The sequence below is a fragment of the Paratissierella segnis genome (genome assembly GCF_014385195.1).
Taxonomy (GTDB): Bacteria; Bacillota; Clostridia; order Tissierellales; family Tissierellaceae; genus Paratissierella; species Paratissierella segnis.
The window spans coordinates 1-57,671 of record NZ_JACRTG010000011.1 but is presented as its reverse complement, the minus strand read 5'-3'; the positions used below and the strand labels follow the sequence as shown (position 1 = coordinate 57,671).

Below are 57,671 nucleotides of genomic sequence, written 5' to 3'. Positions count from 1 at the left end.
ACAAGGTATTATCAACAATAAACGCTGGGGGTTATACATTTATAATCCACAAGATGATAAATATATTCTTATATCAGATAAAGAGGACACAATTGAATTTATCAAAGTGAATAAAGAGAGAAACAAAATTATTTATAGTCCAAAGAAAATTATAAAGAATAAACCTAAAAAATTCTTAAGTGGAATTTCAATCTATGATGTAGAGGATAAGGAAAACAGAACCTATATTGATGATATTACATATAGGATGCGATACTGTGACTTTATAGGTGAAGTACCTATTTTTATGGGATCCGATGGCATTAAATATGGTTATCAACAAAATCCGGATTTTTTCTTTATCGATAAGGAAGGTAAAAAGAAAATATTTTATTATAACGACGACAGTGCTAGCAATGCTGTATGTACGGATATACGAACTGGTAAGTTTTATCAAATGGAAACAGATAACAATTCTATATATTATGTTGGTATGGATGGAGGAAATGCCCAGATTTACCAAGTGGATCTAGATGGTGCTCATAAAAAGATAAGCTCTAAAATTGGGTCAGTGGATTCTTTTGTGGTTCTAGATAAAGAAATAATGTTTATAGGACTAAGGGATAATAAGCTTCAAGAGATATATTCACTAAAAGATGGAAATGAAATACAACTTTCCTCATTTAATGATTGGGTTGTAAAGGAAAGAACATTAAGCAAAATAGAAAAAATCTCTTTTGTAAATAAGGATGGTACTGTTATAGAAGGGTATGTATTAAGACCAACGAACTATCAACAAGGTAAAAAATACCCTGGAATTGTTTATATTCACGGTGGGCATAAAATGAACTTTAGCCCTGTTTATTATCATGAATTACAACTCTTTGCCAACGAAGGCTATTATGTTATGTATTGTAACCCACGGGGCTCTGATGGCTTTGGAAATGAATTTGCTGATATAATAGGTAGGTATGGATATGCAGATTATGATGATATTATGGAATTTACAGATTTCTGCCTTAAAAACTATCCGGAAATAGATGAAAACCTCCTAGGTGTTGGAGGAGGAAGTTATGGAGGGTTTATGACAAATTGGGTTATAGGTCATACTGATAGATTTAAATGTGCTGTATCACAAAGGGGTATATCTAACTTTATTTCTATGTTTGGTACATCAGATACAAGCTATAATTTTCCTATGTGGCAGTTTGAAACGGATATTTGGATGGACATAGATAGATATTGGCAACATTCCCCATTAAGATATGCTAAAAATGTAAAAACACCTACCTTATTTATTCATGCTGAAGAAGATTATCGTTGTCCGATTTCTGAAGGTATGCAGATGTTTTTGGCATTAAAATATAATGGAATTGAAAGTAAGCTTTGTATCTTTAAAAGAGAGGGTCATGAACTTAGTAGAAGCGGTAAACCTTTTAATAGGCTTAATAGATTAAATGAGATTTTAGGATGGTTTAATCAATATCTACAAATATAGTATATGTAGTATAAAAGGATAAGGAGGATAAGTATATGAAACAAAAAGATTGGCTGCAAGATGTATATAATCATATTGAAGAAAATTTTTATGATACACACCTTCCTCGTGTAAAAAAATTGGTACAACAACCGAGTATAGCTGGCACGGGAGAAGGAATAGAAGAATGTTCACAAATGGTAATGGACATTCTAAAAGAATTAGGTTGTAAAGATATTGACAGAGAATACTTCGTCCATAGTCCGGTTGTGACAGGGATGTTAGAAGCAGATGTGGAAGATGCTCCAAGTATTATCATGTACGGGATGTATGATGTACAGCCAGCCGATCCATATGATGAGTGGACGGTAGAACCCTTTGAGGGTGTTATTAAAGATTTTCCTCCATATGGAGAATCTATGGTAGCAAGAGGAGTAGCAAACTCCAAAGGACCTCTTGTATGTTTTATAAATGCTGTCGAATCTATTAAAAAAGTAGCAGGATATATGCCAATAAATATTTTCTTCATAGTTGAAGGTGAAGAAGAGATGGGCAGTGAAAGTTTGATTGAATACACTAAAAAGTATTCTGATAAATTATCCAAATTTGATGCTGTATTTTTAAATGGAACAAGACAAGATGAAAACGGTAAGCCATTTATTATTCTGGGTAATAAGGGGATGCTTTTCCTAGATGTTGAGGTAACAGGTGGAGATTGGGGAGGACCAACCGAAGTAGATCTTCACAGTTCAAATGCAGCATGGGTAGGTAGTCCTACCTGGCGTTTAGTTCATGCATTGGCTTGTTTAAGGGATGCGGAAGATAATATTTTAGTGGATGGATTCTTTGATGATATGGTTCCGCTAACAGAAGAAGATGAACATTTGACCCAAAGGATGATAGATGTTTTTGATGAAAATATGTATTTAAATAAACGTCTGCATGCAAAGAAATTTATGAAAGACTTATCAGGCGGAGATGCTTTGAGAGAATTATTATGGCACCCAACATTTAACATAGCTGGCATATGGGCAGGTTATCAAGGACCGGCTACCAAAACTGTACTTCCGTATAAGGCAAATGCCAAACTTGATATTCGTTTATTACCAAATCAAGATGCAGATGATATCTATGACAAAATAAGGGCTCATTTAGATAAACATGGGTTTGAGGATGTTAAGCTTATACAACGACAAGGCGGTAAATATGCAAAAACTGACTCATCAACTCAGGCAGCTCAAGCAGCTATAATGGCTATGGATAATTCAGGATTGGAAGGAGGCTCACCATGGCCGATTTTTCCAGGACATGGGCCAGCATATTTATTTACAAGCGAGCCTATCGGGATTCCATTTGTATCATATGGTCTAGGTAAATCTGGAAGGATTCATGCACCAGATGAATGGTTTACTATTGAAGGAATGATAGATAATGAAAAATCTTGTTCTGCATATATCTATTATTTAGAAAAGATTCATAATGAATCCAAAAATAAGTAGAATATCTTAATATATTCATATATAAATTAGCTCTTTCCTAATAAGGAGGCTAATTTATATCATTAAAGCCTTTATAATGTTGAAAAAAGTCCCTAGGGACTTTTTTGTTTTAAGTAAACCTATTTGATATGTTTTAAGAAAATAGTATAATACTTATAGAGGGAACGGATATTATTATTTTAAGGAGTGATTACATGGATGTATTAGATGCAATATTTACTAGAAGAAGCATAAGAAAATATACAGGGGAACCTATAAGTGAAGGGGATTTAAAGCTTATTCTTAAGGCCGGATTTCAGGCACCATCTGCACACAACTTCGAACCTAGAGATTTTGTGGTGGTAAAAGATAAGGAGACGTTAGATAAGATTTCAAACTTCCATAGGTATGCTAAGATGCTTCCCAGTGCCAGTTGTTGTATAGTGGTATGCGGTGACACAAGAAAACAAAAGGAAATAGGGTTCCTAGTTGAAGATTGCTCTGCATCAATTCAAAATATGTTACTAGCAGTACATGGATTGGATTTGGGAGCAGTATGGTGCGGACTATATTCCGGAGGAGAATTAGTGGATTATATGAAAAAAGCTATGAAAGAAACATTAAATTTGCCTGATTACATTATACCTGTAGGTATGATTGCAATTGGGGTTAAAGATGAGGAAAAGGAACCGATTGATAGATACAATGAAGAAAAAGTGCATTTCGATAGATGGTGATTATAAAAAGCTTGCAGTTATAGGGATTGTATCATAAAATATTAAAGTGAATTGCAAATAACAGTGGCATAATGAGGAGGAAAAAATGATATTTTCATGGTACACATCTGCAGTAATGACAATTTTATTATGGGGCATAGCAGATCTTTATTACAAGAAAGGCACAGATCCTAACGATAGATATAGTCACTTGAGAATCGTTGTAATGGTTGGTTTAATCATGGGAATTCAGGCATTTTTTGAGCTTTATAAGATGAATTGGCAGTATAATCCTGTTAACATTATAAAATATTTACCTGTTTCTTCAATGTATATACTTTCCATGACATTAGGTTACGTCGGGTTAAGATATTTGGAAGTTTCCATAAGTTCGCCTGTAAGCAATACTTCTGGAGCAATGGCTGGAATTTTAGCATTTGCAGTGTTAAAAAAGAGGATGAATGCTTGGCAATTGTTTGGGATTATCCTAATAACTATTGGGCTTATAGCAATTGCGGTAATTGAAAGGAAACTTGCCGAAGAAGAGCAAAAACAAGACAATATTCATATAGATTTAAAATATAAGCTAGGCGCTATGGCACTTATTTTTCCGATACTATATGCAATCATTGATGCTTTAGGCACATTTTTGGATGATGTATATCTGAGCAGCCTAATGACCCCTGAAGAAGCCTTGATCTCCTATGAACTTACTTTTCTTGTCTGTGGAATTATTTCACTTATCTTTATTACGATTGTAAAAAAAGAAAAATTTACACTTTTAAAGGAAAAAGATAAAGCTCTAGCAGCAATATTTGAGACTGCAGGACAATATTTTTATGTTTATGCATTGAATACTAATTCTGTAGTAGCAGCACCTATGATTGCAAGCTATAGTATAGTATCGGTTCTTCTTGGGAGGATATTCTTAAAAGAAAAACTTCTTCCGAAACAATATTTAATTATTGCAATGGTTATGGTAGGCATATTTATACTTGGATTTTTTGAATAGTTTTAAAGATTTTGGATATTACAAGCTATAGTAAATTATGACATTCTCAATTTTTTGGGAATGTTTTTAATTTATATAAATATACATCTGATATATGGTACAAATTATTTTTTAAACCTTTATAATATGTTGTACGGATAGGAATTATTTGATACTATATAGTTGAAATAATAGTATTTGGAATTTTCTGATAGGGGATAATGTGATGAAGTATGGAAATATAGATATTAATGAATTTGATATTATTAATACTATAATGAATAATTCGCAAGATACATTTTACTTTAAGGACAAATTCTCCAGAATTTTATTTAGCAGCAGGGCTCATTCTTTACTTTGGGGGGTTGATGACCCGGAGATGGTAATAGGGAAATCTGATTTTGATTATTTTCCCAGAGATTTTGCTCAGCAGGCTTATGATATTGAGCAGGAAATAATGGCAACAGAAATCCCGATTTTAGGCACCGTTGAAAAGCTGATTAGACCTGATGGGAGCACTATGTGGCTTTCTGCATCAAAGTATCCGCTATATGATAAAGAAGGTAATATTATTGGAACTTGGGGAACATCAAGGGATATAACTTCATTAAAAAATGCTGAAGAAGAACTCAAGCTAGTCAATAAGAAATTAGAAGAAGCAAATCAAAAATTAAAAGAATTATCAGTAAAGGACAGCCTATCCGGACTTTATAATCAAGGATATTTTTTTGAAGAATTGAATAAAACATTTGAATTATATAAAAGAAGAGAAAAAATATGCCAAACAAATGGTTTTTCACTCATTTTATTAGATATTGATAACTTTAAAAATATAAATGACAAATATGGGCATTTAATGGGAGATTATACTATAGCACATGTTGGGAAAACGATTGCTAAAAGAGTTAGATCCAGTGATAAATGTTTTAGATACGGCGGAGATGAATTTGCAATTATTTTATATGACACGGAATTAGATGGTGCAAGGACAGTCGCAGAAAAGCTACGTACTAGTATAGCAAAGAATCCAATCCGATTTATGGATAATGAAATACAGGTTACAGTTAGTATGGGAGTTTCTTCTTTTAATGAAGTAGGAAAAGCAGAAAACATGTTTCAAAGAGCTGATGAAAAATTATATAAATCCAAAGGAATAGGTAAAAATAAGGTTAGTTAAATGTTCAATTCACAATGCACTGCTTACGTCATCCTTGAGTGCAACGAAGGATCTCCGCTTTTAGGGTTATGCTATAAGAAATTATAAGGAGACATTATCAAAAGGTAATCACAAAATTTGAAAATTTGCCTTGACATTAATTTCAGTATGTTATACACTTATATCAGTGGTACGTACCACATATAATTAGATATTGAGGTGCAATTTTACATTGAGAACTATAGATAAACAAAATCGTATGCCGTTATATTCACAGCTTATGGATATAATTGTCGAGATGATTGAAGAAGGAAATCTAAAGGAAGATGATCAACTTCCATCTGAGCGTGAGTTATGTGATACGTATGACATTAGCCGCTCAACTGTTAGACAAGCAATCCAAGAACTAGAAAAAGAGGGATATATTTATAGGTTACATGGCAAAGGTACATATATTTCCCCTAAAATGTTTAAACAAAATTTATTAAAATTTTACAGTTTTACTGAAGAGATGAAAAAACTAGGGAAAACACCATCGTCTATGGTATTAGATTTTGATATTATAAATACCAACGAAAAATTGGCTAAAAAAATGAGGTTAAATATAGGTGATAAGGTCTACATCTTCACGAGGCTGAGATTAGCAGATAATGAACCGATGATGTTGGAAACCAGTTATGTGCCTTGTTCCAGATTTCCCGGGTTAACAAAAGAACTACTTGAAGAAAACCCAATGTACGATATATTTTCTAAGTTATATGGTGTTTCCATCACTTCTGCAGAGGAAACCTTCCAAACTGTTGTTACAAGGGATAACGAGGCAAAACTATTGAAATACTCTTTACATTTACCAAGCATGATGATAGAAAGAACAACATATGAGACGGAGAGTGTAGTTGAATATACAAAGAGTGTGGCAAGAGGTGATAGATTTAAATATTCTGTTATACTTAAAAAATAATTTTTAATATACTGGTAATGACAACACTATGACATTACCACAAGAAGGAGTGATTGAATGTTTGGTTTAAGTGTGGATAATTGGAAGAAGATGAATGGTTTTAATACTGCTAAAGAGATTTATCAGCAACCGGAGATTTGGAGTGAGTGTTTGGCTACCATTGAGAAACAGAAGACAATCATAGAAAAATTTATTAATGAAAATTTAAATAAAAATAATATCAGAGTGATATTCTCAGGTGCCGGAACTTCTGCTTATATAGGTGATATTATTACGCCGGAGTTAAATAGTAAAAAAAATTATATATTTGAATCAATTCCTACCACCGATATAGTTGCTAATCCTCAGGATTATCTTAAAAAAGATATTCCTACACTTTTGGTATCCTTTGCTCGTTCAGGAAATAGCCCTGAAAGTATTGCCGCATATGATCTTGCTAATGTACTTATAGATGATGTAAATCATATTATTATCACTTGTAATGAGGAAGGGGAATTAATAAACATATCCAAGAATGATGAAAAAGTATTACATCTAATCATGCCGGAAGAATCCAATGATAAAGGATTTGCCATGACTAGCAGTTTTTCATGTATGACACTAGTAGCTTCTTTAATCTTTGATATGGAATGTTTTGAGAAAAATAAGACTCAGATATTCAAAATGATTGATTTAGGTAGAGATATATTAGAAAATAAATATATGAACGTAGATCAATTACTGGATATAGATTTTGAAAGAGTAGTTTATCTAGGTTCCGGTAGTCTATACGGTCTTTCTAAAGAAAGCGGACTAAAACTTTTAGAATTGACTAGGGGAAAGGTAATTACTTTAAGCGAGACACCATTGGGTTTTAGACATGGTCCTAAATCAATGTTAAATGATAGGACTCTAGTTTTTATTTATATATCAGATGACGAGTATTCCAGAAAATATGAGCTGGATTTGCTCAATGAGCTCTATAATGATAAAGGAGCTCATAGGGTAATTTCAATAACAAGTAAATACAGGGAAGAAATTGAGATTGCATCTGATTACAACTTTTATCTTACAGACGATGAAAACGATATCAAAAATAAAAGCTTGTTATCTTTACTCTATATATTGTATGCACAAATATTTGCATTAAAATCTTCTGTTAAGTTAAAGGTTGAACCTGATAACCCTAATCCATATGGATTGGTTAATAGAGTAGTTAAAGGTGTCACTATTTATAATTATAAAGGGGAATGACTATATGGATATCGTATCAAACAAGGAGTTACTTTTAGATGCCAAAAAGAATCAATATGCAGTTCCTGCATTTAATGTACACAATTTGGAAACTATTCAGGCAGTTATAGAAGGTGCGTGGGAGATGAAGTCTCCGGTGATTATTGCTACAACTCCCGGTACTGTCAATTATGCCGGACTAGAATATCTTGTGGCTATTTTGAAAGCCGGTGCTAAAAAATATAAAATTCCTATAGCTCTTCATTTAGACCATTGTACGGATATAGATTTTTTAAAGAATTGTATTAAGGGAGGATATAAGTCTGTTATGATAGATTCCTCAATGGAGGATTTTGATACAAACATCAACAATACAAAGATAATGGTGGATTTTGCACATAAATTGGGTGTATCTGTAGAATCAGAGTTAGGGCATATATGGGGGCAGGAAGAAGAAATAGTAATTAACAAAAGAGATGCTCTTTTGACAGACCCAATTATGGCTTTAGAATTTGTTAAAAAAACAGGTGTAGATTCTTTGGCGGTAGCCATAGGTACTGCACATGGGATTTATAAATTAGAACCTAAACTGGACTTCGATAGGCTTATAAAAATGAATAAAATAATTGACGTACCTTTGGTACTTCATGGTGCTTCGGGTATTAGTGAAGAAAATATAAAGAAAGCTATTCAATACGGAATATGTAAAGTAAATATTGCAACAGAAATAAAAATACAATTTGCAGAAGCGATTAAAAAATACTTTAAAGAAAATCCTGACGCCGATGATCCCCGTAATTATTTAAGTCCTGCTAAAGAAATAGCAAAAAATGTAGTTAAAGAAAAAATTAACATCTGTGGAAGTAGGAACAGAATATGATATTGACCATAACTTTGAATCCTTCTATTGATAGGCGGTATAATGTTGAGAATTTTGAAAAAGGAAATATATATAAAACTTCAAACTACCAATATACAGCTGGAGGGAAGGGACTAAACGTTACAAGAGCGATTAAAAGTTTTAATGAAGATGTTCTGGCAACAGGATTTTTAGGAGGATATTCCGGAAGATTTATTGAAGAAAATTTGAATGGTATTGGAATAAATCATGTATTTATCCCAATTGAAGGAGAAAATAGAAGCTGCATAGCAATTATTTCAGATGATGGTAGTCAAACTGAGATATTAGAAAAAGGCCCGTATATTTCAAAAAAAAATTTTAACAATTTTATAGCTTTGTATGATAGGTTATTAGACGGAGTTGATATCATATGCGCTTCAGGCAGCTTACCGGATGGGATCCCAATTGATACATATAAACAGTTAATCAAATTAGCAAAAGATAAGGGGAAAAGATTTATTCTTGACTCCAGTGGAGATGCATTACGATATGGGGTTGAAGCCAGTCCTTATTTGATAAAGCCCAATAAATACGAATTAGAAAAATTGACCGGGATATCCATCGCAGATGAGAAAAGCATAATCAAAGCCTCAAATTATTTACTTGATAAAAATATTGAAATAGTAGTTATTTCTTTAGGCGGTCAAGGTTCAATTGTATTTTATAAGGGCAATATGTACAGAGTAAGGGTGCCCCCAATTGAACTTGTAAATTCTGTAGGATCTGGAGATTCAATGATAGCCGGGCTTGCTGTAGGATTAAATAGGAATTTAAGCTTTGAAGATATGCTAAAATTAGGAACTGCTTGTGGCACCTCAAATGCCATGGAACATGAAACGGGGAAAGTTAACCATGATAATCTAAGTGATATTATTGGAGAAATAGTAATAGAGAAGTTATCTGGCTCTATACTGAGGAATTAAATAGGGCGTTAAAGGAATAAAAATTTATAAATTTGAATAAATTTATAGGGGTGATTAATTATGGAAGGTCCAAATATTTTATTAGCTCGTATTGACAATAGATTAGTTCATGGGCAGGTGGGAGTTGTATGGCTGACTTCTGTTGGTGCAAATTTATTAGTAGTAGTTGATGATCAAGCTGCTAATGAGAAGCTGCAGCAACAATTAATGTCTATGGTTGTTGAGTCTTCGGGTGCCGGTATTAGGTTTTTTACTGTGGAACATACTATTGATATTATTCACAAGGCTTCTCCGTCCCAGAAGATATTTATTATATGCAAAACTCCGGCGGTAATTAGGCAATTAGTTGATGGAGGAGTTCCTATAAAAGATGTAAACGTTGGCAACATGCATTTTAATAAAGGCAAACATCAAATTAGCAAAAAGGTATATGTAGATGAAAAAGACCTGGAAGACTTACATTATATAAAATCAAAAGGCATCAATGTATTTATCCAGGATGTACCTGGTGATGCAATAGAATATATAGATTAAAGGAGGGAATTTCATTATGGACATTAGTTTAGGACAAGGTATTTTATTATCTTTGATGGCTGTCATTGTAGGTATAGACTTTTGGTTGGAAGGTTTATTTATCTTTAGACCAATTATTGTATCTACATTGACGGGTCTAATCCTTGGGGACCTAAAGCTTGGATTGCTGGCAGGAGGATTGACAGAATTAGCATTTGCAGGGTTAACGCCTGCAGGGGGGACTCAGCCTCCAAATCCGGTATTAGCCGGAATTATGACAACAGTAATAGCATATACTACAAAGACTGCGCCTGAGACATCTATTGGATTAGCACTGCCTTTTAGTTTTTTAATGCAATACATTTTACTATTTTATTACTCTACATTTTCACTATTTATGGTTAAATCAGACAAATATGCAGCGGAAGGAGATACAAAAGCATTTACCAGAATTAATCTTATACCAATGTTTATTGTGGCTATAACCTATGGGATAGTTGTATTTTTAAGCACTTATGTAGCTCAAGATGCTATGAGGGCGTTGGTAAATTCCATGCCTGAATGGTTAACCCATGGTTTTGAAGTAGCAGGTGGGTTGCTCCCTGCCGTTGGATTTGGTATGCTGCTTAAGGTAATGCTCAAAAAACAATATATACCCTATTTATTAATTGGTTTCTTGTTTGCTTCATTTATTCAATATTCCAATTTGTTACCGGTGGCACTGATAGGTACAGCTATAGCTCTAATTGATTATTTTAACTCTAAGAGTTCACCCGCAGTTCAAAAAGGGGGAGATGATTATAGTGACGGAATCTAAGACTAAGGTTTTAACAAAAAAAGATATAACCGACTTAGGCATCAGAAATGTATTGTTGCAATCCAGCTTTAACTATGAAAGAATGCAGGCCGGTGGTTGGACATTATCAATGTTACCTGCATTAAAGAAAATTTATAAGGATGATAAAGAAGGGCTATCTGCAGCAATGACTGACAATACAGAATTTATTAATACGCATCCAGTTTTAGTTGGGTTTTTAATGGGTATGTTGCTTTCATTAGAGGAAAATAATGAAGACAGAGGATTGATTAGAGGGTTAAAGATTGCTTTATTTGGTCCTTTAGCCGGAATTGGAGATGCAATACTCTGGTTCACATTATTGCCAATAGTAGCTGGAATTAGCGCATCATTTGCTTCACAAGGGAACGTTTTAGGCCCAATAATTTTCTTTGTGGTGTATCTTGCTTTGTTTATTGCCAGAATACCTATAACTCGTCTGGGATATAATTTAGGAACTAAAGCAATCGGCAGCTTGCAGGAGAGGTCTCAAGCAATTTCCAAATCCGCTACGATTTTAGGTGTAACCGTTGTGGGAGGGCTAATAGCGTCCTTTGTCAGTATTGATGTAATAGCAGAAATAGCAATCTCAGCAAACAATGTAGTCTCCATACAATCAGATTTCTTTGATAAAATATTCCCAAATATTTTACCCTTTGGTTATACTATGGGTATGTACTACCTGTTAAAGAATAAGAAGGTTAATCCAACAGTTTTGATATTGATTACATTTGGATTGGCTATATTATTATCACTATTGGGAATCTTATAAAAATGAATAAAATATTTATTATTTGTGGGCATGGGCAATACGGCACTGCATTACAAAGTACCATAGAGTTATTGCTTGGTAAAAATAAAGATTTACATTATATAGATTTTTTAGAAGATGATAATGATGTATCTCTAAGGGAAAAAATGTTCCAAACAATTGAGCAAAATTCAAATTCCCAAATATTATTTATATGTGATATAATGGGAGGGACACCATTTAAATTAGCAGCTGAAATTGCTAACGATAATGAAGATATTGAGGTTGTGGCAGGTTGTAATGTTATGTCTATTATAGAAGGTAGCTTTAAAAAAGATGTTCTTACGTTGGAAGATTTGGCAAAATTCATAGTGGAATCAAGTAAGAAATCGACTATTAAGTTTGAAAAGGTAGTTGAGAAGGTTGCGGAACAAGATAAAGTAGGGGACGGTATTTAAGTTCCCTCTTTATTTTTCAAATAATTATGAGGTTAGATAGATGATAAAATTAATTGTAAGTGATATGGATGGGACTCTTCTGGATGGAGAAGGATGTCTAAACGATGAATTCTTCAGCTTATTTAAAGAGTTAAGAGAAAGAAATATAAAATTTGCAGCTGCAAGCGGAAGGCAATACTACCAATTATACAATTTATTTGAACCAATAAGTGATGAATTGTTGTATATAGCTGAGAACGGCACACTGGTAGTCTATAAAGGTGAGGAGTTATATGCAAATTCAATTGATAAGTCAATTGTTTTTAGCTTTGTTGAAGATGCCTTAAAGATTGAAGATATATATATTGTACTTTGCGGAAAAAAATCGGCTTATATAAATACCAAAGATGAATTCTTCTTAAAGGAAACTATGAAATATTATCATAATTATCAAATAGTTGAAAATTTTAATGACGTGAAAGATGATATATTAAAAATTGCGATTTTTGATTTAAAGGGCTCGGGGGTTAATTCCAAAAAGATACTTTGCGATAAATGGGAGAACGAATTGCAGCTTGTAGATTCAACTCCTACATGGCTTGATATTTATAATATGGGAATAAACAAGGGTAAAGCAGTGGATATGATTCAAAGAAAATTTGGTATAGAAAAGAAAGACACCATGATTTTTGGTGATTTTTATAACGATATTGAAATGTTAAAGGAAGGATACCATAGCTATGCTATGGACAATTCACCTGAAGAAATAAAACGCGCTGCGAATTTTATAGCAAATAGCAATGAGGACAATGGAGTATTGGAAATAATAAAAGAGAAAGTGTTAAAATGATATTATTGGAGAAATTGTGATGGAGAAGATAACTAGCCTTACATAAGGGTTTAAATCCTATGTAAGGCTTATTTATTCCTTGTCAAGCTCACCTTAATTTAAATTTTCTTTGTCTTGTATGCAAATATCAATAATAGTATACTAAAGATAAGGTAAACGGTCGCAAAAGGTACAAAAGATGAGGAGTGAAGTGGATGATTCGAGTAATCATAGCAGACGATGAAAATAGAATATGTATGCTAATTAAAAGACTCATCGATTGGGAGAAAATTGGTATGCTTGTTGTAGGAATGGCTAACAATGGGCTGGAAGCAATAGAATTGATTGAGAAAGAAAATCCGGATATTGTGATTACAGATATTAGAATGCCCGGGTATGACGGATTAGAACTGATAGAAAAAGCTAAAGCCATAAATAAAGATTTAGAATTCATTATAATTAGCGGTTATGGTCAATTTGAATATGCTAAAAAAGCCATAGGTTTTGGAGTAAAAGATTACCTCCTAAAGCCCATTAATCAGGAGGAGTTATTGAATGCCCTTTTAAGGGTTAAAGGGGACATTATCAGAGAAAAGGGTTATATTAATTTAGAAAATGAATATAAGCTTTCGCATACAAATGATAGGCCTATAATTAGGAGGTCTTTTTTGGACAATCTCATCACAGCCGATGGGAACAATTTTATCAGCTATACATTAGAGGAAATAAATGAAAAATATTATTTTAGTTTCAAGCCTTATCGTTTTAGAATAATGATATTGATATTGGATCAGATCAATGAAGATGATAAGTTGGATATAAGAAATATAATGGTAAGTGCTTTGGATACGATTTCTTCAAAACTACAGGATAAGGTTTGTGATATCGAGGGAATCATAAAGAAAAATCAAGCTTATATTTTAATCAACTATAAGGAAGAAGAAAATAAAATTATTGAGGATAGACTTTTAAACATATTAAATGACTTCAATAGAACTTACAAAACAAATAAGTTCAAGTTAACCTTAGGATATGGAGAAGAAGTTTTGAAAATAGGAGATATAAAAGCATCATGTGAAAGCAGCAAATTATCCATTGACGATAGAGTTATAAAAGGGATAGGAGGATTAATCCTTTATGATGAAATAAATGATAATAAAAGGGTACAGAGCGAAAAATTTGTAGAGTTTTCAAAGAAATTTGTAAAAACAGTTGAAAGATTGGATCTTGAGGGAATAAAAAAGTCTTTGATTGAACTCAAGGAAGAAATAAGGCTGTCTCCTATAAGCGGAAGAGATTTAAAAGTTCTTATTTTAGATATAGCAAATATTTTTGATTTAACCTTAAAAAGCAATATCACAAAAATAGAAAGCGAAACTAAGGAATACGAGAAATTAGAGAATTCTGTTGCAGACTGTTACTCTATGGATAAGCTATTTACTGAATTAATGGATTATATTAATTCATTCTTTACTTTGCTGGATAACGATTCCACTAATAGAAATTTAGCGCAGATAAGCCAAGCTAAGGAATATATCGAGGCAAATTATATGAACAATATCACCTTGGAAGATGTAGGCAATCATATAGGATTTAATCCAAGCTATTTTAGCAGTATTTTTAAAAAGGAAACTGGGTCTTCATTTGTGGAATACCTCTCAAAAATAAGAATTGAAAAGGCTAAGGTGTTATTAAAGGAATCCGATTTGAGAGTTCAGGATATTTGTCTTATGGTAGGCTATAGCGATGTTAAGTATTTTTCTAAATTATTCGTTAAATATACGGGACTTAAGCCTAAAGATTACAGAAAAATATTTATTTAGGTGATTGAAATGAAGGATAAAAAAGTTATTTATCTATTTAATAGGATTTTTGTTGTATTCATATTGATAGGGATTGTTTTTTTAATAACCCTATTTCATTTAATATACAATTATCAAAATAATGTGTCTTATATTTTCTTATTTATATATATTATTTTTGTAGCAGGAATTTTATATTATTTTTATAAATGGATATATAAACCCTATAAGGAAATAAACAAAGTTTTAACGCTGTTTTATCAAGGTTCTATATTGATGAGTGTATTTGATATGAGAATATTTTTCAATCGAGAGACTTATCTTGCGTTTCAAAAATTCAAGGAAATAATTGACACCAAGACATTGATAGAAGGGTCTAAAAAACATGCAGAGTACTTGGCTTTACAAAATCAAATAAATCCCCATTTCTTATACAATACTTTGGAAGGTATAAGAAGTGAAGCGTTGATTGAAGGGGTCGATAGCATAGCTAATATGACTGAAGCTCTGGCAACTTTCTTTAGATATACTATTTCCAATGTTGATAAGCTTGTAACTTTAGATGCAGAGATAAATAATGTTAAGACTTATTACAAAATACAAGAATTTAGATTTGGAGATAAATTGGAATTAAATATTGATTTTCAAGAAGAAGATCTTCCGGATATATTACAAGCAAAAATACCGAAACTTACTCTGCAGCCAATATTTGAAAATGCTATCTTTCATGGTTTGGAGAGAAAGATGGGGAAAGGCATTTTAACTCTGAAGGTATTTGTGACAAACAAAAGGTTGATTATTATAATTTCCGATAATGGTGTCGGAATAGATGAACAAAGATTAAAGGAGCTCAATCAAAAGCTTAGAGGTACCTCACTTGAATATATGAAAGAGGATAGAAATAAGGGAGGCATAGCTCTGCTCAATGTCAACAATCGTATCAAACTTATATTCGGTGATGAATATGGGATTTACGTATATAGTAAAATTGATGCGGGAACAGACGTTGAAATAACCATACCTTTTATAATAGATTAGGATGATGAAATAATGAAAGAAGAAATACTAAGGATTGAGAACGTTAGTAAAGAAATAGATGGAAATACTTATCTTGATAATATCAATTTTCAGATATTTAAGGGAGAAATTATGGGATTGCTTCCTTTAAATAATCACGGGAAAAGTCAATTAATACAATTGATATCTCAAAATATTTCTATAGATTTTGGACGGATATATTTTGATGAGAGGTTAGTTAATAACTACGAATATAGCAATATGAGAAACAATAAGGTTTATTTAATAGATAAACAAGTAAAGCTAATAGAAAGCCTTAAGGTCATCGACAATATATATGTCCTCAATCATGAATTTGATAGCTATGTAATAAATGAAAAAAAACTTAAGGAAAAAACCGATGAATTGTTGGAAGAGCTTAGTATCAATATACAATCCAGTCAATATGTTTCTGAATTATCGCTTTATGAAAAGACCCTTGTTGAAATTGTCAAAGCAATAACAAGTGGAGTACAATTGATTATTATTTTAGAGATATCAAATTTTTTAAGCATCGAAGAGTTAATCAATTTTCAAAAATTGATGAAATACTACACTCAAAAAGGAATTTCATTTTTATATATTGCCAATCATCACGAAGAGGCATTTAAGATATGCGACAGGGTATGTCTCTTTGAAAATGGAAGAGTAATAAAGGTGATTGAAAAGAAGGACTTTTCTGATGATATATTAAAACCATATATTATTACCTTTGAAAATAGGGAAGGCTTGAAAGATGAAAATGAGAGTTCTGGAAATTTTGAATTTAAGAATTTTACATCCGAAAATCTTAAGGGAATTAGTTTTTCCGTTAAGGCGGGAGAGTGCATCACTATTTTGGATATAAACAATAAAGGAATTCAAGATATTGCCGAAATACTCATGGGAAAGATTCAGCCTATAGAAGGGAATATAAATTTAGATCATAAAAGGATTGATATCATTGACACACATAGCTTATTAGAAAATAAGATTGCTTTTGTTCCTGAAGAGCCCGTTGATAAAATGCTGTTTTATGATATGTCATATTTAGAAAATTTGACTTTTTTGTTAATGGATTATAAATTTGATGAAAGTATAGTCAATAAAAAAATACTGAAAAATATTAAAGAGGAATATAGAAATATAGTAGGCGGAAATATAGAAGCTGCTGACCTCAGAAAACTTGATAAGAAGGATTTATATAATTTGGTTTATATGCGAATTATTTTGTTAAATCCTAAAATTGTATTTATTATGCAGCCCTTTTCAAATGCAGATATGTATTTAAGGGGGCGTATTATTGAACTTATAAATTTGCTTAAAGAGAAAGGTATTGGAGTAGTTATTTTAGCAGTCAGCATATCGGATACGCTTTTCGTTTCAGACAGACTATTGATAATGGAAGATGGCAAAATTTTAAATATCTAATAAATGTCCCCCCTATTCAAAAGATTATCCCCCTTACCGCTATTTTGTTTATGGTATTATAAATTCAAGGAGTACAGAAAAAAGTATCTGTAAAAATTTATTATATATCGAGGTGGTTCCAATGAGCAATTATATGGTAGAATTGGAAAACGTCTGCAAGAGTTTCCCGGGAGTAAAGGCACTTGACAATGTCTCTTTAAGACTGAAATCAGGAGAAGTTCTTGCGCTGCTTGGAGAAAATGGTGCCGGAAAGTCTACCTTGATGAAAATTTTGTCGGGTGTTTATACCAAGGATAAGGGAACTATAAAAGTATTTGGTGAAGTAATAGAAGATATAAATCCGGTAAAAGCCCAAGAATTAGGAATAGCAATTATTCATCAGGAATTGAATATGTGTGAGCATCTTACTGTGGCACAAAATATTTTCTTAGGTAGAGAGGTTACGAAAAATGGTGTTCTATCTGATAAAGAAATGAATCATGAGGCTAAAAAGGTTCTCAATAGATTAAATATAGATATTGATCCTGAAACCATTGTTGGAAATTTATCCGTATCTAAACAACAGATGGTTGAAATTTCAAAAGCCTTGTCTACTAATGCCAAGATACTCATAATGGATGAACCTACTTCTGCTTTAACATCTAAAGAGATAGATGAGCTATTTACTATTATTAGAAAATTAAGGGATGATGGTCACGGTATAATATATATTTCCCATAGATTGGAGGAGCTTGAAGATATAGTTGATCGGGTTATGATTTTGAGAGATGGTCAATATATTACGTCTATGGATTATAAAGACACCACCCTTAAAGAGATTATTTCCTATATGGTAGGCCGTGAAATTACCGAAAAGTTCCCTCGCATCGAAAAGGAAGTAGGGGAAAAAATAATGGAAGTAAGGAACTTAAATGCAGGAAGTCATGTTAGGGATATCAACTTCTCGCTTTATGAAGGGGAAATAGTAGGTATTGCCGGATTGATGGGTGCCGGAAGGACCGAGATGACTAGAGCATTATTTGGAGCTGATCCAAAGGAATCAGGTGATATTTTTCTTGACGGAGAAGAGATAAGAATAAATAGACCGATTGATTCAATTAAATCCGGAATTGTACTAGTTCCTGAAGATAGAAAAAGGGATGGACTCTGTACAAAGCTTAGCATAAAAGATAATATTTCACTACCTAATTTGGATTTACTTACATCGAAGATGGGTGTTGTAAATAGGAAGAAAGAAAATGAAATTACTGAAGAAACAGTAAAAAATCTCACAATTCGATTGACAAATTCAGATGCAAATGCAGAAAGTCTTTCGGGAGGGAATCAACAAAAGGTAGTAGTTGGAAAGTGGCTGGCAAGGGACTCAAGGGTTGTAATCTTTGATGAACCTACAAGGGGTATTGATGTAGCGGCAAAGGTGGAAATTTACAATCTTATGAATGAATTAAAGGACCAAGGCATTGGGGTATTATTTGTTTCTTCCGAAATGCAGGAGATTTTGGGAATTAGCGATAGAATTCTGGTTATGGCTGATGGAAAGATTACTAAGGAATTAGATATAGAAGAAGCAACACAAGATATTATTCTAGAGTATGCTACTAAATTTGATAGAAAAATTGAAATGAAAAAAGAGGCTTAACGAGAAAGGTGGAAGTTGATATGGAAAGTAATAATTCATCCAAAAGATTTAAAAGGATCTTTTCTAAAAGAGGAATGGGTCAAGTAATTACTGTAAGTATTGGACTTATTATGCTAATTATTGTATTCGGGTTTTTAAATCCTAATTTTTTTTCATATAGAAATATTTCCAACTTACTTAGACAGATTGCTCCTATTATACTGATTGGAGTAGGTCAGTCATATGTACTGATTACAGGAAATATAGATCTATCTATAGGATCTGTTGTAGGTATGAGCTGTATGATTTCTGCTACGTTAATGACAAAGGGTATGAATCCGTGGCTTGCCGTATGTATTTCTTATATATCTTCAATATTCATTGGGATACTAAATGGAAAGCTGATATCCAAAGCAAAACTTCCGGCATTTATAGCTACATTGGGAACTATGACCATAGCGAGAGGTATTGCACAGATTGTAAACAATAACTACAATACAGACTCCATAGGAGCTAAAGCAGAGGGATTTAGAAATTTCTTTTATTATGGCAAAACTTTAGGGTTATATAATACGATTTGGATTGCTCTTGTAATGTGGCTTGTCTTTAATTTTATATTAAGCAGAACCAGAACAGGGAGACATATTTATGCGGTTGGGAGCAATATCAATGCAGCCAATCTATCGGGAGTCAATATTTCCAGTACAATAACAAAAGCATATTTGGTTAGCGCAGTGTGTTCAGCAACAGTAGGACTTATTATCACTGCTACCAGCGGTATGGGGACAATGGATGCCGGAAATGGATATGAACTCTACGCTGTAGCTTCCTCGGTTATTGGAGGAGTAAGTACCTTGGGAGGGCAGGGCATACTTTTGGGAACAATAGTTGGTGCATCTATTTGGGGCGTACTGCAAAATGGACTCCAATTTGCCGGAGCACCGGTTGCTATAAGAAATATTGTTATAGGTATTATAGTTATTATATCTGTTCTTTTGGATATTGTTGTAAGAGCAAATAAAAATGTGACCAAGTCAAAATCCAAAGGAAAATCTTAAATAAGTTTTTAAAGCATAATGCTTTGAAATAAATAAAAATATAGGGGGGACTATTTATAATGAAAAAATTCATAACATTAATTTTAGTCTTATCATTAGTCTTTACAGTAGTGGGATGTTCCGCACCAAAAGATACTTCTAGTGACAATGGTCAAAATGCAGAAGACGTTGATACTGGTAATAATGGCGATGATAACGGTGCAGACAAGAAAGATAAATATAAAGTTTATCTTATCACCATGGACCAAATGGATCAACACTGGGTTACTGTAGATCAAGGAGCTAAAAAGGCTGCTGACGAATTAGGAAATGTAGATTATCAATGGCTGGCACCTGATGTAAAAGATGATGCTAAACAAATTGAGTCTATCAACAATGCCATAGCAGGCGGCGCAGATGCAATACTGCTTGCAGCTAATGGACCGGATGCTGTAACAGCTACACTTAAAGAAGCTGATAGCGAAGGTATAAAGATCGTATATGTCGACTCCCCTGCTGATTTTCCAGCAGTACAAACTCTAGCTACAGATAACGAAGCGGCTGGTAAAACTGCAGGAGAAGAGATGTTAAATGCTCTAAAAGAAAAAGGTATAACATCAGGCAAGATTGGTGTTGTAAGCGTTAATGCTTCTACAGATTCTACTGTAAAAAGAGAAAAAGGATTTAGATCCGCCTTTGAAGGCACAGATTTTACAATCCTTGAAACTCAATATGCAGAAGGAGATGCTGCAAGATCCAAGGACGCTGCAGCAAACTTTATCACTGAAGGCGTTGTAGGAATCTTTGGAGGGAATGAAGGCTCCACAGTAGGTATAGGAAATGCCATAAAGGAAGTTGGCGGAGAAGTTATCGGTGTTGGATTTGATAAATCCGATACTATCTTACAATTAATCGATGAAGGATATTTACTTGCTACTATGGCACAAAATCCAGATGTCATGGGTTATGAAGGAATGAAAACAGCAGTTAATGCGTTAGAAGGAAAGACTGTAGATAAAGATGTTGTAGATACAGGAGTTTCCGTACTAAAAAAAGACTAAAATAAAGTATAAAAATTCATAATAAAAAATTTTAAAGAGGTTACATATGTAACCTCTTTAAATCAATGCACAACTTAAATCAATGCACAGTTCACAATTCACAATGCACAATTCACAATCGACCTTTGGGTCGTCCTGCCGTGTACCCTTTGCAGTCTAAGTGTGAGGCGGGCAGTATGAGCATTGCCTTCGAAGGATCTCCGCTTTTGAAAGGATAGTTGAGAATTGTTAGGGGAAGTATTTCAGAATTACAAGAAAGGAGAACATATTTGAAAGATAATACTTTGATTATAATTCAAGATTTCATAGACGATTATCCTATAATGGACTATTTGGAAGAAAAATTGGAGTTGATTATAGAAGAGATGACAGGTAAAATAAAACAAGGTGGACAAATACTTGTCTGTGGAAATGGAGGAAGTTCTTCCGACAGCGAACATATAGTAGGGGAATTCTTAAAGGAATTTTATATTAGAAGACCTTTAAATAAGGATTTCAAAGAAAAATATTTGGAATATTTTCCTGAAGATGATTCTAAGGATATATTGAAAAACCTTCAAGAGGGAATCCCCGCAATATCTTTGGTATCTCAAACAGGGTTTTTGAGTGCCTATGGGAATGATGTGAGCTTTGATATGGCATATGCTCAGCAGGTTTATGTCTATGGAAAGGAACATGATATATTCATTGGACTATCCACTTCAGGAAATTCTACCAACGTTTACAATGCTGCTAAAGTAGCTAAAGTAAAAGGACTGTTTGTTATATCCCTTACGGGAGAAACAGGAGGTAAATTAAATGAGGTAAGCGATGTTTTGCTTAATGCTCCATCACAGGAAACCTTTAAGGTACAGGAGTATCATTTGCCTTTATACCATCTTATTTGTAGAGCTGTAGAATATGAAATGTTTGGAGAAGAAAAATGATTGTTTTGGGTTTTGATATTGGCGGAACAAAATCAGCAGTAATTTTAGCGGAAGAAATCAATGGAGAAATCTTATTTCATGATCGTGTAGAAATAAAAACAACAGTGAATTGGGAAAGTGTAATAGATGAATTGATTGATATAGGTAAAAAAATGCTTAATCAAATCAATGTTCATTATGATAATTTCAAAATAGGTATTTCCTGCGGAGGACCTTTGGATAGCGACAAAGGAGTCATTATATCGCCTCCAAATCTTCCCGGATGGGAGAATGTTCCTATTGCAGATTATATATATAAGCGATTGGGAGTAAGACCTAAACTTCAAAATGATGCGGACGCCTGTGCTTTAGCAGAATGGAAATATGGGATAGGCAGAGGGTATAAAAATATTATTTTTTTGACTTTTGGTACCGGGTTAGGCGCAGGACTTATATTAAATGGGCAATTGTATAAAGGAGCTAATAATATGGCAGGAGAGGTAGGGCATATTAGACTAAAAGACGAAGGTCCTCTTGGCTATGGAAAGCGTGGAAGTTTTGAAGGCTTTTGTAGCGGAGGCGGTATTGCGCAGATTGCAAAAAAGAAGGCATATGACCTTGACAAGAATGGTCTAAAAGCATCTTTCCTAAAAGATAATATCGAGAATATAACGGCTAAGGATGTGGCGGAAGCAGCTGAAATGGATAGTAAGGATGCTTTGGATGTCTTTAAAATATCCGGAAAATATTTTGGGCGGGGATTGGCCATATTGATTGATATATTAAATCCCGAATTGATAATTGTAGGTAGCATATATGTACGTTCAGGAAAATTTTTAAATGATACTATGTATAGAGAACTTGAAAGAGAGGCTTTGAAGTTCTCCAGAAGTATAGTTCAAATAGTTCCGGCTCAGCTTGGAGAACAAATAGGAGATTATGGAGCAGTGGTAGCTGCGCTGTCTTGATAAAAATAGTAATTGATTGGGGGAATAATCATGCTAGGAGCCATAGAAGCAGGAGGAACCAAATTTGTTTGTGCAGTAAGTGATGAAAATTTGAATATTGTTAAGAGATACTTTTTTCCTACGACCAATACAGAAGAAACATTAAAAAATGTCTATGAATTCTTTGATAAATTTGAGGGATTAAAAGCTATAGGCATAGGCTCATTTGGACCTATAGATATCAATGAAAATTCTCCTAAATATGGCTATATCACATCAACACCTAAAATAGGCTGGAGAGATTTTGATTTTCTAGGTGAAATTAAAAGACGTTATAATATTCCCGTAGGGTGGACTACAGATGTGAATGCTGCTTGTTTGGGGGAATATGAAGTGGGCAGCGCTAAAGAGGACAACAGCTGTATTTATTTAACCATAGGAACAGGAATAGGCGGAGGCGCTATAGCAAATGGAAACTTTATAGAAGGATTTGGACATCCGGAAATGGGTCATATTTTAGTGAAAATACATCCCAAGGATAAAGATTTTAAAGGCTGGTGTCCATATCATGGTGACTGTTTGGAAGGGTTAGCTGCGGGACCTTCTGTGGAAAAAAGATATGGTATAAAAGCTGAAGATTTAGATCCAAATCATGAAATTTGGCAAATCCTTGCTTATTATATAGCTCAGGCTTTAGTCAACTATACTCTGATACTACGACCTGAGAAAATTGTACTGGGCGGAGGAGTTATGAAGCAAACTCAGATGCTTAAGTTAATTAAAAAAGAATTTAGGGCACTATTAGCAGATTATGTTGAAATACCCATGATAGATCAATATATAGTTTTACCTTCTTTAGGTGATGATGCAGGTATTATCGGAGGACTGATCTTGGCTAAGCAAAATTTATAAAGCGATGTGCACAAATAATAAAATAAGAGGTAGATAAATGACTGGAAAAGTATTTTTTTTTGAACCTATTTTTAAGACAAAAATTTGGGGAGGAGATAAATTAAAGGATTTTGGCTATGACATACCTTCCGATAAAACAGGAGAGCTGTGGGCAATTTCAGCTCACCCTAATGGTCAAAGTATAGTTAAAAACGGTGAATATAAAGGCAGTACATTGGGAGAGCTATGGGAAAATCACAGGGAGATATTTGGCGGAATTTCAGGAGACAAATTCCCGTTGCTGGTAAAAATCATTGACGCTAATAAAGATTTATCTGTTCAGGTACATCCTGATAACGAATATGCACAAAGATATGAAAATGGTGAACTAGGTAAGACGGAATGTTGGTATATTCTGGATTGTTGCGAAGATGCAAAGATGGTATACGGAGTCAATGCAAATAGCAGGGAAGAGCTTAACGATATGATAGACAAAGGACAATGGGAGGAATTATTAAAAATTATTCCAATCAAAAAAGGAGATTTTTTCTATGTACCTAGTGGTACTGTCCATGCTCTTAAGGCAGGTACTTTAGTTTTGGAAATACAACAAAATTCAGATACTACCTATAGGTTGTATGATTACGATAGAAGAGATGATGAAGGAAATCTAAGAGAGCTTAACATTCAAAAATCTAAAGAAGTGATTGAACTTAAATTTTCCAATAGACAGTCTAAGCCAATAGTAGATTATATAGATGGAATGACGAAAATCAAATTTATTGAGTCGCCATATTTTACTGTGGAGAAGTTTGAAATAGAGGGTTGTGTGTCTTTAGAAAATGAACATCCCTTTATGCTTATGAGTGTTGTTGACGGGGATGGAGAATTGACCGTGGAAGAAGATAGATATTCCATTGAAAAAGGGGATCATTTTATGCTGTCATCAAAAGTGCCAAAATATGAATTGAAAGGGAAATTGAAGATAATGGTATCCTATGTATAAGTAAAAGCCTAACATTGCTAGGCTTTTACAAAGATATCAATACATGGTTCATCTATTGCTTTTTCATTTGATTGATCAATTCTAGTTCGAATTTTTATTTAAGGCTTCCTTCAACGTATGCCATGCGAGAACAGCACATTTTACTCTTGCAGGCATATTTGAAATATTTTGAAAGGCAATAGCATCTTCCAATTTCTCCAACTCATTTTCATCTGTTATCTCCTTTTTGATCATTCCTATAAAAGTTTCTACTAAATCTAAAGCATCTTCAATCTCTAAACCTTTTATGAGGTCAATCATGATTGAGGTAGATGCTTGAGATATGGCACAGCCTTGACCTGTAAAGGATGCATCGGCTATTTTATTTCCGTCAAGTTTTAATTCCAGCGTAATATCATCTCCACAGCTGGGGTTGTGACCTCTCTCGATTAGATCCGGATTGTCTAATTCTTTTTTGTTGTGCCCGCTTCTATTGTGCTCCATTATAAGTTGAGTATATATGGAATTAAGATCCATATCCAAACCACTTCCTTACATTTTTAATGCCTTTAACTAGCTCATCAATATCATCTTTAGTATTATAAAGGTAAAAGCTGACTCTGGTTGTGGCAGGCACATTAAGAAATCTCATTAGAGGCTGCGCACAGTGATGACCTGCTCTTACGGCAATTCCATAGGAATCCAAAATAGTAGCTACATCATGAGGGTGGATATCATCAATAGTGAAGGAAATGATACCGCCTCTATTATCCATATTTTTAGGTCCTTGAATATTTAAGTAATTGAGACTAAGCATTTTTTCAAGAGCATATTCCGTTAATTCTTTTTCATGCTGAAAGATATTATCCATCCCTATATTTTCTAAATATTTTATAGCTGCAAGAAGTCCGACCGCTCCTTCAACATTTTGAGTACCGCCTTCAAATTTGAAGGGAAGAGGAGCAAAGCTTGCTTCTTGTTCATATACGTATTCAATCATATCGCCGCCCAATAAGAAGGGAGGCATTTTTTCTAATAAATCTTTTTTGCCGTATAATACGCCAATTCCCATAGGTCCTAGCATTTTATGAGCAGAAAATACAAAGAAGTCGGCATCTAATTTTTGGACATCTACTTTCATATGGGGTGTGCTCTGCGCACCGTCTATCACAACTACAGCGCCCATCTTGTGGGCATAGTCTATTATCTCTTCTATAGGATTTATAGTACCTAAGACATTGGACATTTGAGCTAAGCTTACAAGTTTGGTCTTGTTAGTAATTTTAGCTTTATATTCCTCTCTACTAATTCTTCCTTCTTCGTTTAGATACATATACTTTAAAATAGCTTTTTTATCCCTTGATACTTTTTGCCATGGGAGTATATTGCTATGGTGTTCTGATATAGCCAAGACTATTTCATCATTTTCATTAATAAATTCTCTTCCATAGGTATTGGATATTAGATTTATGGATTCTGTTGCATTTTTGGTAAAGATTATTTCTTCAATAGACTTGGCGCCTATAAATTCTCTGACCTTCTCCTTTGCTAAATCATAACTTTCAGTTGCCATTATACTTAATCGGTGTACTCCTCTGTGGGGATTTCCATGAGATTTTTCATTATAATCCCTTAATGCATCTATGACTTGAATAGGTTTTTGTGTTGTAGCTCCATTGTCTAAGTAAATTAATCTATGTTCATTTACTTTTTGGCTCAATATGGGGAAGTCCTTTTTGATTTCCTCCGGATTTAATCTATGCATTGGTAAGCCTCCTGCTAATTTCAGAGTTTATTATGTTACGTAAATTTTCTATGGGTATATTGTCTATTATGGGTTTAAATTGAGCTTCAACTATAAGTTTTTTAGCTTCTCTTTCACTCAACCCTCTGGTCATTAGATAAAATAATTTATTCTTGTCAATTTGTCCGGCACTTGCAGCGTGTTCACCTTGTACATCATCTTCATCGCACATAAGTGCAGGCAAAGAATCTGATTTTACATTGGGGTCAAGTAATATTACATATTCTTCTTCTATTCCTTTCGAACGTTTAGCACCTGTTTTAAAGTCAAGATTACCTCGAAAAACCTTTTTGGATTCATCCATGAGGACACCATGGGTTCTTATATTGCTCATACTCCTAATTCCTTTGTGAATCATAGAATATTCCAAATCCAATTTACGAGCCCCATCCCCTAAATAGATTGAATTGAGCTCGGACTCACTGGCTTCTTCATTTAAATAGGTTGTGTAGCTTGATCCGCTGATATTACTTCCTAACTCTACTGATGTCCAATTTATTTTTCCGTTTGATTTTACAAAAGCCATATTTGTATCGAAATTTTGGGATACATCATTCATTCTTTGTATCTTGATAATATTTACAATTGAGTTCTCCTTAGCTAAAATCCTTGTCATTCCATTATGAAATCCCCTAAATTCATTTTGAGTCTCATAGTCGAAGACAATAGTAACTTCACTTTCTTCACCTACTATTATAATGTTGTTATCAATTACACTTGAATCTTCATTATCCATGCGGAAATTGACTTTTATGGGTTCATCAAATTTCACATATTTTGGGATGTTCAAATAAATACCGCAGTTATGTGATTTCTCTACAAAGTCAGTAAATTTTCTTCCAAGACCTCTGTATTCTATTACATCCATATTGTCCACAGTAGGGTTATTATCTTTATTTATCTTCTCTATAATTACCTCTTTTGGTAAATTATTAAATTCAACATATTCTTTTTTATAGTCAACTACTTCAGGAAAATCAAAATCATCTAATTTTATTCTGTTCCAAAGCATATTATCTCTCCTAACCAATAGAGCCTTCAAGCTCAATATTTATAAGATTGTTAAGTTCAACTGCGTATTCTAGTGGAAGCTCTTTGGTTATAGGCTCGACAAAACCTCTGACAATCATAGCCTTAGCCTCTTCTTCGCTTATCCCTCTGCTCATTAGATAAAAGATAGCTTCATCACTAATTCTACCTATTTTGGCTTCATGACCAATATCGATATTATCATTTTCCAAAACAATGGTTGGTAATGTGTCGGATTTAGACTGATTATCCAACATTAAAGATTCACAAGATACAGTGGATTTGCACCCATAGGCATTTGGCGCTACCTTAAGAAGTCCTCTGTAATATGCATATCCGCCATTTTTAGAAATAGATTTTGAATTTACAGTCGAAGTGGTATGGGGTGCTGCATGGATTACTTTTGTTCCGGTATCTAGATGCTGACCTTTTGCCGCGAAAGTAATACCGGTAAATTCAGATTTTGCACCTTCGCCTCTTAATATGCTCATCGGATATAGCATAGAAACTTTTGAACCAAAGGATCCGGATACCCATTCAATACTGCCGTTTTTATCTACAAGAGCTCGTTTTGTATTTAAATTGTACATATTTCTTGACCAGTTTTCGATTGTACTGTATCTAAGTCGGGAATTCTCCTTTACAAACAATTCAACACAACCTGCATGAAGATTATTCACCTTATATTTGGGTGCCGAGCAGCCTTCAATAAAATGAAGGTATGAATTCTTTTCAACTATTATTAAAGTATGTTCAAATTGACCTGCTCCCGGCGCATTAAGTCTAAAGTAGGATTGTAAGGGGATGTCAACATTTACACCTTCAGGAACATAAACGAAGGAACCACCTGACCATACTGCACCATGCAATGCGGCAAATTTATGATCGCTTGGAGGAACTAAAGTCATAAAATATTCCTTTACGATGTCCTCATACTCTGATAAAGCAGTTTCCATATCAGTGTATATTACACCTTGGTCTACTAATTCTTGTCTAATATTATGATAGACAACTTCGGAATCATATTGAGCGCCAACTCCTGCTAAGGATTCTCTCTCAGCCTGTGGAAGTCCCAATCGCTCAAAGGTATCCTTTATTTCTTCCGGGACATCTTCCCATCTATTTTTCATTTCTGTATTAGGTCGGATATAAGCTATGATTTCATCCATATCAAGGTCGGATAAATCCACACCCCAAGTTGGAATCGGCTTTTTATTATAGATTTCTAAAGATTTTAATCTGAAATCCGTCATCCATTTAGGCTCATTTTTTTCCTGAGAAATTTCCCTGATAATCTCCGGAGTTAGTCCTTTTTCAGTTTTATATGCATAGGTAAATTCATTTTTGATATCGTAAATACCTCTGTCAATATCTGCAATATATGTTTTCTTTTTTTCCATAATTATTGACCTCCGTCATAGGAGAATTGAGATTTGATGTTTTCATAGCCTGTTTCATCAATTTCTTTAGCTATTTCCAATCCTCCTGTTTCTACGATTCTTCCGTCCAGTAGGATATGAACATAATCAGGGTTTAGATAGTTTAATAATTTGTTGTAATGAGTAATGACAAGTATGGATCTTTTATCATTTTTCAGTTTATTGACACCTTCGGCTACAACTCTTATGGCATCAACGTCCAGCCCTGAATCAGTTTCATCTAAAATAGCAAGGCTTGGTTCCAGTACTGACATCTGTAAAATCTCATTCTTTTTCTTTTCACCGCCTGAAAATCCTAGGTTCAAATATCTTGAGGCATATTCTTCTTTCATATCCAGTAGTTCCATTTTTTCCTTTAATAATTTTTTAAATGGAATAATTTTTTGAGTTTCACCCGTTACAGAAGTTTTTGCAGTTCTCAAAAATTCTTCAACAGTAACTCCGGGGATCTCTTCCGGATATTGGAATGAGAGAAATATTCCCTTTTTAGCTCTTTTGTCAGCTGAGAGGTCATTTATTATTTCACCTTTAAATTTTATCTCACCCTGAACGATTTCATAGCTGGGATGTCCCATAAGAGCATAAGCGAGTGTTGACTTACCGCCTCCGTTAGGTCCCATAATAATATGGACTTCACCTTCGCCGATTTCCAGGTTAATGCCCTTTAAGATTTCTTTCTCTTCTATATTTACCTTTAAGTCCTTTATGCTTAATAAGTTTTTTGTCATAATGTGCTCCTTCCTTATATTGAATAATATAACTCAGTAATATTATATACCCTTATTAATAAAAATTAATCCTACAAATTTACTCGGGTATGATATATTTTAATGAATTTCCAATATTCACTTAAAAGTACATTTTTAATTTAGGAAATAATCCTCTATCTAAAGAATACAATGGTAAAGATGTAGATTATTTTAGGGGAGGATTATCATGAAGATAAATTGTTTCGCGTTGATGTTAGCATTGCTCATACCAATATCAAGTATGCACAAAATAGATATTGCTGATTTAAACCATATAAGATCTGAAGAAGAAGTCATAGATCTTAATCCGGCAGCAGACGAAAAAAATGAAAAGATAGATTTTATAGATGAAGAGAAAATTGAAGATCCTATTGATGAAAATACGAATATAGAGGGAGAAAAGATAGATATTATAAAATTTAATGTAAATGGATTGAATTTAAAAGCCGGAATTTCCAGTGAAGAGGTATTAAGAGTTAAGAAATTTTTTAAGTTAATGGGTTATACTGAAATAATAGAAGATTATTATTTTGATAATGAATTTAAAGATATTGTAATGAAATATCAAATGGATAAGGGATTAGTTTCTGATGGAATAATTGGACCCAATACCTATGCCAAAATAAATGAAGACATGGAGATAAATAAAATAAATATATGCTATGAAGAAATGGGATTTAATGCAGATATACCAATGGGACAATGGATTATAATCAATAAAAGCAATAATACCTTATATCATTTAAATGGAAATGAAGTCATAAATAAATATCCCGTAGCAACCGGAAAAAGTCCTCTTCATACACCTGAGGGCAAATTTAGCATAGTAATAAAATCAATTAATCCGGCGTGGGGAGGAGCAGGAATTCATAAACCGGTGCGCGGAGGAGCTCCCAACAATCCACTGGGGAAAAGGTGGCTGGGGTTAAGCATAAAGGGCGGAGGGACATATGGAATTCATGGAAATGCAGCCCCGCAAAGCATAGGAACATATGCATCATTAGGGTGTGTAAGGATGTTTAATGAAGATGTAGAAAATTTATATGATTTAATTCAATATGGTACCCCTGTCTGGATTGGTAATGAATTTAAGTTAAATGAATTTGGAATAGTGTATGGAAAAGATAAAATAAGTAATTATTGTGAATATTTCTAATTTTTAGGGTAAAACTAATTAACAGAAAATAATTAGTGCTTTTAGGAGTGGTATTATGATCTACGATAATATTATTGAAAGAAGAATTGTCAAAAATGGACAACATAGTTTAGTTCTTGAGATTTCAAAAGATGATTATAATAACTCTTATAATGAATACAACACTGAAATAGCGTATCAAATAGTGAATCATCACTTAGACAACAGAGGAGATGATGGAATACCAACTGATATCAAAATTAGGCATGATGATGAAAATATAATCAGAATATATGCAAATGTAAATTATCTGGGAAATGACCATTCAAATTATGGGAGCTGGTGATTTACTTGGTATATATTTTATAATAACGCCCAATAATAGGGGTAGTTATTAAAACTTAAAAACGAGAGGTGTATATATGAAAAAGTTCATGACATTAGGGTTAATTATTGTTCTTGTATTATCCTTAATGGTGGGATGTGCAACAAATGATGGAACAAATGATGGAACAAATGATGGAACGAATGGCAATGGTGGAAATACTACACCGGGAACAGAAGGAAATGGAGCAAACAATAATATTTCGGGAAATTTAGAAGATGGGGATTATACTGCAGAATCTGAAGCAGATGACCATGGTTACAAAGGCATAATCTCAATTACTGTTACAAATGGAACAATCCAAAAAGTTGATTATGATGAATACAATGCAGAAGGGGAAAGAAAATCGGAAGACACGGAATATGCTAAATCTATGGGAGATGTTTCAGGAATTGCCCCTGCTGAAGCTTTTGAGCAGCTAGAACAATCCTTGGTTACAACAAACAATCCAAATGATGTGGATGCTGTATCAGGAGCTACCACTTCATCCGAGTTATTCGTTAGATTAGCCAAGGAAGCATTAAATAAAAAGTAGTTAAAATTAAACCCAATGGATGATAAATATTCTATTGGGTTTTAAATTTTTTTGTAATCTCATATTTCAAATAATGGGAAATTTTGATATAATGGTGTGGAATGTTAATTTCATCTCTAATGACACAACAATAAAAAAATTAAAATAATAAGAGTATATCCGATATACTTAAATTCGGAGGTGGCGGATTTGTTTATATCCAACGGTTCCAGTGAATTGAAGAGTATAAGTAATATTAAAGTAAAGGAAGTGATGAGCATACCGGTTATTTTAGAAGCAAATTCTTCGATTCACGATGTAATAACCACTTTATTTTTAAAGGATGCGGGTACTATATTTATTACTAAAAACAAATGTCTTACAGGAGTTGTGTCAAGAAAGGATTTATTAAAAAGTTGTGTTGGGGGATGGGATATATATGATATTCCTGTTGAAATGGTTATGACTAGAATTCCAAATGTAATTTATATATACCCGGATGATACAATAGCAGACGCAAGCAGACTTATAATTGACCATGAAGTAGAGAGTTTACCTGTAGTGATTGATGAGGATGGAAAAGGTAAATTGCGGGTAGTTGGCAGATTTTCTAAGACAACGATTGCAAGGCTATTCGTAGAAGAATTAAAAAAATAATTGGAGTGATTAGGTGAAACTTTCATTATATGTAGTATCTGACTCATTAGGAGAAACAGGTGAACAGGTTGTTAAGGCTTGTTTATCTCAGTTTCATGTAGAGGACTATGAAATAAACAGATTTTCCTATGTTTTAAACATAGAAGTTTTACATGAAATTTTAATCAAAGCATCTCAAGAAGAGAAAGCTATTCTAATTTATACATTAGTAAATCCAGAATTTATAGAATATGTAAAGAATTATACAAAAGATTCTAAATTAATCGCAGTAGATTTACTTAGTCCGTTGATCAATTCTATTAGAGAAGTATCAGGGTTAAGTCCTATGGGCGAACCTGGTATAATTAGAAGATTGGATCAAGCTTATTTTAGCAGAGTAGAGGCCATTGAATTTGCAGTTAAATATGATGATGGTAAGGATCCAAGGGGTGTGTTAAAGGCAGATGTTGTAATTATAGGAATATCAAGGACATCAAAGACACCGTTATCTATGTACCTTGCCAATAAAAATCTAAAAGTCGCAAATATTCCATTGGTCCCTGAATCTATACCACCAAGGGAATTAGATAAAGTCTCAAAAAAAAGAATAATAGGTCTTACAAATTCACCGGTCAAGCTTATAGAAATCAGAGAAGAAAGATTGAGATCCCTTGGATTACCAAAAGGATCCAGTTATTCGAGTATGCAGAGGATATTGGATGAAATTGAATATGCAGAAAGAATAATGAAAAAAATCGGATGTCCTATTATAGATGTTTCAAACAAGGCAATAGAAGAGACAGCGGATATCATTATTTCTCATTTGAAGAAAAGCGGAGTAAAAATTTTACCAGATTAGGGGGAGAATTGTTAATGAAAGACAAATATGTTTACAGTTTTAGTGAAGGCTCAAAGGAAATGAAGAGTTTGTTGGGAGGGAAGGGCGCAAATCTTGCAGAGATGACAAATATTGGATTGCCGGTACCTCCGGGATTTACCATAACAACCAAAGCCTGTAATAGATTTTATGAAGAAGGTCAAGAACTTTGGCAAGAACTATTAGATGAAATACATATTCATCTTAATGGTGTTGAAGAAAGAATTGGAAAAGTTTTTGGAGACGAAAAAAACCCTCTTTTATTCTCAGTCAGATCAGGGGCTGTATTTTCTATGCCCGGGATGATGGATACTATATTAAATTTGGGGTTAAATGACAGGGCTGTTAAAGGTCTCGCGGTATCTACGGGAAATGAAAGGTTTGCATATGATAGCTATAGAAGATTTATACAAATGTTCTCTGATGTAGCTATGGGCATTCCAAAAGTTAGATTTGAATCTTTATTGGAGGATATGAAGGAAGAAAGAAATGTAACTCTTGATACTGAATTAACTGCGGAAGATCTGAAAAAATTAGTAGAGCAATATAAAAAGGTTTATTTAGAAGAACAAAGGAAACCTTTTCCTCAAGATCCGATTAAACAATTGGAATTAGCAATAAAAGCGGTATTTGCATCATGGAACAACCCAAGGGCTATTGTATATAGAAAGTTAAACGATATTCCTCATGACTTAGGAACTGCTGTTAATGTCCAATCCATGGTGTTTGGAAATATGGGAGAAACATCCGGAACGGGTGTTGCATTTACAAGAAATCCAGCTGATGGAGAAAACAAATTATTTGGTGAATTTTTAATGAATGCTCAAGGTGAGGATGTAGTTGCAGGTATTAGAACTCCAAATACAATTGACAAGCTAAAAGAGATAATGCCAGAGGCATATAATCAATTTGCAGAAGCTACTCAAAAATTGGAGCACCACTATAAGGATATGCAAGATATAGAATTTACTATAGAAAATAAAAAGTTATATCTTCTACAAACAAGAGCAGGTAAAAGAACTGCTCAAGCAGCAGTAAATGTAGCAGTAGATTTAGTAGATGAAGGATTGATTGAGAAAGAAGAAGCACTTTTAAGAATAGACCCTAATCAATTGAATCAGCTGCTCCATCCTACATTTGATGAAAAAGCTCTTAATTCTGCAGAATTAATTGTAAAAGGTCTTCCTGCTTCCCCCGGCGCCGCATCCGGCAAAGTATATTTTCATGCGGATGATGTAATGGAAGCTAAGGCTAGAGGAGAAAGAAGCATATTAGTTAGACAGGAAACTTCACCTGAAGATATAGAGGGTATGGTAGCTGCAGAAGGGATTCTTACATCAAGAGGCGGCATGACCTCTCATGCTGCTGTAGTTGCAAGAGGTATGGGTAAATGCTGTGTTGCAGGCTGTAGTGATATACGTGTTGACGAAGTAAACAAGGTAATTAAGACAAGATATAAAGAAATTCATGAAGGGGATTATATTTCCTTGGATGGCAGTACAGGCATGGTGTATGTTGGAGAAATAAAAAAGGTACGACCTGAATTAAGCGGCAAGTTTGATAAATTCATGAATTGGGTTGACAATATAAGAAGACTGAAAGTGAGAACGAATGCTGATACTCCTAGAGACGCCGCTCAAGCAGTAGCATTTGGAGCTGAAGGTATAGGACTTTGCAGGACTGAGCATATGTTCTTCGATGATGCCAGAATACCGGCTGTAAGAAGAATGATAGTATCTAATACAGTAGAACAAAGAAAGAAAGCTCTTGACGAATTGTTGCCGATGCAGAGAAAGGATTTCTACGAAATATTTAAGGTAATGGAAGATAGACCGGTTACAGTAAGGCTATTGGATCCGCCATTACATGAATTTTTACCATCAAATGATGAAGATATAATGGAACTTGCTAAGTCAATGGGCATAGTGTATTCTGAATTAAAGGAGAGAATTGAAAGCCTTTCCGAATTCAATCCTATGTTAGGACATAGGGGATGCAGACTTGCTGTAACATATCCGGAAATATACAGAATGCAGGCAAGAGCAATAATTGAAGCTGCAATAGACATAAAAATTGATGGCTATGAAAATATAACCCCTGAGATAATGATTCCATTGGTTGGGGACAGCAATGAATTGAAATATGTAAAGTCTGAAATAGTAGAGGAAATAAACCTTGTTTTTGAGGAGAGAAAGACAAAAGTTAATTATTTAATTGGTACCATGATTGAAATTCCAAGGGCTTGCGTTACTGCAGATGAAATAGCAAAAGAAGCTGAATTCTTCAGTTTTGGCACAAATGACTTAACTCAAATGGGATTTGGATTCTCAAGGGATGACTCAGGTAAGTTTTTAAATGAATATGTTGAGAAAGGAATATTTGAAAAGAGTCCATTTGAAGTATTGGATAGAGACGGCATTGGAAAATTGATGAAGATTGCGGTAGATTTAGGGTTGAAAGCAAATAATAAAATACATCTTGGTATTTGCGGAGAGCATGGAGGAGAGCCTAGTTCTGTAGAGTTCTGTCACCAGTTGGGATTGGATTACGTATCCTGTTCACCATTTAGAGTTCCAATCGCAAGATTAGCAGCAGCTCAAGCGGTATTAAAAGAAACATTGAATGTTCATAGAGATAAGTAATAAAAAAACAATGGAGATTTTTCCTGTTAGTAATTTTGATTAATACGGAGGAATCTCCTTTTTTATTTTTGAAAATTTTACTTCTGTGTTACAATATCAATAGAATAAAACACACTTTACAGAATAAAAATAACAATTAGAAAGACAAGGTGAGATTTATGTCAAATTGCAATAATTGCCCATCAAAGGATTCATGTTCAAAACCTGCTGAGTCTTGCGGTATTGAGAACAATCCTTTAAACAATATAAAGAATGTAATAGGTGTTATGAGCGGAAAAGGTGGAGTAGGCAAATCAACTATATCTTATGTGATAGCAAAACAATTAAATAAAGAAGGGTACAGAGTAGGAATTCTCGATGCCGATATTACCGGACCAAGTATTCCCAGGCTTGCAGGAATAAGAGAAGAAAGAGCAAGGATGAAAAACGATCTTATTCAGCCGGTTGAAACAAAAGATGGAATAAAGGTTATTTCATTTAACCTGCTGGTAGATGATGAAAGCCAACCGGTATTATGGAGAGGACCTTTAATTTCTTCGGCAGTAAAACAATTTTGGTTAGATACTTTTTGGGGAGATTTAGATTATTTGATTATTGATATGCCGCCAGGGACTGCTGATGTTGCAATAACTATAATGCAAAGCATTCCGATAAATGGCCTTGTAATGGTGTCTGTTCCTCAAGATATGGTATCCATGATAGTTGCGAAAGCTGTAAATATGGCTAAAAAGTTGGATATAAAAATATTAGGGGTTATTGAAAATATGAGTTATATAATATGTCCATGCTGTGAAAATAAGATAAGATTATTCAACTCTGAAAATACAGATACAATGATAGAGGAATTGGATTTGGAATTATTGGGTGAGATACCTATGATCGAAGCTGTAAGCAATATTCCATCCAAAGGCTATGATGATAATGATGAAGCTTTAGATAATATATTTAAACCTATCGTTGGAAATATCAGGTCGCTTCTAAAATAATAAAGCTTTTTTAGAGTATGGGCAGACATTATCATTTGCCCGTATCTCATCTTTTCTATTGACTTTTCAGGACAAGATGTTATACTAATATAGTACGACTGACCAGTCAGTCAATTATATGATAGGTGAGTTGATGAATAGTGATGTTATCTGATTTTTCAGAAAAAGAAATTGCAATATTTAATGGACTTTTAGACCTTATAAAACAAGGATGTAATCCATATTCTATAAAAGTATCCGATATGGCAAAGGCTGCTAATGTGGGAAAAGGAACGATATATGAATATTTCGATTCAAAACAAGAAGCCATATCCAAAGCTATTTTATTTAATATAAATAAGGAAATAGAATCATCCTTTAATAGGGTTAAATCGAAGACTTGTTTTAAGGAGAAGTTTGATGAAACTCTTAATATAATAGCAGAAAATACGAATAACAATCTATCTATATTCAATACATTATTTTCGTCTAATGGTATGAATGATTTTTTTAAATATTTGATAGATGAGGATTATTATTTTTATACTTGTGCATCTACTATTGATTTAATGTTAGAACATTTGCTAGATGTTGGTTATAAAGAGGGTATAATTAATACAAAAGAAAATAAATATTATCAAAATATAGCACTACTCAGTTCCATAGGAAGCTTCTCTATGTATGTAAGTTACCGCAGGATATATAAAGATGTTTCCATTGACGAAGCCAAAGAAATATCTTATAAACTACTGATAAAGGCATTAAACTGACTAGAGGTAAGATAATATGAGCTGTGAATTTTATAAAAAGGGGTGTATGTTATTTGAATAAAAAAATTAAGCAAAAAAAGCCAATAATCTTCTATTATATATTAGTAATGGTAATTATGCTTCTTCTAAATACTTTTGTATTCCCGCAAATATTGGAAGATAAAATAGAAGAAATAGCTTATAGTACATTTATTTCCATGTTAGATAAGGGAGAGGTATCTAAGGTTGAACTCAAGGATAATCTGATATATATCGAAACAAAAGCAGATGATAAAACTATCTATACTACAGGTAGAATGGAAGACCCTGACTTAACAAATCGTCTAATTGAAGCTGGAGTAGACTTTACCGAAATTGAACCTAAGCAAATATCTCCGCTTATGAATTTTATATTGACGTGGGTTTTACCTATAGTAATATTTTGGGGACTTGGTCAAGTGCTTTCTAAATCGATGCAAAAAAGAATGGGCAATGTAATGGAGTTTGGTAAAAGCAATGCTAAGGTATATGTAGAGGCAAAGACAGGTAAGACTTTTGATGATGTTGCCGGACAGGATGAGGCAAAGGAAGCTTTAATGGAAATAGTGGATTTTCTTCACAATCCATCAAGGTATACGGCAATCGGAGCTAATATGCCCAAAGGCGCATTGCTTGTAGGGCCTCCTGGAACAGGTAAAACACTTTTAGCAAGAGCCGTAGCAGGTGAGGCAAATGTACCGTTTTTTTCAATATCGGGATCAGAATTTGTCGAAATGTTTGTTGGCATGGGTGCTGCTAAGGTTAGAGATTTATTCAAACAAGCGCAAGAAAAAGCACCTTGTATTGTGTTTATAGATGAGATTGACACCATAGGGAAGAAACGTGATGGCAGTGGATTTAGCGGAAATGACGAAAGGGAGCAGACACTAAACCAATTGCTATCAGAAATGGATGGCTTTGATGGCAAGGAAGGAGTAGTAATCCTTGCAGCTACCAACAGGCCTGAATCATTAGACAAGGCACTTTTACGTCCCGGCAGATTTGATAGACGTATACCGGTAGAATTACCTGATTTGAGAGGTAGAGAAGCAATACTAAAGGTACATGCAAAAAATGTAAAGACAGGATCGAATATAGATTATAACGCAATTGCAAGGGCAACGGCGGGAGCATCCGGTGCAGAATTAGCTAACATTATCAATGAAGCCGCATTGAGGGCAGTAAGATTGAATAGAGACAGAATAGCTCAAGAAGATTTAGAAGAATCTGTTGAAACTGTTATTGCAGGATATCAGAGAAAAGGGGCTGTAATATCTACTAAAGAGAAAAGAATAATTGCATATCATGAAATAGGGCATGCCTTAGTAGCCGCAATGCAAACTCATTCGGACCCTGTTCATAAGATTACGATTATACCCCGTACATCAGGTGCTTTGGGATATACAATGCAAGTTGCTGAAGATGAAAGCGTGTTGATGACCAAAGAGGAAGCCTTCAATAAGATTGTAACTTTAACAGGCGGGCGTGCTTCGGAAGAAATAGTCTTTGGTACGGTAACATCCGGCGCAGCTAACGATATTGAGCAAGCCACAAAGATTGCAAGGGCTATGATAACCAGATTTGGAATGAGTGAAACCTTTGATATGATGGGTCTTGAAACAGTTACAAATCAATATTTAGGCGGAGATACTTCTTTGATTGTATCACCTGAAACATCTACTAAAATAGATGAAGAAGTATTAAGCATTGTAAAAAAGGCGCATGAAAAGGCAACAGAGATTTTAAGAGAGAATATAGATAAACTAAGGGAATTATCCAACTATCTTCTGGAGATGGAAACCATTACCGGAGAAGAGTTTATGGAACTTTTAAATAAATAACTAAAGCCGTTCTAAAAATTTTAGAACGGTTTTTCCTTGTTTACCATTTTAAATTAATGTATAATCTAATTAAATCATTGAAGGAGGTTATATTATGTCTAATGGTATTTTTAAAGTTAGAGTGCCAAATAATGAGCCAATCTATGGGTACAAGCCTGGAAGTGTGGAAAAATTGGAACTGAGGCAAACGCTATCCCAACTCAAAGAGGAGATAATTGAAATCCCGCTTATCATTGGTGGCAAGGAAATCAAAACAGGAAATATAAGAGAAGTAAAAATACCTCACAATCATAAGCATATTTTAGCAAGATATCATGTTGCCGGGGATAAAGAATTGGAAATGGCAATAGAGGCATCTCATCAAGCTAAAGAGGCATGGATAAAATTGGACTGGCATGACAGAGCCGCTGTATTTTTAAAAGCAGCCGAGTTGTTAAAGGGACCGTGGAGGGCAGCTATAAATGCTGCAACAATGTTAGGACAAAGCAAAACAGTATTTCAAGCAGAAATTGACTCAGCATGTGAATTAATAGACTTCCTTAGATATAACACATATTATATGAATGAAATTTATACTGATCAACCAAATTCAATAGTTACGGAGTGGAATAGGCTAGAATATAGACCGCTGGATGGGTTTGTGTTAGCTATTACACCGTTTAATTTTACATCGATAGGAGCAAATTTGCCTACTGCACCGGCAATGCTTGGCAATACGGTGATTTGGAAACCTTCCAACAATGCGGTTTATTCAAATTATATATTTATGAGGGTATTAAAAGAAGCGGGACTGCCGGATGGGGTAATCAATTTTGTTCCAAGCAATGGAGCAGATGTTGATAGAGTACTTATTGGACATAAGGATTTAGCTGGTATTCATTTTACAGGTTCTTCAAGGGTATTTGAAGGAATTTGGAAATCAGTTGGTGAAAATATAAGTAAATATAGATCCTTCCCAAGAATAGTTGGAGAAACAGGTGGAAAAGATTTTATATTTGCTCACAATTCAAGTGATATAGATGCCTTGGCAGTTGCTATTATCAGAGGCTCCTTTGAATTCCAAGGACAAAAATGTTCAGCGGCGTCTCGAGCATATGTCCCCAAAAGCATTTGGGAAGAGTTGAAAGGGAAATTGAATGAACAATTAAGCGAAATAAAAGTTGGAGATGTTGAAAATTTCACAAATTTCGTCGGTGCGGTTATAGATAAAAAGGCCTTTGATAAGGTAACATCTTATATAGACTATGCTAAAAAAAGTGATGAAGCTGAAATATTTTGGGGTGGAACATATGATGACTCCGTAGGATATTTTATTGATCCGACAATTATCTTAACGACAAATCCTAAGTTTAAAACAATGGAGGAGGAAATATTTGGGCCGGTAATCACAATCTATCTATATGATGATAAGGATTTGGAAAGCACATTGAAACTATGTGATGAAACATCACCGTATGGGCTTACAGGTGCAATATTTGCACAAGACAGAGAAGCTTTGGCTATGATGCAAAAAGTATTGTATTTCTCGGCAGGAAACTTCTATATAAACGACAAACCAACCGGAGCGGTAGTGGGGCAACAGCCATTTGGAGGAGGAAGGAAATCCGGAACTAACGATAAAGCCGGCAGCAAGTTAAATCTTTTGCGTTGGGTTAATGTAAGAAATATAAAAGAAAACTTCATTCCGCCGAAGAATTATAGATATGAATATATGGATGAAGAGTAAAGAAAAAGCTAGGTTTGTTGAACCTAGCTTTTTCTTTTATGGGATAAGGGGGATTATCGTTGCAATTTTCCCATAATATCATTTTAAGCATTTTATATAAATTTCATAATATGAAACAATAATTTGTATTGTGGAATTAATACATTTATATTATAATAAATAAGGAAATCAATTGCAAGCATTTATTGTAGATTTTGAAATCTAAAATATTGAGGTGAGAAAATGATAGATGTAGTCCAATCTGTAGATAGAACATTGAGTATTTTGGAATTACTTTCTAATTATGATGAGGGTTTAGGGGTTACGGAAATAGGTGTAATGGTTAATTTACATAAATCAACAGTTCATAGATTACTAGGTACATTAATTTATAAAGGTTTTGTTATTCAGGATGCATCTACTAATAAATACAAATTATCTTTAAAGTTATATGAATTGGGATGTAAAAGAATAGCCAATGTGGATATTTTTAAATCTTCAAAACCTTATACAGAGAGGCTTATGAAGACTGTAAATGAAGTAGTTCACTTGGTTATAAGAGATGAAAATGATATAGTTTATATAGATAAAGTAGAAGCCGATAATACAATTCGAATGGCTTCAACCATAGGGAGAAGAAGCCCCTTATATCGTACTTCAGTCGGCAAAGTTATACTTGCATACTTACCTGATAAAGAAATTGAAAGTGTATGGGAAAATAGTAAGATAGAAAAAATGACTGAATATACAATTACTGATTTAGAAGTATTTAAAAGAAATTTAAAGGAAGTAGAAGAAAAAGGGTATGCAGTAGATAATGAGGAAAATGAATTGGGGGTTAGATGTATAGGTGCTCCGGTATTTAATCACACGGGATCTGTAGAAGGAGCTATCAGTGTATCTGGTCCTACTATAAGAGTTACAAGAGATAGAATTGAAGAAATCGCCAATGAGGTTAAAAAATATGCTCATCTAATATCAAATGAACTGGGATATAGGGGAGACTAAATGTTCAAGGAGGTTGAAAGATGGAGATTCATATTGAAAAAAATGCGGATGAGTTGGGGAAACATGCTGCTTCACTGATTGCTGACTTATTGAACATAACAATAAAAGAAAGAGGAGAGGCGAGAATACTTTTATCAACCGGAGCTTCCCAATTCAGTACAATCAATGCCCTAATAAATAAAGATATAGATTGGGAAAAGGTAGAAATGTTCCACTTAGATGAATATATTGGATTGGATGAGAATCATCCTGCAAGTTTTAGAAGATACCTAATGGCAAGATTTGTAAGTAAAGTCAATTTGAAAAATGCATATTTGGTGGATGGAAATGGGAATATCGAAGAAAATATTAAAAAACTTACGGAAAATTTAAATCTAAAGCCTATAGATATTGGTGTAATAGGAATTGGGGAAAATGGGCACATTGCTTTTAATGATCCGCCTGCAGATTTTGATACTAACGAATCATATAAAATCGTAGAATTGGACAATAAGTGTAAAATGCAACAAGTTGGAGAAGGCTGGTTTGAGGATATTAATAATAATGTTCCCGCCACAATATTAAAGAGTCATCCCAAATGGACGCTTTTTTTAGATGAAGAATCTGCAAGTTTAGTTAAAGATATTATTTAATTTGTTGAAAGGATGATATTTTATGGAAAAGTTAAACAAATCAATTTGTAAAGATTATAAAGAATACCCTGAAAGGATAATGCAATTTGGAGAAGGAAATTTCTTACGAGCTTTTGTTGATTGGATAATTGACAAAATGAATAGAGAAAAGGATTTTAATTCAGGAGTTGTAGTTGTTGGACCTAGAAGTAGTGACAGGATTTATAAATTAAATGAACAAGATGGACTTTATACTTTGCTATTAAACGGGGTTGAAAAAGGAAAAGAAATAAGTGAAAAAAATGTAATCAATTCAATAACCAGAGGATTAAATACTTATAGAGATTATGATGAATATCTAAAAATAGCTGAAAATCCGGACATGAGATTTATAATTTCAAATACAACCGAAGCAGGTATTGCATTTAATGAAAACGATAGGTTGGAAGATAGACCGCAAGAATCCTTTCCTGGTAAATTAACTGCATGGTTATATCACAGATATAAGACATTTGATGGAGATATGAAAAAGGGTTTATTTATTTTACCATGCGAATTGATAGATAAGAACGGAGAAAATCTTAAAAATATTGTTCTAAAATATGTTGAGTTATGGAATTTAGGAGAGGGCTTTAAGGATTGGATTAATAAAGCAAATATATTTTATAATACACTGGTAGATAGAATTGTGCCGGGATATCCAAAGGGAACGGCATCTGAAATAGAAAAAGAATTAGGATATAAGGATAGCTTTTTAGTTGAAGGAGAGATATTTCATCTTTGGGTGATAGAAGGACCAAAGAAAATCAAATATGAATTTCCTGCTGACAAAATAGGGCTAAATGTACTTTTTACAGAGGATTTGACACCCTACCGTGAAAGAAAGGTTCGTATATTAAATGGGGCTCATACTTCTATGGTTCCTGTTTCATATCTTTATGGAATAGATACAGTAAAGGAATCTGTTGAAGATGAAACAATAGGGAAGTTTGTCAAGTCTGTCATTTTTGATGAAATTATACCGACACTTGATTTGCCTGAAGAAGAACTTTTCGATTTTGCAGAAGATGTATTGGATAGATTTAGAAATCCATTCATTAAGCATTACTTAATGAGTATTTCACTTAATTCAATGAGTAAATTTGAAACAAGAATATTGCCATCTATTTTAGAATATAAAAACAGGCAAAATAAATTACCTAAAAAATTAGTATTTTCTTTAGCATCTTTAATATATTTCTATAGGGGAGATAGAAATGGTGAAAGCATAAATTTATCAGATGATCCTGAAATCCTTGAAATGTATAAAAATTTGTGGAATAATTATGATGGTTCAGATGAAAATTTACAATCAATTGTAAAGACCGTTTTGGGGTCGGTAGATTTGTGGAAAATAGATTTAAACTCTATAGTGGGTTTAAATGAAAAAGTTACAAAAGACTTAACCAGCATAGTTAGAAAAGGAATGAAAGAAGCTGTAAGGGAGATACTGCGATGAAAGATTTTATAAGAATTAATACTTCTGATAATGTTGTAGTTGCGCTAAATGAAATAAATAAAGGCATTATTTTAGATGACATTGAAGCTACTAAAATTTTAGAAGACATAAAACCTGGTCATAAAATAGCCACAAGGGACATAAATAAAGGCGAAAACATATTAAAATATGGTTATCCGATAGGACATGCTACTGAAAATATAAAAAAGGGACAATGGGTTCATACGCATAATATAAGGACAAATTTAGATGGTACTTTAGAATATAATTACAATCCTAATTTTAAAGATATTAGAAGAATAAACAAACCTAAAACTTTCATGGGTTATAAAAGAAAAAATGGTGATGTAGGAATAAGAAATGAACTTTTAGTAGTGCCTACAGTTGGATGCATTAATGGAATCGCAGAAATGATTGTAAGAGAATTTAAAAACAAAATAAATTTAGAGAATATAGACGACTGCTTGGTATATAAACACAATTATGGGTGTTCCCAATTAGGTGATGATCTGGAAAACACAAGAAAAATATTAGCGGATATAGTAAAACATCCAAATGCAGGTGGTGTTTTGGTTTTGGGATTAGGCTGTGAAAACAACGTTATAGATGAATTCAAAAAGGAACTGGGGGAATTCGATAATGATAGAACGAAGTTTTTGATTACTCAAACAGTATCGAATGAAATCGAAGAAGGTGTTAAGATATTGGAGGAACTTTATGAAACGATGAAGAATGATATAAGAGTAGAAATTCCAATTTCTGAGCTGAAAATTGGATTAAAATGCGGCGGTTCCGATGGCTTTTCAGGCATTACTGCAAATCCTTTGTTAGGAGAATTCTCTGACTATATAGTGGATAATGGAGGTATTACTATATTGACGGAGGTTCCGGAAATGTTTGGTGCTGAAACCATATTGATGGAAAGGGCAGAATCCGAAGAAGTTTTTGAAGATATTGTAGAATTGATAAATAATTTCAAAGAATATTTCCTTGCTCACAACCTTCCTATATATGAAAACCCATCTCCTGGGAATAAAGAAGGCGGGATTTCGACATTAGAAGATAAGTCATTGGGGTGTACACAAAAGGGAGGAAAATCCAAGGTAGTGGATGTATTAAAATATGGAGAAATAAGCAGAAATAAAGGATTGAATCTTCTGAATTCACCTGGCAATGATTTAGTAGCATCTACAGCTTTAGGAGCTTCGGGATGCCATATGGTGCTATTTACAACCGGTAGAGGAACTCCTTTTGGTAGTTTTGTTCCAACGGTTAAAGTTTCGACAAATTCTAAACTATATCAGTTAAAACTACATTGGATTGATTTCAATGCTGGAGTTTTGTTAGAAGATAAACTCATGGAAGAAGTATTAACTGACTTCATAGATTATGTAATAAGTGTTGCAAGCGGTGAATATGTAAATAATGAGAAAAATGGATTTAAGGAGATTTCTATACTGAAAACAGGAGTTACGCTATAAGAGCAGTGTATAGCAGAAAACTAGGGAACATTTAATTGATAGTCGACAAATTGACAATGGATAATGAAAACAGGAGATGCTCTATACTAGCCGGAATGACAAACGTATTTAATGTCATCTCGCGCTAAAGCCGAGAGATCTCCTCTTTTCTCTTTTAAGACCCAAAAGCTCGACCCCAACAATCTTTATCTTTTAATTGTGAATTGTGCATTGTGAATTGTGAACTGTGAACTTATTTATGTTATAATATTAATCGATATAATTAATAGAAGGACTGAATCATTATGCTAATACGCAACAAAAAGTTTTCCATGAAATATGTACTTCTCTATATAGTGTTATCCATGACTATAATTGGTGGGATTGCTATAGGTTTAAATCAGTACATCAGCAGAAGACTTAATTTTGAACTAAATGAAATAATAAATTTTAATATAGAATTAACGAATTTGAAAACATATCTTAATAAAAATAGTTTCCAAGTATCAAATTATTTTAATAGAAATGACAATGAAGACTACTTTATAAAATATTATGACAATAGAGAATCTATAATCTCTATTACAGAATACATATATGACAATATTAAACAGGATGAAAACAGTTGCATGTACTATAGAATTATGGAGAATTTACTTATATATGAAGAAGAGTTGACTGATAGTCTGTTTAGAGTAAGAAGCGTTGATGTTCAGACTTATGGAACCCAACAGGAATTAAAAAGATTATATACATTTTTAGACCAAATCGCTAACAATCTAACAGAGGCATGTATTAAGTATCAAGTAAGTAGATATGAGAATATAAATCATTTATATAAAAAAGTAGAAAGAAATGCTTATATCTTTTTATTTGTCATTGTTTTATTAAATTTTTGGTATATAGTAACTTTGATTAAAGACATAGTATCAAATTTAAATGATTTTAGTAAATCTGCTGCAAAATTAGCGTTAGGTAATTGGTATATAGCTGATATTGAGCCGCAAAATTCTATAGAATTGGATTTATTTGCTACTGCATTTAATAAAATGAAAAATAATATTTTAGATTATATGTCTGAACTGGAATCTAAATCACAATTGGAAATCGAATTAATGGAACAAAAACTTAAAAATGCTCAAATGACTCAGTTGGTAAAAGAGTCTCAGCTTTCGAATTTACAGAGTCAAATGAATCCCCATTTTTTATTTAATACATTGAATATAATCTCCAGAACTGCCATGTTTGATGGGAATGAAAAGATAGTTAAATTGATGCAAAGCATGTCAAAGATTTTAAGATATAATGTAGTAAATATTCATAATCTAGTGTCTATCAGGGAGGAGTTGGACATTGTACAAGCTTATTTATATATACAAGAAACAAGATTTCAAGATCAAATGAGCTTTGACATTAAAGTTGAGAATATAAATCTAGACGAGATAAATATGCCTCCTATGGTTTTACAACCAATAGCTGAAAATAGCATTAAACATGGATTTAAAAATAAAGAAGAAGGCGGAATTATAAATGTTAGGATATTAGAAAATGAAGTAAGTGTTTCAATATACGTAGAGGATAATGGAGAGGGAATTGCTCCTGATAAACTTAAGAAAATCTTCAGTGAATCCAATGAAGAGTGCAAAGAAAAATGCAATGTTGGATTAAAAAATGTTAAAAAGAGATTGGAATTAAGCTTTGGGCAAAAAGATCTTCTGAAGATTGAAAGCGTCTATGGATATGGCACTACTGTAACAATTACTATACCTAAAGGAGGTAAAGTAAGTGATTAAAGTTATGATTGTGGAAGATGAAGTGATAGAAAGAAAGGCTCTGGCATATTTGTTTGAAGAGTATTTTAAGGATAAGATTGAGGTTGCAGCTAATCTTTCAAATGGCGAGAGAGCAGTGGAATTTGAAAAAAACAATGAAGTAGATTTAATTCTAATGGATATTCATATGCCCATATTAGATGGGTTTGGGGCTTCTCGTATTATTAGAGATAGAAATAAAAATATTCAGATAATCATATTAACAGCCTATTCGGAATTTGAATATGCCAGATCTGCTATAGACATCGGTGTATTTAAATATCTGCTGAAACCTGTCGACAATGACGAATTTATTTCCGCAATTAATGATGCTATACAAAAGATTAATTCATCTGTTGTTATTAATAAAACTGAAGAGGTTGATTGGGTTAAAAGAGATAGAAATATAAAATTTATAGACGAGATGAAGAGCTATATCCTAGAGAACTTTACCAATGATATATCACTTGAGCAGGTTGCAGAACATGTAGGGTTAAGTCCCGATTATCTGGGTAAGTTGTTCAAGAAGATTGAAGGGCAAACATTTACAAACTATTTAATACATTTGCGTATGGAAAAATCAAAAGAATTGTTGGAGCAAAGGGATCTTAGCATCAAACAAATAGCTTATATGGTAGGATATTCGGATCCAAATTATTTTAGCAGAGCATTTAAAAAATATGTTGGAATAAGTGCAACTCAATATGAAAGGGTAAAAAAATAAATAAAGTTTATAGCGGATTTAAATTAAACACAAAAGATAGCTGAAAAAGTAAGAAAATGTCGTCTAAATTCATTGAGTAATGGCTTAGTTTTTTAGTAAAATGAATATGATAATGAGAACATCTTAATTTAAAATATTAAGGTGTTAACAATTATTAATTTTTGTTGTATACAACATATTGACAGATGAATACAAGAAGGGGTAATATTATACTAAGAATATTTACTATATTAGAAATGGATATGAAAGAGGTGAAAACATGTCAGAAGAATTGTTTCGAATGGAGGGAATATGTAAGAACTTTCCTGGAGTTAAAGCTTTAGACGATGTATCGTTTTCTGTAAACAAGGGAGAGGTTCATGGGCTTGTAGGTGAAAATGGGGCAGGAAAATCTACTCTGATGAAGATAATGTCAGGTGTATATAAGGAAGATTCCGGGAGTATTTTCATTGAAGGAGAAGAAGTAAATATCAATTCTGTAGCTAAAGCACAGGAATTGGGTATTGCTATCATCTTTCAGGAATTAAATCTATGTCCGCATTTGACAGTAGCAAACAATATATACTTGGGGCGTCCTCCATTAAAAAGATATCTGATAAGTGATAAAAAGATGCACGAAGATGCAAAGAGCGTTCTGGATGATTTAGGCATAAATATAAGTACTCATGAAATAGTTAGCAATTTAAGTGTAGCCAAACAACAAATGGTGGAGATTGCTAAAGCGATTTCCCAAAAATCAAGGATATTGGTATTAGATGAACCTACAGCAGCATTAACAGAGAAAGAAATCGAACAACTTTTTGACATCATTAGAAATTTACAAAAGAAAGGCGTTGGGATGGTATATATTTCCCATCGTATTGAAGAATTAGAGGAGATATGTGAAAGAGTAACGGTGTTAAGAGATGGGCAATATATAGGAACTAGAAATTACAAGGATATAACAGTAGATGAACTAGTAAATATGATAGTAGGAAGACCACTAGAGGATAAATATCCCAAAAAGATTCGAAATATAGGAGAAGTATGTTTTGAAGCTAAAAATTTAAGTAGAAAAGGTATAGTAAACGTAGAAAAAATTGAAGTGAGAAAAGGAGAGATTCTTGGAATAGCCGGACTAATGGGTTCAGGACGTACAGAGTTGGCAAGGCTTATATTTGGAGCAGATAAAGCGGATTCAAAAGAACTATACATGGATGGAAAGTCAATTACAGTGAATAATCCGGGACAAGCAATTGCAAATGGAATAGGCTATGTAACAGAGGATAGAAAATTTGATGGATTGGCATTGGATTTAGATGTTCAATACAACACTAACATGGCGCATTTAAGACATATATCCAGATATGGATTTATAGATGATAAAGAAGGAAAAAGAAACGCACAAGAATATAAGGGTTTGCTTAAAATCAAGACACCCTCTCTTAGGCAAAAGGTTCGCTATTTAAGCGGAGGAAATCAACAAAAGATAGTATTGGCAAAATGGTTGTGTAATGATGCAAAGCTATTAATAGTAGATGAACCAACCAGAGGAATAGACGTAGGTGCAAAATTTGAAGTATATGAATTATTAAACAGATTAAGTGATCAAGGTGTATCCATTATAATGATATCCTCAGATTTACCTGAAATACTAGGCATGAGCGATAGGATATTAGTAATTCACGAAGGTACGATAAACGGAGAATTAGACGTAAAAAAAACAACTCAGGAAGAAATATTATATTTAGCAGCAGGATATAACAAAATGAAGAAAAAAGCGCAATGGGAGAACATTTTTTAAAAGAGGAGGGTAAAAAAGTGACTGACACAGTGAACAAATTAAAACCCAAAGAGGATATAAGCCATAAATTAGGAACAAGTGCAAAAAAGGCAATGCTATCCGGTGCAGCTTTAGTTTTACTTTTTACTGTATTCGCATTATTGAAGCCAAAATTATTCTTGGCTCGCAGCAATCTTATTAACATAGCACAACAAGTAGTAACATATTCCATTATAGGATTTGGACTGACATTTTGCTTAGTTTGCGGAGGGACGGATCTTAGTGCAGGTTCATCAATGGCATTATCAGGAATTATTGTAACAACATTACTTATAAGGGGTGTACCGCTGGTATTTAGCATACTTACAGCATTAATATTTGGGATACTTATGGGGATTTTTAATGGATTTTCCATAGAGGTATTAGGGGTGGTGCCATTTGTGGCAACATTAGGAACTCAATGGATATTTAGGGGGCTGGCGAATGTACTGGTAGATGGTAAACCAATATATACAAATACTATCCCAAGTGAAAGCGTGCAGAAAGCATTTTATGTACTCGGTGGAGGGCGTATGTCTAGTGGGCTGCCATATAGCGTAATCATAACTTTAGTTTATGGTCTAATATTATTCGTAGTACTATCTAAAACAAGAATAGGTAGACAAATATATGCCTGTGGAAGCAACCTAGAAGCAGCTAAATTATCAGGAATCAATGCAGTAGGAACTCGTATGTTTGCATACTGTGTAAGTGGGTTCTCAGCAGCGATTTGCGGGATCTTGGTTACATCGCGTATATCCAGTGCTCAGCCAATGGCGGGTCAAGGATACGAACTTGAGGCAATAGCAGCATCAGTGCTAGGAGGAGTGTCTATCAATGGCGGCGAGGGCAGCATTGGGAACACAATTATAGGAGCACTAATGATGGGAATAATGAGAAATGGATTAAACCTAATGGGTGTAAGCTCATTTTGGCAGCAAGTAGTAGTAGGTATCATTCTGGTTGGCGCAGTAGCTATGGAAGCAAGACGTAATATGAAAAACAAATAGGATTTAAGCAATAAAGCTTAATCATAAAAATATTAATTAAAGGAGAGGTACTGAAATGAAGAAATTATTAGTATTGATTTTAGTATTAGCTATGTCAGTTAGTTTGGTGGCATGTGGAGGCGATAATGATGCTGATACTCCTTCAAACGCAGATGGAGAAGCTAGTCAAAAGACAGTGTATTTCTTAACAAAGATTTTAGGAAATCAATATTGGTCAGTAGTAGAGCAAGGTGCTAAAGATGCTGCAGAAGAATTGGGAATAAAATTAGTAGTAACAGGTTTAGCAAATGAAGCAGAAATAGAAAAACAAGTACAACAATTGCAAGATGCAGTATCAGCTAAGGCAGATGCAATTGTAATAGGACCAACAGATTCAACAGCTTTGGCAAACCCAGTATCAGATGCATTTAAATCAGGCACTCCAATAGTAATAGTAGATACTATGATAAACACAGATGACTACAATGTAGCATATATGACAAACAATGTAGAAGCCGGGAAAATGGCAGCTGAAGAAATGATAGAAAGACTTAAAAAAGCAGGGGTAAAAGAAGACGAAAAAGCACAAATAGCAATACAAATCGGAAGCAGTGGATCGCAAACCATTATAGATAGACTAAAAGGATTCAATGAATACTGGGATGCAAATGCACCAGAGAGTTGGGAAGTGTTAAATAACGATGTAAAGGTAAATGATGGAGACATCTCAAAAGCAGTAGGATTTACACAAGACTTTCTAACCACATATCCGGACCTAAAAGGAGTATTTGGACCAAACAATGGAAGTACAGTAGGATTTGTAATAGGACTAAAAGAATCAAACAGAAAAGACTTAGCGATGGTAGGATTTGACTTCTCAGAAGAAATAGAAGAAATGATAAGAGGAGGAGAATTTGAAGTAGTAACAATAGTACAAAAACAATACTTAATGGGATATGAAGGAGTAAAAGCAGGTATAGAATTATCAGAAGGGAAGACTCCATCTGAAAAAATGATTGACACAGGAGTAATGGTAGTCGACAAAGATAACATTGATAGCGATGAAGTAAAACAAATTATTGATCCAACAGGAAACTAGTATATAAAAATAAATCTCTTGAAATTTTCAGGGGATTTATACATATTTTAGGATATAATTTGATTATATTAAACTTGATTTGATATAATGAATGATATATTTAAGATATGAGGTGATTTATTTGTCTAATATGTTTGAAGGTCTATTTATCAGCAAAGAAGAAAGAAATAAAAAATATAATGACTATTCCAAAAGGATATTTCCATATGGTGCTGAGCAGAAAAAAAAGGTATCTTCAATTTTATCTGAATTGTTTCCAAATGAGGATCTACAATATTTATTGATGCATTATATATTGGTAAAGGAGCGTGTAATAGATGAAGGTAGACTTGATTATGAGTCTGCTTTTAAAAAAGTATCAAAGAAAAAAATAATCAAAATCACTCCGGACTTACAAAATAAAATGATTACATTGTTAAAAGCAGACTTATCTGTAGACGAAAGTTTGGAATATCCTTCTGCAGAAGAGGTAAAGAATGTTTCTCATAGATAGGAAGATGTAGCTATGACGTTTAAACTATCCAATATATTAATAATTTTGTTTGTATTCTGTATTTTACTTAATGGGTGTGCTTTTCAAAAGAAAGATATAAATACACATGAAGGTCAAGTTATACTTCGACTTGCTGAAAACCATGTGAAGGATTATCCAACAGTTAGAGCAGATAGATTGTTTGCTAACTTAGTATATGAGAGAACTGAAGAAAACATAAAAATTATTGTTTATCCTGAGGGGAAACTCGGAGATGAAGAGTCGGTAATAGAACAGGTAAAATTTGGAGTTATAGATATGGCAAGGGTAAGTATAGCTCCTTTAGTAACAATTGATGAAAGTTTCGGAGTGCTGGCATTACCATATCTATACAGAGACAAAGATCATATGTTCAAGGTATTGGAAGGACCTTTGGGAGATGATTTTCGTCATTCTCTAATTTCAAATCAAATGTACGGGTTAGCATGGTATGATGCAGGTGCTAGAAATTTTTATAATTCCATTAAGGAAATCAGAGTTCCTGATGATATGAAATACTTAAGGATAAGGGTTCAGGAAATGGATTTGATGAAAGATTTTGTTAGGAATATAGGTGCTACACCGGTTCCATTGGTATTTAGCGAAGTCTTTGGTGCTATTCAGACCGGAATAATTGATGGTGCTGAGAATAATTGGCCAAGCTATGTATCCACATCACATAATATGGTCGCTAAATATATTACTATAGGTGAACATATCCGCATACCAGAATTGGTAATAATAAATAAAATAACATATGACAGGTTAACTGAAGAACAACAGCAAATCATTGAAGAATGTGCTAAAGAAGCTGCTTTATATCAAAGAGAGGAAATGGTCAAGGAGGAAGAAAAGGCTCGTGAAATTGCCATAGAAAATGGAAGCATAATTACTGTGTTAACAGCTGAAGAGCGAGAGCAATTTAAGTCAAGAGCATTACCAATATATGAATCTTTTAAGTCACATGAAGATATAATAGAGCAAATTACAAATACTGAGTAATTTTCATGTATTTACTATAAATTCAGAAAGGAGCACTAAAATGAAAAAATTTTTAGATAAAAATTTTTTATTGCATACTGACACAGCAGTAGAATTATATTATAATTATGCAAAGGACATGCCTATATTTGATTTTCACTGCCATTTAAGTCCTGAAGCAATTGCGAATGATAAGAGCTTTAAAAACATTACAGAAATATGGCTTGGTGGTGATCACTACAAATGGCGGGTAATGAGAAGCAATGGAGTAGATGAAGAATATATTACTGGTAACGCTTCTGATTATGATAAATTCAAAGCTTGGGCAAAAACTGTTCCGTATTGTATAGGAAATCCGCTTTATCAATGGTCGCATCTTGAATTAAAAAGATTTTTTAATATTGATTTAATTATTAATGGAGATACTGCAGATGAGATATGGGAAAGGGCAAATGCGCTTTTGAAAGAAAAAGATTTTACTGCAAAAGGACTTATAAAAAGATCTAATGTAAGAGCTCTTTGTACTACTGACGATGCAACAGATACTCTTGAATTTCATAAGAAAATAAGAGAAGATAAAGAATTTGGTGTTAGGGTTTTTCCGGCACTAAGACCGGATAAAGGTATCAATATTGAAAATGATACTTTTGTACCTTGGACAAAATCCCTGTCAGATATTAGCGGGATAAATATAGATTCCTATGATGCTTTTATAAAAGCATTGGATAAGAGAGTAGAATATTTTCATAAGGAAGGATGCAGACTTTCTGACCATGGAATAGATAGGATATTCTATGAACCATCTAGTGATAAAGAAATAGAAGAAATATTTTTAAAAGCAATTGAAGGCATGGCTCTGACCGACAAAGAAATTGATAAATATAAAACTAAAACTTTGATAAATTTAGCTAAGATGTATAACAAACGAGGCTGGGTAATGCAGCTTCATATAGGAGCTTTAAGGAATACTAATTCTAGAATGCTTGATATCTTGGGACCGGATACAGGTTATGATTCCATCAATGATGGAAATATAGCTGAATCACTTGCAAAATTATTAAATGAAATGGACAAATCAAAGGAACTTCCAAAAACAATTTTATATTGTTTGAATCCAAGTGATAACTATATATTAGGAACAATTATTGGCAACTTCCAAGGTGGAGGTATACCGGGGAAATTACAATTTGGTTCAGGATGGTGGTTTAATGATCAAAAGAACGGCATGCAGGAGCAAATGACAGCACTTGCTAATCTAGGGCTATTAAGAAGATTTGTAGGGATGGTAACAGATTCCAGGAGCTTTATTTCCTATACAAGGCACGAGTATTTTAGACGTGTTTTATGTGATTTAGTTGGTTCTTGGGCAGAAGATGGAGAGATTCCAAGAGATATGGAATTGTTAGGTACAATGATTAAGGAAATTTGCTTTTATAACGCAAGAGATTATTTTGGAGTTGAAATTTAGGTTTATACGGCAGGAAGATTTAAGGGTCTATTGTGAATTATAATTTGTAATTATTGAGTATAGATTGTAAAAATAATGGGGGAAAGGCATAGCCTTTCCTGATTTTTTTATGCTATAATATTTTATGGAGGTGTATTTATTTGAGAAAGTATATAAAAGAATTTACAGTACCTTATTATGATTCGGATAAAAACGGAACAGCATATCCGGCTTCATTGTTAGCATATATGGAAGAAACCTCTTCTTTTCATAGTGATGATTTAGGAGTTGGGGTTGATGAATTACGTAAAAAAAATTATGGCTGGATGCTTAACAGATGGAACGTAAGCTTACATAGATACCCCAAAGTAAGAGAAAAAATATTTGTAGAAACATTGGCTACTGGATTTGATAAATTCTATGCTACAAGAGAGTTCGTAATTTATGATACTGATAAAAGTATAATAGGTCAGGCAACAACACTGTGGATTTTCTTAGATATAGTAAAAAAAAGGCCCATTAGAATTCCTAAGGAGTTTTATAAAGCATACAATATAGTCGATGAAAACCAACCACCATATGACTTCTATAATTTTAACTTTGAGTTTGCGACAGAAACCAGCATAGATTTTCATGTAAGAAAAACAGATATAGATTACAACAATCATGTCAATAATGTAAAATACCTTAATTGGATGTTGGAGGTAATACCCGACGAGGTCGATAATGACTATTATCTTACAGAATTTGACATTCAATACAAAAAAGAAATCAAATTAGGGGATTTAATAGAATCATCAATTAGTGAAGGCATGACTAGAGATGATAAAAGAATTTATTTGCATAAAATCAATACAATTGATTCTAATGATGTAAATACCTATGGTAGAACTGTATGGAAAAAAAGATGAAAAGATGAAAGGAGACTTTTCAATTGGTTTCAGCAAAGATTTCAGCAAGCGAATATGTTTATAATCAATTAAAAGAAGAAATAATGTTTTTGGAGTTATTGCCCGGACAATCAATTATTGAAGTAGATACTTCAAAGAGATTTAATGTGTCTAGAACTCCTGTTAGAGCTGCATTCAATCGTTTGGAAAGTGAAGGTTTAGTGCTTATAAAACCTAAATATGGGAGTTTTGTGACCTTAATAGACATCGATGAAATCTCTGATTTAATGTATATGAGGGAAAAATTGGAATTAGCTGTATTGATGGATGTGGAACATATCACTAAATCTCAGGAAGTGAAACTTAATGTTCTATTATTGCAACAATTACAAATACTGAATAGCGATATAGATAAAAATGATAAAGCAAAGAAATTTTTGGAAGCCGATAATGAATTTCATTCAATGCTATTTAGCCTTACTAATAAAGAAAATATATGGAAGAAGCTTTCAGAAGGGAATCCGCACTATAACAGATTGAGACTATTATCCAATATAGAATCTAGAGAAGGTCTTTTCAAAATACAAGAAGAGCATGTGAAGATTAAAGATGCTCTTTTAAATAAGGACTTTGATTTACTAAAAGAGTATTATAATGTCCATATATATGAAGGCATGGATAATCTCGCTAACATAGTAAATAATTATAGCAAATTCTTTAAATAGTTATTTAAGTATTTTAATTAGATTTAGATAGAAGTCTTTGTCTAATTAAAAAACTTGGATTCTCCTTTTAGGGACTAAATGTTTTTAAAGAAGAATCCAATGTTACATTCGTTAATATTAGACTAATTAAAGCCTTGACACTATTGACTTAATCATGTCCAAGGAGACTTTTAAATCTGATTCAAAGTTATTTTTGATATTTCCCTCTATAGCAAAAGTTCCTTTATAATTAAGGCATTTTAAAAATCTAAATAATGAGTAAAAGTCTATCGAACCATAACCTGGGTAAAAACGATTATTATCTGATAGATGCAATGAATCAAAATAATTAAAATATTTGAATAAGGTTTCACTAAAGTTAATTTCCTCAATATTCATATGATAAGTATCTGGTAAGACACGAAGATATGGGCTATCTAAACCCTTTATTAATTCAACAGCTTCTTCAACAGTATTAGCTAATGATGTTTCATAGCGATTTGTGGCTTCAACTATAAGCGGTACTTGATAATTGTATGAATATTCACTTAGCTTCGAGCCTGTAAAATATTTTGTGTAAACTGTATAAATAATACTCTTCTTTGTTAATAATTGGAATAGATAAATACCAATTACAAGGAGGAGTATTTTTATGTCAAAGGTTTCAAAAGAGCTATTGAGAGATTACGTTAGGGAACAAAGCTTTTCTAACCCAGATGATATTCTGAATGCAATGAAGGAAATGTTTAGAGATGTG

General features: G+C 33.3%; 54 protein-coding genes (1 of these 54 running past the window's edge). 48 read left to right on the top strand and 6 right to left on the bottom strand.

The window, feature by feature from the left end; all coding sequences use genetic code 11:
- The 24 genes from H8707_RS04230 to manA form a co-directional block, all read left to right on the top strand.
- A protein-coding gene (locus H8707_RS04230; RefSeq protein WP_262428897.1) for an alpha/beta hydrolase family protein crosses the window boundary here: on the top strand, positions 1 to 1,477 show its 3' portion. It extends 527 nt beyond the left edge of the window; 1,477 of the gene's 2,004 nt are visible here — the last part of the coding sequence; its start codon lies beyond the left edge, outside the window; it ends in the stop codon at positions 1,475 to 1,477.
- A gap of 35 nt (positions 1,478 to 1,512) precedes the next feature.
- Entirely contained in the window at positions 1,513 to 2,955 is a 1,443-nt protein-coding gene (locus tag H8707_RS04225; RefSeq protein WP_262428896.1) for a M20/M25/M40 family metallo-hydrolase, read from the top strand.
- A gap of 194 nt (positions 2,956 to 3,149) precedes the next feature.
- The gene (locus tag H8707_RS04220; protein ID WP_262428895.1) at positions 3,150 to 3,671 is read left to right on the top strand and encodes a nitroreductase family protein; all 522 of its coding nucleotides are present in this window, start codon (positions 3,150 to 3,152) and stop codon (positions 3,669 to 3,671) included.
- Positions 3,672 to 3,756: 85 nt separating this feature from the next.
- On the top strand, positions 3,757 to 4,662 hold the full coding sequence (locus H8707_RS04215; RefSeq protein WP_262428894.1) for a DMT family transporter: 906 nt from the start codon (positions 3,757 to 3,759) through the stop codon (positions 4,660 to 4,662).
- Positions 4,663 to 4,867: 205 nt separating this feature from the next.
- On the top strand, positions 4,868 to 5,818 hold the full coding sequence (locus H8707_RS04210; protein ID WP_262428893.1) for a sensor domain-containing diguanylate cyclase: 951 nt from the start codon (positions 4,868 to 4,870) through the stop codon (positions 5,816 to 5,818).
- A 211-nt stretch (positions 5,819 to 6,029) separates the two neighbouring features.
- Positions 6,030 to 6,758, top strand: a complete 729-nt coding sequence (locus H8707_RS04205; protein WP_262428892.1) for a GntR family transcriptional regulator — start codon at positions 6,030 to 6,032, stop codon at positions 6,756 to 6,758.
- Positions 6,759 to 6,815: 57 nt separating this feature from the next.
- Complete coding sequence (locus H8707_RS04200; RefSeq protein WP_262428891.1) at positions 6,816 to 7,991, top strand: SIS domain-containing protein; 1,176 nt, start codon at positions 6,816 to 6,818, stop codon at positions 7,989 to 7,991.
- A 4-nt stretch (positions 7,992 to 7,995) separates the two neighbouring features.
- Positions 7,996 to 8,850: a tagatose-bisphosphate aldolase subunit GatY gene (gene gatY / locus H8707_RS04195; RefSeq protein ID WP_262428890.1), complete on the top strand. Its 855-nt coding sequence runs from the start codon at positions 7,996 to 7,998 to the stop codon at positions 8,848 to 8,850.
- Positions 8,847 to 9,794, top strand: a complete 948-nt coding sequence (gene pfkB, locus H8707_RS04190; protein ID WP_262428889.1) for a 1-phosphofructokinase — start codon at positions 8,847 to 8,849, stop codon at positions 9,792 to 9,794. The genes gatY and pfkB overlap by 4 nt, the downstream gene beginning before the upstream one ends.
- Positions 9,795 to 9,854: 60 nt before the next feature.
- On the top strand, positions 9,855 to 10,328 hold the full coding sequence (agaB, locus tag H8707_RS04185) for a PTS galactosamine transporter subunit IIB (protein ID WP_262428888.1): 474 nt from the start codon (positions 9,855 to 9,857) through the stop codon (positions 10,326 to 10,328).
- A 16-nt stretch (positions 10,329 to 10,344) separates the two neighbouring features.
- Positions 10,345 to 11,124: a PTS galactosamine transporter subunit IIC gene (agaC, locus tag H8707_RS04180; protein ID WP_262428887.1), complete on the top strand. Its 780-nt coding sequence runs from the start codon at positions 10,345 to 10,347 to the stop codon at positions 11,122 to 11,124.
- Complete coding sequence (agaD, locus tag H8707_RS04175) at positions 11,111 to 11,914, top strand: PTS galactosamine transporter subunit IID (protein WP_262428886.1); 804 nt, start codon at positions 11,111 to 11,113, stop codon at positions 11,912 to 11,914. The genes agaC and agaD overlap by 14 nt, the downstream gene beginning before the upstream one ends.
- A gap of 2 nt (positions 11,915 to 11,916) precedes the next feature.
- On the top strand, positions 11,917 to 12,351 hold the full coding sequence (locus H8707_RS04170) for a PTS sugar transporter subunit IIA (protein WP_262428885.1): 435 nt from the start codon (positions 11,917 to 11,919) through the stop codon (positions 12,349 to 12,351).
- Positions 12,352 to 12,391: 40 nt separating this feature from the next.
- Positions 12,392 to 13,180: a Cof-type HAD-IIB family hydrolase gene (locus H8707_RS04165; RefSeq protein WP_262428884.1), complete on the top strand. Its 789-nt coding sequence runs from the start codon at positions 12,392 to 12,394 to the stop codon at positions 13,178 to 13,180.
- A 194-nt stretch (positions 13,181 to 13,374) separates the two neighbouring features.
- Positions 13,375 to 14,982 (top strand): response regulator transcription factor, encoded by a 1,608-nt coding sequence (locus H8707_RS04160; RefSeq protein WP_262428883.1) that lies wholly within the window; start codon positions 13,375 to 13,377, stop codon positions 14,980 to 14,982.
- 9 nt (positions 14,983 to 14,991) lie between these two features.
- Positions 14,992 to 15,999 carry a sensor histidine kinase gene (locus H8707_RS04155; protein ID WP_262428882.1) on the top strand — a complete coding sequence of 336 codons (1,008 nt, stop codon included), beginning with the start codon at positions 14,992 to 14,994 and terminating at the stop codon, positions 15,997 to 15,999.
- A gap of 12 nt (positions 16,000 to 16,011) precedes the next feature.
- On the top strand, positions 16,012 to 17,427 hold the full coding sequence (locus tag H8707_RS04150) for an ATP-binding cassette domain-containing protein (RefSeq protein WP_262428881.1): 1,416 nt from the start codon (positions 16,012 to 16,014) through the stop codon (positions 17,425 to 17,427).
- Between the two features lie 121 nt (positions 17,428 to 17,548).
- The gene (locus H8707_RS04145) at positions 17,549 to 19,066 is read left to right on the top strand and encodes a sugar ABC transporter ATP-binding protein (RefSeq protein WP_262428880.1); all 1,518 of its coding nucleotides are present in this window, start codon (positions 17,549 to 17,551) and stop codon (positions 19,064 to 19,066) included.
- Positions 19,067 to 19,086: 20 nt separating this feature from the next.
- Positions 19,087 to 20,103 (top strand): ABC transporter permease, encoded by a 1,017-nt coding sequence (locus tag H8707_RS04140; protein WP_262428879.1) that lies wholly within the window; start codon positions 19,087 to 19,089, stop codon positions 20,101 to 20,103.
- Positions 20,104 to 20,162: 59 nt separating this feature from the next.
- Positions 20,163 to 21,143, top strand: a complete 981-nt coding sequence (locus H8707_RS04135) for an ABC transporter substrate-binding protein (RefSeq protein ID WP_262428878.1) — start codon at positions 20,163 to 20,165, stop codon at positions 21,141 to 21,143.
- Positions 21,144 to 21,412: 269 nt separating this feature from the next.
- Complete coding sequence (locus tag H8707_RS04130) at positions 21,413 to 22,069, top strand: D-sedoheptulose-7-phosphate isomerase (protein ID WP_262428877.1); 657 nt, start codon at positions 21,413 to 21,415, stop codon at positions 22,067 to 22,069.
- Positions 22,066 to 23,016 (top strand): ROK family protein, encoded by a 951-nt coding sequence (locus H8707_RS04125; RefSeq protein WP_262428876.1) that lies wholly within the window; start codon positions 22,066 to 22,068, stop codon positions 23,014 to 23,016. The genes H8707_RS04130 and H8707_RS04125 overlap by 4 nt, the downstream gene beginning before the upstream one ends.
- Positions 23,017 to 23,046: 30 nt before the next feature.
- Positions 23,047 to 23,907 (top strand): ROK family protein, encoded by an 861-nt coding sequence (locus H8707_RS04120; protein WP_262428875.1) that lies wholly within the window; start codon positions 23,047 to 23,049, stop codon positions 23,905 to 23,907.
- Positions 23,908 to 23,944: 37 nt separating this feature from the next.
- A complete protein-coding gene (gene manA, locus H8707_RS04115) occupies positions 23,945 to 24,892 on the top strand; it encodes a mannose-6-phosphate isomerase, class I (RefSeq protein WP_262428874.1) in 948 nt (315 codons plus the stop codon).
- An 81-nt stretch (positions 24,893 to 24,973) separates the two neighbouring features.
- On the opposite strand, the gene sufU is transcribed toward manA, so the two are convergent.
- From sufU to sufC, 5 genes are read right to left on the bottom strand one after another with little or no spacing between them, the layout of a single operon-like run.
- Positions 24,974 to 25,408, bottom strand: coding sequence for a Fe-S cluster assembly sulfur transfer protein SufU (sufU, locus tag H8707_RS04110; protein ID WP_262428873.1), 435 nt, complete (start codon positions 25,406 to 25,408; stop codon positions 24,974 to 24,976).
- Positions 25,398 to 26,636, bottom strand: a complete 1,239-nt coding sequence (locus tag H8707_RS04105; protein ID WP_262428872.1) for a cysteine desulfurase — start codon at positions 26,634 to 26,636, stop codon at positions 25,398 to 25,400. Before H8707_RS04105 ends, sufU begins: the two co-directional genes overlap by 11 nt.
- The gene (sufD, locus tag H8707_RS04100) at positions 26,629 to 27,687 is read right to left on the bottom strand and encodes a Fe-S cluster assembly protein SufD (RefSeq protein WP_262428871.1); all 1,059 of its coding nucleotides are present in this window, start codon (positions 27,685 to 27,687) and stop codon (positions 26,629 to 26,631) included. The genes H8707_RS04105 and sufD overlap by 8 nt, the downstream gene beginning before the upstream one ends.
- Positions 27,688 to 27,697: 10 nt before the next feature.
- On the bottom strand, positions 27,698 to 29,104 hold the full coding sequence (gene sufB, locus H8707_RS04095) for a Fe-S cluster assembly protein SufB (RefSeq protein ID WP_262428870.1): 1,407 nt from the start codon (positions 29,102 to 29,104) through the stop codon (positions 27,698 to 27,700).
- 2 nt (positions 29,105 to 29,106) lie between these two features.
- Positions 29,107 to 29,871, bottom strand: coding sequence for a Fe-S cluster assembly ATPase SufC (sufC, locus tag H8707_RS04090; protein WP_262428869.1), 765 nt, complete (start codon positions 29,869 to 29,871; stop codon positions 29,107 to 29,109).
- 208 nt (positions 29,872 to 30,079) lie between these two features.
- On the opposite strand from sufC, the gene H8707_RS04085 reads away from it, so the two are divergent.
- From H8707_RS04085 to H8707_RS03970, 24 genes are all read left to right on the top strand, one after another.
- Positions 30,080 to 31,048 (top strand): L,D-transpeptidase family protein, encoded by a 969-nt coding sequence (locus H8707_RS04085; RefSeq protein ID WP_262428868.1) that lies wholly within the window; start codon positions 30,080 to 30,082, stop codon positions 31,046 to 31,048.
- Positions 31,049 to 31,103: 55 nt separating this feature from the next.
- The gene (locus H8707_RS04080) at positions 31,104 to 31,373 is read left to right on the top strand and encodes a hypothetical protein (RefSeq protein WP_262428867.1); all 270 of its coding nucleotides are present in this window, start codon (positions 31,104 to 31,106) and stop codon (positions 31,371 to 31,373) included.
- 76 nt (positions 31,374 to 31,449) lie between these two features.
- Complete coding sequence (locus tag H8707_RS04075; protein WP_262428866.1) at positions 31,450 to 31,947, top strand: FMN-binding protein; 498 nt, start codon at positions 31,450 to 31,452, stop codon at positions 31,945 to 31,947.
- Positions 31,948 to 32,136: 189 nt separating this feature from the next.
- Positions 32,137 to 32,583, top strand: coding sequence for a CBS domain-containing protein (locus H8707_RS04070; protein ID WP_262428865.1), 447 nt, complete (start codon positions 32,137 to 32,139; stop codon positions 32,581 to 32,583).
- 13 nt (positions 32,584 to 32,596) lie between these two features.
- Positions 32,597 to 33,421 carry a pyruvate, water dikinase regulatory protein gene (locus H8707_RS04065; RefSeq protein WP_262428864.1) on the top strand — a complete coding sequence of 275 codons (825 nt, stop codon included), beginning with the start codon at positions 32,597 to 32,599 and terminating at the stop codon, positions 33,419 to 33,421.
- Between the two features lie 14 nt (positions 33,422 to 33,435).
- The gene (ppdK, locus tag H8707_RS04060) at positions 33,436 to 36,081 is read left to right on the top strand and encodes a pyruvate, phosphate dikinase (RefSeq protein ID WP_262428863.1); all 2,646 of its coding nucleotides are present in this window, start codon (positions 33,436 to 33,438) and stop codon (positions 36,079 to 36,081) included.
- 158 nt (positions 36,082 to 36,239) lie between these two features.
- Positions 36,240 to 37,067, top strand: coding sequence for an Mrp/NBP35 family ATP-binding protein (locus H8707_RS04055; protein ID WP_262428862.1), 828 nt, complete (start codon positions 36,240 to 36,242; stop codon positions 37,065 to 37,067).
- 143 nt (positions 37,068 to 37,210) lie between these two features.
- On the top strand, positions 37,211 to 37,816 hold the full coding sequence (locus H8707_RS04050; protein ID WP_262428861.1) for a TetR/AcrR family transcriptional regulator: 606 nt from the start codon (positions 37,211 to 37,213) through the stop codon (positions 37,814 to 37,816).
- 53 nt (positions 37,817 to 37,869) lie between these two features.
- Positions 37,870 to 39,675: an ATP-dependent zinc metalloprotease FtsH gene (ftsH, locus tag H8707_RS04045; RefSeq protein ID WP_262428860.1), complete on the top strand. Its 1,806-nt coding sequence runs from the start codon at positions 37,870 to 37,872 to the stop codon at positions 39,673 to 39,675.
- A gap of 94 nt (positions 39,676 to 39,769) precedes the next feature.
- Positions 39,770 to 41,401 (top strand): L-glutamate gamma-semialdehyde dehydrogenase, encoded by a 1,632-nt coding sequence (gene pruA, locus H8707_RS04040; protein ID WP_262428859.1) that lies wholly within the window; start codon positions 39,770 to 39,772, stop codon positions 41,399 to 41,401.
- A gap of 222 nt (positions 41,402 to 41,623) precedes the next feature.
- Entirely contained in the window at positions 41,624 to 42,388 is a 765-nt protein-coding gene (locus H8707_RS04035) for an IclR family transcriptional regulator (protein WP_262428858.1), read from the top strand.
- A 20-nt stretch (positions 42,389 to 42,408) separates the two neighbouring features.
- Positions 42,409 to 43,020: a 6-phosphogluconolactonase gene (locus H8707_RS04030; protein WP_262428857.1), complete on the top strand. Its 612-nt coding sequence runs from the start codon at positions 42,409 to 42,411 to the stop codon at positions 43,018 to 43,020.
- A 22-nt stretch (positions 43,021 to 43,042) separates the two neighbouring features.
- On the top strand, positions 43,043 to 44,497 hold the full coding sequence (locus H8707_RS04025; RefSeq protein ID WP_262428856.1) for a tagaturonate reductase: 1,455 nt from the start codon (positions 43,043 to 43,045) through the stop codon (positions 44,495 to 44,497).
- The gene (locus tag H8707_RS04020; RefSeq protein WP_262428855.1) at positions 44,494 to 45,978 is read left to right on the top strand and encodes a UxaA family hydrolase; all 1,485 of its coding nucleotides are present in this window, start codon (positions 44,494 to 44,496) and stop codon (positions 45,976 to 45,978) included. Before H8707_RS04025 ends, H8707_RS04020 begins: the two co-directional genes overlap by 4 nt.
- Positions 45,979 to 46,262: 284 nt before the next feature.
- Positions 46,263 to 47,750 carry a sensor histidine kinase gene (locus tag H8707_RS04015; RefSeq protein ID WP_262428854.1) on the top strand — a complete coding sequence of 496 codons (1,488 nt, stop codon included), beginning with the start codon at positions 46,263 to 46,265 and terminating at the stop codon, positions 47,748 to 47,750.
- Positions 47,743 to 48,492 carry a response regulator transcription factor gene (locus H8707_RS04010; protein WP_262428853.1) on the top strand — a complete coding sequence of 250 codons (750 nt, stop codon included), beginning with the start codon at positions 47,743 to 47,745 and terminating at the stop codon, positions 48,490 to 48,492. Before H8707_RS04015 ends, H8707_RS04010 begins: the two co-directional genes overlap by 8 nt.
- 259 nt (positions 48,493 to 48,751) lie before the next feature.
- Positions 48,752 to 50,275 (top strand): sugar ABC transporter ATP-binding protein, encoded by a 1,524-nt coding sequence (locus H8707_RS04005; protein WP_262428852.1) that lies wholly within the window; start codon positions 48,752 to 48,754, stop codon positions 50,273 to 50,275.
- A gap of 17 nt (positions 50,276 to 50,292) precedes the next feature.
- A complete protein-coding gene (locus H8707_RS04000; RefSeq protein WP_262428851.1) occupies positions 50,293 to 51,303 on the top strand; it encodes an ABC transporter permease in 1,011 nt (336 codons plus the stop codon).
- A 55-nt stretch (positions 51,304 to 51,358) separates the two neighbouring features.
- On the top strand, positions 51,359 to 52,381 hold the full coding sequence (locus H8707_RS03995) for an ABC transporter substrate-binding protein (protein WP_262428850.1): 1,023 nt from the start codon (positions 51,359 to 51,361) through the stop codon (positions 52,379 to 52,381).
- 121 nt (positions 52,382 to 52,502) lie between these two features.
- Entirely contained in the window at positions 52,503 to 52,874 is a 372-nt protein-coding gene (locus H8707_RS03990; RefSeq protein ID WP_262428849.1) for a hypothetical protein, read from the top strand.
- A gap of 12 nt (positions 52,875 to 52,886) precedes the next feature.
- Positions 52,887 to 53,894: a TRAP transporter substrate-binding protein gene (locus H8707_RS03985; protein WP_262428848.1), complete on the top strand. Its 1,008-nt coding sequence runs from the start codon at positions 52,887 to 52,889 to the stop codon at positions 53,892 to 53,894.
- 40 nt (positions 53,895 to 53,934) lie between these two features.
- Positions 53,935 to 55,341 (top strand): glucuronate isomerase, encoded by a 1,407-nt coding sequence (uxaC, locus tag H8707_RS03980; RefSeq protein WP_262428847.1) that lies wholly within the window; start codon positions 53,935 to 53,937, stop codon positions 55,339 to 55,341.
- Positions 55,342 to 55,481: 140 nt separating this feature from the next.
- On the top strand, positions 55,482 to 56,231 hold the full coding sequence (locus H8707_RS03975) for an acyl-[acyl-carrier-protein] thioesterase (protein WP_262428846.1): 750 nt from the start codon (positions 55,482 to 55,484) through the stop codon (positions 56,229 to 56,231).
- 23 nt (positions 56,232 to 56,254) lie between these two features.
- Positions 56,255 to 56,935: a GntR family transcriptional regulator gene (locus tag H8707_RS03970; RefSeq protein WP_262428845.1), complete on the top strand. Its 681-nt coding sequence runs from the start codon at positions 56,255 to 56,257 to the stop codon at positions 56,933 to 56,935.
- A gap of 126 nt (positions 56,936 to 57,061) precedes the next feature.
- Here the strand turns inward: H8707_RS03970 and H8707_RS15210 are convergent, their stop codons facing one another.
- Positions 57,062 to 57,505: a TIM barrel protein gene (locus H8707_RS15210; protein WP_394354629.1), complete on the bottom strand. Its 444-nt coding sequence runs from the start codon at positions 57,503 to 57,505 to the stop codon at positions 57,062 to 57,064.
- Positions 57,506 to 57,671: the final 166 nt, after the last annotated feature.

Coding starts and splice junctions, on each gene's coding strand:
- H8707_RS04140 (WP_262428879.1), top strand. CDS start 19,087: ATGGAAAGTAATAATTCATCCAAAAGATTTAAAAGGATCTTTTCTAAA.
- H8707_RS04105 (WP_262428872.1), bottom strand. CDS start 26,636: ATGCATAGATTAAATCCGGAGGAAATCAAAAAGGACTTCCCCATATTG.
- H8707_RS04005 (WP_262428852.1), top strand. CDS start 48,752: ATGTCAGAAGAATTGTTTCGAATGGAGGGAATATGTAAGAACTTTCCT.
- H8707_RS04025 (WP_262428856.1), top strand. CDS start 43,043: ATGGAAAAGTTAAACAAATCAATTTGTAAAGATTATAAAGAATACCCT.
- sufD (WP_262428871.1), bottom strand. CDS start 27,687: ATGCTTTGGAACAGAATAAAATTAGATGATTTTGATTTTCCTGAAGTA.
- H8707_RS04215 (WP_262428894.1), top strand. CDS start 3,757: ATGATATTTTCATGGTACACATCTGCAGTAATGACAATTTTATTATGG.
- H8707_RS04080 (WP_262428867.1), top strand. CDS start 31,104: ATGATCTACGATAATATTATTGAAAGAAGAATTGTCAAAAATGGACAA.
- sufU (WP_262428873.1), bottom strand. CDS start 25,408: ATGGATCTTAATTCCATATATACTCAACTTATAATGGAGCACAATAGA.
- H8707_RS04035 (WP_262428858.1), top strand. CDS start 41,624: ATGATAGATGTAGTCCAATCTGTAGATAGAACATTGAGTATTTTGGAA.
- gatY (WP_262428890.1), top strand. CDS start 7,996: ATGGATATCGTATCAAACAAGGAGTTACTTTTAGATGCCAAAAAGAAT.
- H8707_RS04225 (WP_262428896.1), top strand. CDS start 1,513: ATGAAACAAAAAGATTGGCTGCAAGATGTATATAATCATATTGAAGAA.
- pruA (WP_262428859.1), top strand. CDS start 39,770: ATGTCTAATGGTATTTTTAAAGTTAGAGTGCCAAATAATGAGCCAATC.
- H8707_RS03985 (WP_262428848.1), top strand. CDS start 52,887: ATGACGTTTAAACTATCCAATATATTAATAATTTTGTTTGTATTCTGT.
- H8707_RS04200 (WP_262428891.1), top strand. CDS start 6,816: ATGTTTGGTTTAAGTGTGGATAATTGGAAGAAGATGAATGGTTTTAAT.
- pfkB (WP_262428889.1), top strand. CDS start 8,847: ATGATATTGACCATAACTTTGAATCCTTCTATTGATAGGCGGTATAAT.
- H8707_RS04020 (WP_262428855.1), top strand. CDS start 44,494: ATGAAAGATTTTATAAGAATTAATACTTCTGATAATGTTGTAGTTGCG.
- H8707_RS04160 (WP_262428883.1), top strand. CDS start 13,375: ATGATTCGAGTAATCATAGCAGACGATGAAAATAGAATATGTATGCTA.
- H8707_RS04170 (WP_262428885.1), top strand. CDS start 11,917: ATGAATAAAATATTTATTATTTGTGGGCATGGGCAATACGGCACTGCA.
- H8707_RS04220 (WP_262428895.1), top strand. CDS start 3,150: ATGGATGTATTAGATGCAATATTTACTAGAAGAAGCATAAGAAAATAT.
- H8707_RS04165 (WP_262428884.1), top strand. CDS start 12,392: ATGATAAAATTAATTGTAAGTGATATGGATGGGACTCTTCTGGATGGA.
- sufB (WP_262428870.1), bottom strand. CDS start 29,104: ATGGAAAAAAAGAAAACATATATTGCAGATATTGACAGAGGTATTTAC.
- H8707_RS04085 (WP_262428868.1), top strand. CDS start 30,080: ATGAAGATAAATTGTTTCGCGTTGATGTTAGCATTGCTCATACCAATA.
- H8707_RS03995 (WP_262428850.1), top strand. CDS start 51,359: ATGAAGAAATTATTAGTATTGATTTTAGTATTAGCTATGTCAGTTAGT.
- H8707_RS04150 (WP_262428881.1), top strand. CDS start 16,012: ATGAAAGAAGAAATACTAAGGATTGAGAACGTTAGTAAAGAAATAGAT.
- H8707_RS04030 (WP_262428857.1), top strand. CDS start 42,409: ATGGAGATTCATATTGAAAAAAATGCGGATGAGTTGGGGAAACATGCT.
- H8707_RS04210 (WP_262428893.1), top strand. CDS start 4,868: ATGAAGTATGGAAATATAGATATTAATGAATTTGATATTATTAATACT.
- agaC (WP_262428887.1), top strand. CDS start 10,345: ATGGACATTAGTTTAGGACAAGGTATTTTATTATCTTTGATGGCTGTC.
- H8707_RS04155 (WP_262428882.1), top strand. CDS start 14,992: ATGAAGGATAAAAAAGTTATTTATCTATTTAATAGGATTTTTGTTGTA.
- H8707_RS04015 (WP_262428854.1), top strand. CDS start 46,263: ATGCTAATACGCAACAAAAAGTTTTCCATGAAATATGTACTTCTCTAT.
- manA (WP_262428874.1), top strand. CDS start 23,945: ATGACTGGAAAAGTATTTTTTTTTGAACCTATTTTTAAGACAAAAATT.
- H8707_RS04135 (WP_262428878.1), top strand. CDS start 20,163: ATGAAAAAATTCATAACATTAATTTTAGTCTTATCATTAGTCTTTACA.
- ppdK (WP_262428863.1), top strand. CDS start 33,436: ATGAAAGACAAATATGTTTACAGTTTTAGTGAAGGCTCAAAGGAAATG.
- H8707_RS04125 (WP_262428876.1), top strand. CDS start 22,066: ATGATTGTTTTGGGTTTTGATATTGGCGGAACAAAATCAGCAGTAATT.
- H8707_RS04050 (WP_262428861.1), top strand. CDS start 37,211: ATGTTATCTGATTTTTCAGAAAAAGAAATTGCAATATTTAATGGACTT.
- H8707_RS04120 (WP_262428875.1), top strand. CDS start 23,047: ATGCTAGGAGCCATAGAAGCAGGAGGAACCAAATTTGTTTGTGCAGTA.
- H8707_RS04075 (WP_262428866.1), top strand. CDS start 31,450: ATGAAAAAGTTCATGACATTAGGGTTAATTATTGTTCTTGTATTATCC.
- H8707_RS04145 (WP_262428880.1), top strand. CDS start 17,549: ATGAGCAATTATATGGTAGAATTGGAAAACGTCTGCAAGAGTTTCCCG.
- agaB (WP_262428888.1), top strand. CDS start 9,855: ATGGAAGGTCCAAATATTTTATTAGCTCGTATTGACAATAGATTAGTT.
- H8707_RS04055 (WP_262428862.1), top strand. CDS start 36,240: ATGTCAAATTGCAATAATTGCCCATCAAAGGATTCATGTTCAAAACCT.
- uxaC (WP_262428847.1), top strand. CDS start 53,935: ATGAAAAAATTTTTAGATAAAAATTTTTTATTGCATACTGACACAGCA.
- sufC (WP_262428869.1), bottom strand. CDS start 29,871: ATGACAAAAAACTTATTAAGCATAAAGGACTTAAAGGTAAATATAGAA.